This window comes from Janthinobacterium lividum, assembly GCF_034424625.1.
In the GTDB taxonomy this organism is placed as follows: domain Bacteria; phylum Pseudomonadota; class Gammaproteobacteria; order Burkholderiales; family Burkholderiaceae_D; genus Janthinobacterium; species Janthinobacterium lividum.
This window is the reverse complement of the sequence record NZ_CP139976.1, coordinates 2,683,011-2,740,681: the sequence shown is the minus strand read 5'-3', so window position 1 is coordinate 2,740,681 and position 57,671 is coordinate 2,683,011. Positions and strand designations below refer to the sequence as shown.

The following is a 57,671-nucleotide window of genomic DNA, read 5'->3' as shown; positions in this document are numbered from 1 at the left end:
TCGGCAACAGCCTGTTCGTCACTCTGCTGTCGCTGCTGCTGATCGTGCTGTTCGGCGCCATGGCGGCCTGGGCCTTGTCGGAATACACGTTTACGGGCAACCGCCTGCTGACCCTGTACCTGGCGCTGGGCATCATGATCCCCATCCGCCTCGGCACGGTGTCCATCCTGGAACTGGTGGTGCGGCTCGACCTGATCAACACCCTGAGCGCGCTGGTGCTCGTGTACACGGCGCAGGGCTTGCCGCTGGCCGTGATGATTCTGTCCGAATTCGTGCGCCAGGTGCCGCGCGAACTGAAGGATGCGGCGCGCTGCGACGGGGTGGGCGAATTCGCCATCTTCTTCCAGGTGATCCTGCCCCTGATCCGCCCCGCCATCGCCACGGTGGCCGTGTTCACCATGATTCCCGCCTGGAACGACCTGTGGTTCCCGCTGATCCTGGCGCCATCGGACCGCACCAAGACCGTCACCCTGGGCGTGCAGCAATTCATCGGCCAATACGTGACGGACTGGAACTCCGTGCTGGCGGCGCTGTCGCTGGCCGTCATTCCCGTGCTCGTCATGTACGTCATTTTCTCTCGTCAACTGATCCGCGGCCTGACGTCCGGCGCGGTCAAATAATAGGTGCGCCATGGCCCATGTAAGCCTGCAACAACTGACCAAATCCTACGACGGCCGCCACAATGTGCTGGCCGGCATCGACCTCGACATCCGCGACGGTGAATTCGTCGTACTGGTAGGCCCTTCCGGCTGCGGCAAATCGACCTTGCTGCGCATGCTGTGCGGCCTGGAAAGCATTTCGCAGGGCACCTTGTCCATCGGCGGCAAGGTTGTCAACGACTTGCCGCCGGCCGAACGGGGCATCGCCATGGTCTTCCAGAGCTATGCCCTGTATCCGCACATGAGCGTGTACCGCAACATGGCGTTCGGCCTGAAGATCGCTGGCGCCAGCAAGGAAGCCATCGCCCAGCGCGTGCGCCACGCGGCCGCCATCCTGAAGATCGACCACCTGCTGGAACGGCTGCCGCGCGAACTGTCGGGCGGCCAGCGCCAGCGCGTGGCCATCGGCCGCGCCATCGTGCGCGAACCGCAGCTGTTCCTGTTCGACGAGCCGCTGTCCAACCTCGACGCGGCCCTGCGCGTGCAGACGCGGCTGGAAATTGCCAAGCTGCATCGCCAGTTGAACGCCACCATCGTGTATGTGACGCACGACCAGGTCGAGGCGATGACCCTGGGCGACAAGATCGTCGTCATGCATGGCGGCCATATCCAGCAGGCCGGCACGCCGCTCGAGCTGTACCAGCAGCCGGCCAACCGCTTCGTGGCCGGCTTCATCGGCGCGCCGATGATGAATTTCTTCGAGGGCAAGGTCATCGCCGCGCAGGACGATGGCGTGCGCGTGGCGCTGGCCAGCGGCCAGGAAATCACGGCCCTCGTCGATCCGGCCGGCTTGCTGCCGGGCGATGCCGTCACGGTCGGCCTGCGCGCCGAACATATCCTGGAAAACGGCGATGGCAGCGCCCAGTTCCAGGGCGTCGTCAGCCTGGTGGAACACCTGGGCGAAGCCAACTTCATCTACCTGGCACTGGACAACGGCCAGGAACTGGTGATACGCGGCGACGGCAACAACCGCGTGCCGCTGGGCCAGCCATTCACGGTCTCGGCCGCCAGCAGCGCCTTCCATCTGTTCGACGCGCAAGGCGTGGCGCGCACGCGGCGCGAACCCGGCAACCTGATTTCATCGAAACAGATTTTGGCCGCCTGAACCTTTCCGCCCAGGCAGTCCCCCGATTGGATCGGCAGCGATCCGGTACGACGTGCCCAAGCACGCATTTTGATAACGACAAGGAGATTCCATGCAACACCCGATCAAGACCTCGCTGGCCCTGGCCTGCACTATGCTGCTGGCCTGCGGCGCCGCCCACGCCAGCGATGCCGAAGGCGAATACCACGGCTACTTCCGCGCCGGCCTCGGCTCGAGCTCGGACAGCCGCGGCCCGCAAAGCTGCTACGGCCTGGGCGGCAACACCATGCGCTACCGGCTCGGCAACGAATGCGACACCTATGGCGAGTTCGAATACCAGAAGGAAATGGCCAAGTCGCCCAATGGCGTCAGCTTCGTCGGCCATATCATGGTGGCCGCCTACACGCCCAGCTCCGCCGTCAGCGATTCGGAGCTGAGCATGTCGAAGATGTACGTGGAAGCGAAAAACATCGCCATGCTCAACGGCGGCACGGCCTGGATCGGCAAGCGCTACTACATGCGTCCCGACATCCACATGCTGGACTTGCAATACATCAATATGAACGGCACGGGCGGCGGCATCGACCAGTACAAGCTGGGACCGGGCCGCATCAGCTATGGCTTCTTCAAGGATAACGACAAGCCCGGCAACTCGGCCATCCGGCAAAATCTCGTCTACCAGGGCATCCCCATCAACCAGGATGGCACGCTGGAAGTGCTGACCACCCTCATCACGCCCGACAAGAAGGACAGCACCTCGCACAGCGGCTGGCAGGCCACCGTGCTGCACAAGCTGGATAAAGTGTGGGGCGGCGCCAACACCTTCGGCATCCAGTACGGCGTGGGGCCGGGCACGGGCGCCGGCGGCCAGTGCTGCGACCGCATGGGCACGACGGGGTCGATCCGCAACGGCAGCGACGTCACGCGCCTGCGCATCTTCAATTCGCTGTGGATACAGCCGACGCCGGAATGGAGCGCGGAAATGATCGCCATCGTGCAGCGCGACAAGTCCGACGCCACGGGCGGCAGTTCGACCTGGACCACCCTGGGCGTGCGCCCCGTGTATGCCGTCAACGACAACTTCAAGCTGCAATTCGAGCTGGGCACGGACCGCGTGACCTCGCCCACGGGCGGCGCCGCGCAGCGCCTGACCAAGCTGACCTTCGCGCCCACCCTGACAGCGGGCAAAGGTTACTGGTCGCGCCCCGAGCTGCGCGCCTTTGTCACCTACGGCAAATGGAACGACGCCGCCACTGCCGCCGTCAACAAGGCCAATGAATCGGGCCCCGTGTACGGCAACGCCACCAGCGGCACCTCGTTCGGCCTGCAGGTGGAAACGTGGTTTTAAGCGCTGGTTTTAATTACCCATCTTGATATGGCGCAGTGCATGCGCCTGTCGGACTGCGCGAAATCGCGTGCCGCGCTATGCTGCACGCCATACCGCTCACTTCGGAGGTCGCATGCACACCGCATTTCCCCGGGTCGCCGCCGCGCTGGCCCTGTCTTTCGCCAGCATGGCCTGGGCCCGCGATGCCGCCATCGCGCCGGCCCCCGTCCTGAGCGCGCGCCAGCAGGCGCTGATGGCCACCGTCGTGGGCAGCGCCGCCCAGCCGCGCATCCTGCAGGTAAGCCTCGATGAACTGCATCCGACCCAGCCGGCCATCGGCTACGACCAGGTGTACTACAAGCTGGGCCGCTATGCGGCCGAGGCAAAACACATCGCCGACATCGCCAAGCCAAAGAAATTCGCCGACCTGTGCGAAGCCAATGGCCAAGGCGACGTCTTGCCTGGCACGGCCAATGTGCCGGACGCCACCCTGGCCGCGCCACCGGCCGGCTACCGCTGCAAGGCGGCCGTGGGCAGCCGTCCCGACGACATGAAGACTGTCGTCATCGGCCCGCGCGGCACCGTGTACCTGACCGATGGCCACCACACGTTTTCCACTTTCCTGGATGCCGATGGCGGGCGCAATCATCGATTGAAGGTCTGGGTCAAGGTCAGCGACAATTTCAGCGCGCTGGGCGAAGCGGCCTTCTGGACGCGCATGCGCGAAGAGAACAAGGTGTGGCTGAAAAACGGCCAGAACCAGGCCATCACGCCGCAGCAGCTGCCGTCCGCCATCGGCCTGAAGGCCCTGGGCGACGATCCGTACCGCTCGCTCGTCTACTTTACGCGCGGGATCGGCTACGAGCCGCCCGACAAGGCCACGGAATTCCTCGAATTCTACTGGGCCGACTGGCTGCGCCGCAAACCGGCGCTCAACCTGGAACCTGCCGATCTGCTTGATCCCGCCGCGTATGCCAGCGCCATCCTGCTGGCCGCGCAGGCGATGGTGGCGCTGCAACCGGCGGAGATCGTCAGCGGCGGCAAGCGCGCGGAGGACCTTGGCGCGCTGCGCGAAATCGACCACGCAGCATTCGACGAACTGACCGAAGACAAGGGCAAGCTGGGCTACGCCATCGGCTACCGCAAGTCGCTGCTGCGCCAGTAACCTCCCGGCGTGTCATCATCCTGACATCTGCGCCCGCTAGCATGTCGGCACTTTTCAGGCCGACATCACGGGACACCATGTACAAGCACAATATCCGCCGCAGCACCCGCAGCACCTTATCCATTGCCATCGCCTTCGCGCTGGGCGCCAGCCTGGCCGCCTGCGGCGGCAACGACTACCGCGACACCACCACGGCGCCCGTCGCCCCGGTGGAGCCCGTCACCCCCGCACGCATCCTGAACGTGGTAGCGGCCACCGGCAAGGCCGTGGCGAATGCCTCCGTCACCGTGCTCGACGCCGGCAAGAATGCCGTCGGCAGCGGCACCACGGACGCGAACGGCAAAGCGGCCATCACCCTGGCCGCCACGGCGAAGGCGCCCTTCCTCGTCTCCGTCACGCCGGCAGGCGGCACCACGCTGTACGCACTGTCGCTGAAGGAAAGCGCCGTCAACCTGACGCCGCTCACCTCCGTCATCGCCATGCAACTGCTGGGCAGCATCCCGTCGAGCGCATCCCCCGCCAGCCTGGCCGCCATCGATGCGGCACGCCTGCAAACGGCGCAGACGCAGCTGGGCACGGCCCTGGCGGCGCCCCTGCAAACCCTGGGCATGGCGGCCAGCTATGATTTCGTCAATGGCCCCCTGACGCCGAACAGCAAGGACCCGGCAGACGTCCTGCTCGACAACCTGCAGGTAAAGCAGAACGGTACGGATATCGATATCGTCAACGCCAGCGGCAGCATCGTCGCGCAGATCACCGATGGCGGCGCGCCGCTCGCCACCGGCAAGAGCGTGCTGGAAACGCCGCCCGTGCTCAGCGCGCGCCAGCAAGTCCTGGCAGCCACGGCTGCCGGCACCGATGCAGCGCCCGTCTTCCTGCAAGTGTCGCTCGACGAACTGCACCCCACGCAACCGGCCATCGGCTACGACCAGGTGTACTACAAGCTGGGCCGCTATGGCGCGGAAGACCTGGTCATGGCCAAGACCAACAAGCCGAAGAAATTCGCCGAACTGTGCGAAGCCAACGGCCAGGACGACGTGGTAAGCAAGACGGCCAACGTGGCCGGCGCCACCCTGACCAATCCACCGGCGACGTTCCAGTGCAAGGCCGCCGTGGGCACCAAGCCGGGCGACATGAAGACCGTCGTCATCGGCCCGAACGGCACCCTGTACCTGACGGACGGCCACCACACGTTTTCCGCCTTCCGCGACGCCGACAATGGCCAGAACCTGCAGCTGAAAGTGTGGGTCAAGGTGACGGACAATTTCAGCAAGCTCAATGAATACGATTTCTGGGCGCAGATGAAAAAGGTCAACAAGGTCTGGCTGAAAGACGGCAGCAACAAGGCGATCGCCACCAGCCAGCTGCCCGCGTCCATCGGCTTGAAGTCGCTGGGCAACGACCCGTACCGCTCGCTCGTCTACTTCACGCGCGACGCCGGCTACGTGGTGCCGTCGACGGCCACGGAATTCCTCGAATTCTACTGGGCCGACTGGCTGCGCACACAGGCCGGCATCGACCTGGCCAAGACGGATACGCGCGACGCCGCCAGCTACATGGCCACCATCAAGAGCGCATCGACGGCGATGGCCGGCCTGAAGGCGAACGATATCGTCAGCCGCGGCGTGACGGCGCAAACCCTGGGCTGGACGGGCGTCTTCAGCCAGGCGGCGCTGGACGACCTGGTCACGCCAACGGGCAAGCTCAGCTATTCCATCGCGTACAAGAAATCTCTGGCGAAATAAGCGCGGCGCAAACGACAACGGCCCGCCTGTCAGCTGACAGGCGGGCCGTTTTCATGGGTAACGACGCTTACGCGATGCGCTCGCCGTTGGCCGGATCGAACAGGGCCGCTTTCGACAGGTTGAACGACAGCTGCATGGTCTGTCCTGGCAGCACGGCTTCGCGCGGGTGCGTGCGGCAAGTGACGGCGGCGCCGTTCAGGCGCGTCGTCAGCAAGGTATCCGGGCCGGTCGGCTCGACCAGGTCGATCAGGCAACCGAGTTCCTGGCCCACGTCGCCGTGCGCGCTGCTCATGTCCGTGATCTGCTCCGGGCGCACGCCCAGGATCACGTCGCGGCCCGCATAGCTGCGCAGCTTGTCGGCCGCGAACGGCAAGGCCAGGCGCATGCTCTTGCCCGCGTTCTCGATGGCGACAAACACCTCGTTGCCTTCGATGACAGGCTTGACGGTGATGAAGTTCATCGATGGCGAACCGATGAAGCCGGCCACGAACAGGTTGGCCGGGTTGTCGTAGATTTCCTGCGGCGTGCCCAGCTGCTGCACTACCCCATCCTTCATAACGGCGATCAGGTCGCCCATGGTCATCGCTTCGATCTGGTCATGCGTGACGTAGACGATGGTGGCCTTCAGGCGCTGGTGCAGCAGCTTGATCTCGGCGCGCATTTCCACGCGCAGCTTGGCGTCCAGGTTCGACAGCGGTTCGTCGAACAGGAACAGCGACGGCTTGCGCGAAATGGCGCGGCCCATGGCGACCCTCTGGCGCTGTCCGCCCGACAGCTGCGCCGGACGACGGTCGAGCAAATGCGTGATCTGCAGGGTTTCGGCGACGCGGGCGACGATTTCTTCCTGCTCCGCCTTCGGCACTTTTTTCACGTTCAAGCCAAACGCGATGTTTTCGCGCACCGTCATCGACGGGTACAGCGCGTAGGACTGGAACACCATGGCGATGTCGCGGTCCTTCGGCGGCAGGTCGTTGACGACCTTGCCGTCGATGAGGATTTCGCCCGACGTGACGCTTTCCAGGCCGGCCACCATGTTGAGCAAGGTCGACTTGCCGGAGCCGGAGCCGCCGACGAGGATCAGGAACTGGCCATCCTTGATCTCGATGTCGATGCCCTTGAGGACTTCGACGCCATTCGTGTACACCTTGCGGATGCTGCGTATCGATAAACTGGACATATTCTTTCCTTAACCTTTGACTGCGCCTGCGGTCAGACCGCGCACAAAATAACGGCCTGCGACCAGATAGACCAGCAGGGTCGGCAGCGCGGCAATCACCGCGGCCGCCATGTTGACGTTGTATTCCTTCACGCCCGTGGACGTGTTGACCAGATTGTTCAAGCCCACCGTGATCGGCTGCGAATCGCCACTGGCGAAGACGATGCCGAACAGGAAGTCGTTCCAGATCTGCGTGAATTGCCAGATGATGCAGACGACGAAAATCGGACCCGAAATCGGCAGCACGATCTTGCGGAAGATCAGGAAGAAGCCGGCGCCGTCGATGCGCGCCGCCTTGATCAATTCTTCCGGCACGCCGATATAGTAGTTACGGAAGAACAGGGTCGTGAACGCCGTGCCATACACCACGTGGACAAAGACTAGGCCGGTAGTCGTATTGGCCAGGCCGAATTCGCCCAGCAGGCGCGCCATCGGCAGGATCACCACCTGGAACGGAATGAAGCAGCCCACCAGCAAGGCGGCAAACAGGATTTCCGAACCGCGGAAGCGCCAGTGCGCGAACACATAGCCGTTGAAGGCGCCCAGGAAGGTCGAGATCAGCACGGCGGGAATCACCATCTTGATCGAGTTCCAGAAGAACGGCTGCATGCCGTCACAGGTGACGCCCGTGCAGGCCGAGGACCAGGCCTTGGACCAGGAATCGAACTGCCACACGTGCGGCAAGGCCAGCAGGTTGCCGCTGCGGATCTCGTCGAGCGACTTGAACGACGTCGACAGGGTCACGTACAGGGGCACGATGTAGTACACCGCAAACAGAATCAGCAGCAGGTATACCACCACCCGTCCGAGGGTGAGGCGATTATTGCGGGTAGGTGTCATCTCATCGCCTTTGCGCTGCGCGTTTCCAGGTACATCAGCGGCACGAGCACGGCCACGATGGTGGCCAGCATCATCATTGCTGATGCCGAGCCCAGGCCCAGCTGGCCGCGGGTGAAGGAAAACTGGTACATGAAGATGGCCGGCACGGACGACGAATTGCCAGGTCCGCCAGCCGTCAATGCGATGACCAGGTCGAAGCTCTTGATGGCGATATGCGCGAGGATCAGCAGCACGCTGAAGAACACGGGACGCATGGCGGGAATCACGATGCGCCAGTAGATCGTCGGCAGGGACGCGCCATCGACTTGCGCCGCCTTGATGATTTCATCATCGATGCCGCGCAGGCCGGCCAGGAACAGGGCCATGACAAAGCCCGACGACTGCCAGACGCCGGCGATCACCACCGTGTAGATGGCCATGTCGGAGTTCACCAGCCAGTCGAAGGTAAACGAGGTCCAGCCCCAGTCGTGCATGACCTTTTCCAGGCCCAGGCTGGGATTGAGCATCCATTTCCAGGCCGTACCGGTGACGATGAAGGACAGCGCCATCGGATACAGGTAGATGGCGCGCAGCGCGCCTTCGGCGCGGATTTTCTGGTCCAGCAGGATGGCCAGGAACAGGCCGATGGCGATGCTGCAACCGATGAACAGGACACCAAAGATGCCGAGGTTCTTGAGCGAGGTCCACCAGCGCTCATTATCGAACAGCTCGTAGTATTGCACCAGGCCGGCGAACTCGTAGTTCGGCATCAGCCGCGATTCGGTCAGCGACAGCCAACCGGTCAAAAAGATAAAACCATAGACGAATACCAAGCTGGCGATGAGCGTGGGGCCCAACACCATCTGCGGTATCCATCGGTCGAATTGCTTGCGTATGGACATAGGACAGCCGTAGAAGTAGAACTGCGTGTGGCGCCGGCCTGGTCGAGCGCCAGGGCGGACGCCTGCGATGCATGCGATGCAGCGGGCGCCGGCGGGAGTGCCGGCGCCGTCGTGATTACTTCACTTTTGCCGCTTTGGCCAATGCTGCAACCGCGTCTTTCGAGCTCATGTTGGTGTTCATGAACTTGGCGATGACGTCGGTCACGGCGCCTTGCGTGGCCGATGGCAGCGCCATGCCGTGGGCGAACGATGGCACCAGGCCGCCGGTCTTGTTGGTGGCGTCCATGTCTTCCATCGATTTCAGGGCGCAAGCGTCAAACTTGTCCTTGGAAACGCCGGAACGCACAGGGATGGAACCCTTGTTCAGGTTGAAGATCGACTGGAACTTCGGATTCATGATGGCGTTGGCCAGGGCGATCTGCCCTTTCTTCGCATTCGCATCCTTTTGCGTGAACATGGCAAACGAATCGATATTGAAGGTGTAGGCCTTGTCCGTGCCAGGAGCTGCCACGCACAGGTAGTCCTTGCCCGGCACCTTGCCTGCAGCCGTGAACTCGCCCTTGGCCCAGTCGCCCATGAACTGGAAGCCGGCCTTGTTGTTGATGACCATGGCGGTGGCCAGGTTCCAGTCGCGGCCTGCCGCATCCTTGTCGATGTAGGTTTTCACCTTGCCCAGGGTGTCGAACACCTTGAGCATGGTCGGGCCGGTCAATTCCTTCTGGTCCAGCTTGAGGATGGCCTTTTTGTAGAATTCCGTGCCGCCTACGCCCAGCGCGACGGATTCAAACACGGTGGCGTCCTGCCAAGGCTGGCCGCCGTGGGCGATCGCGATGCCGCCCGATTTCTTGATTTTCTCGGCCGCGTCGAAGAACGCATCCCAGGTGGTCGGAGTGGTGGCCACGCCGGCTTTTTTCAGCACTTCCGGATTGACCCACATCCAGTTGACGCGGTGGACGTTGACGGGAGCGGCGACGTAGTGGCCCTTGTATTTCATGATGTCGGCGACGACTTTCGGCAGCACGGCATCCCATTTGCCTGGAATGGCGGCATCATCGATATTCGCCAGCACGCCTTCTGCGCCCCATTCCTGGATCGATGGGCCCTTGAGCTGGGCAGCCGTTGGCGGGTTGCCGGAAATGACGCGGGTTTTCAGCGCGGTCGCGGCGTTTTCGCCAGCGCCACCGGCCACGGCGAAGTCTTTCCAGCCAAAGCCGCTTTCTTTCACGATTTGCTGCAACTGGCCCACGGACTTCGCTTCGCCGCCGGAGGTCCAGTAGTGCAACACTTCCACGTCGGTCGCAAAGGCGCTGCCAGCGAATGCCAGGGTGGTCAATGCGGCCAGTTGGGTAATCTTGAATTTCAGTTTCATCTCCACATTCCTTTTTTGATCAAGCTTTTAGGGGGCTTCGGCATACGGGGGCCGAAAAAGGTGAAATCTGCGCCTGTACCGGCGCTCTTGTACTCAGACCCGCTTGCAAACGGGCATCATCTTCAGTGAAAAGACGGCGCCGTGATCCATGAAACGACTACATTGCATTTATATCACGGGACGGCGCCAAAAACGCATCCGCGAAGGATGCGCCAGGTTGATTTAGACTTACGACGCCTGCTAACTTAGAACCAGGTTTCTACCTGGAAACCATAGGAAGTGCCGCTGGTATTGTTGTTGTAGATCGGGCCGCCGTTGTTCGACGCGTTGACCGAGGCGGTGGCCGCATCGTTCCATTTGCCGTACGTCACGAAAGCGCGCAGTTCAGGACGCGACCACAGGCCAGGGCCGGCCGAGATCGTCGGTGCGATGGTCAGCTTGGTCAGGCGCTTGGCTGGCTGGCCGCCCGATTGCGTCACGCGGTCCGTGCCCAGTTCGCCCACCAGCTTGAAGTTGTTGGTGAATGCGTACACAGGACGCACGCCGACCGAGGTCCAGGTCGAGGAACCGGCGGCGGTCGATTCGTCTTTTTGCCACAGGGCGACGAATTCCATGCCGAAGTTTTCCATCGGCTGGATCGCCATGTCATTGAAGACGCGCGTGCGCTTGCGGTCAGAACCGTAGGAAGTGCTGCCCGAGGCGCCGAACTGTCCGTTGCCGTCACCGCCAACACCAGGGCCGACGCCGTACTGCACGCCGAAGGTGTTGCCGCCGCCGAAGACTTTGCCTTGACGGTGGAATGCCGACAGTTGCCAGCCGTTATGTTTCGGGCCGTAGATGTCGTTGTCCTTGCCTTCGGCCGTGATGATGGTCGCGGCCAGGTCCAGGGTGCCATTTTCATTGACGGGAATTTCGCCGTAGATGAAGTTCTGGCGCACGGCGGAACGGGTGCCGGTGATGGCGCCAGTGTTCTTATCGCGGGCATTGATGTCGTTGTCCTTGAAGAAGGCATACGAGAATTTACCCGGGCCAACAGGAATGCGGTCCAGGCCGGCGCCGGTGCCGTTCATGTTGATGTATTGCAGATCCAGCATGTGGATGTCAGGACGGTAGTAGAAACGCTTGCCGACCCAAGCCGTGCCGCCGTTCAGGAAATCGAGTCCCTGCGCTTCGACATAGGCCTTGACGATGCCCAGTTTGTTGTCGCCGAAATCCGAGTTTGGCGCGTAGGCGTTGACCCAGATGGTGGCCAGGTAGTTCACGCCGCCGGACTTGGCAACAGACTTGGTGTAGCCGAATTCCGTGTAGGCGTCGCACTCATTGCCCAGACGATATTTCATGGTATTGCCACCCAGGCCGAAGCAGCCTTGCGAACCGCCGTCGCTCGACGTATTGCTGCCGGCGCCAGCGCGCAGGTAGCCGTGGAAGCCTTCGGAGTCGGATGGGTACATTGGGTCGGCGGCAGCGGAACCGCTGGCGATGGCCAAGACGATGGCAGCTGGCAGTGTCTTCAACACGGCCTTCAACATGGTGCGATGCAGCATGGTAAGTCTCCTCAGTAATTTATTTTTTATCTAGTCATTCGTGGCCGAATGTACTGGCCAGAATTCTTTCCAGCAGGGACATAGTAACTATACTACGAACAAATATCAACATATTATGTTGTAATCCTACGACTACTCTGCGACACTTTATTTGCGCAGGGATTTGCCGGTTGACCGCCCTGATTTTTCAGCTGGCGCCGCCCGTTTCCGGCGCTGCGTGCAAGCATTTGCGCGGGTGCCCCGCATTTTTCGGCACGCGGCACGTATACGAATTAAAATCCTTGGTTTTTGCCATAACGACAGTGCGCCGCCATGACAGCGCACGCAAACGAGACTAGGCACCGCCATGAAAATTGATGAAAAAATGGAAGTAGCAGGCAGCGATCCGGCGGAGCGATTCAGTGAAGGGCCGCGCCTGCTGGCCGACATCGGCGGCACCAATGCCCGTTTCGTGCTTGAGACGCGCCAGGGCCACCTGGAAGCGGTGGCCGTGCTGCCCTGCGACGACTACGCTTCGCTGCTCGACGCCATCACCGCGTATATGGATAGCAGCGAGGCGCGCGCCGCCGGTTCGGCCCGCGTGCGCCATGCGGCCATCGCCATCGCCAATCCCATCGACGACGACACTATCCGCATGATGAACCATCACTGGTTCTTCTCGATCGAGGCCATGCGCGCCACGCTGGGCCTCGACACCCTGCTGGTGGTGAATGACTTCACGGCGCTGGCCATGGCCCTGCCCTATCTGCGGCCCGACCAGCGCCTGCAGATCGGCGGCGGCATGGCGCGCGCCGACAGCGTCATCGGCCTGCTCGGTTCGGGTACGGGCCTGGGCGTGTCGGGCATGATCCCCGCGGAAGACCGCTGGATCGCGCTGGGCAGCGAAGGGGGCCACGTCAGCTTCGCGCCCTGCGACCAGCGCGAGATGGACGTGCTGTCCTTCGCCTGGCGCGAACTGTCGCACGTCTCGGCCGAACGCCTCGCCTCCGGGCGCGGGCTGGAACTGATCTACCGCGCCCTGTCCGAACGCGCCGGCAAGCCCGACGCGCTGCCGCTGCTGGCAGCCGAAATCACCAGCCGCGCCCTGAACAATGAATGCGAAGTGTGCCTTGAAGCGGTGGACTGTTTCTGCGCCATCCTCGGCTCCATCGCCGGCAACGTGGCCATGACCCTGGGCGCGCTGGGCGGCATCTATATAGGCGGGGGCATCGTGCCGCGCCTGGGCCCCCTGTTCGAGCAGTCGCAGTTCCGCGCCCGCTTCGAGCAAAAGGGCCGCCTGAACGACTACCTGGCGCAGATCCCCACCTTTCTGATCACGGCCGAACTGCCGACGTTCCTCGGTATCGCCGCCATCCTGGCGCAAAAGCTCAAGCGCGCCCATTCCGGCGCGCCCGTGCTCGAATCCGTGCGCCAGGCGCGCGGGCGCATGAGCCCCTCGGAATGCAAGGTGGCCGACTGGGTGCTGAAGGAGCCGAACGCCATGCTGACCCTGCCGATCGCGGAAATCGCCCAGAGGGTCGGCGTGAGCCAGCCGACCGTGATGCGCTTTTGCCGCTCGATCGGCGTGCAGGGCCTGGCCGACTTCAAATTGAAGCTGGCGTCCGGCCTGACGGGCGGCGCCATTACGGTAGCCCACTGCCACGTGGAGATCTCGGACTCCGACGCCGAACTGGCGCGCAAGGTGTTGGGCAATAACGCCTCGGCCGCGCTGGCCATGCGCGACATGCTCGACGTGAAGGCGCTGACGGCCGCCATCGAGCTGCTGCGCGGCGCACAGCGCGTGGAATTGCTGGCAGTGGGCAGCGCCCGCGTGGTGGCCGACGACATGCAGCACAAGCTGCTCAACCTGGGCATCGTCAGCAGCTTCTTTGCCGATCCGCAGGCGCAGGAAATGAGCGCCGCCATGCTGAAACCGGGCGACGTGGCGCTGGTCATTTCCCGCTCGGGCGCCCTGCCCGACCTGCTGCGCACCGTCAAGGTGGCGCAGGGCTGCGGCGCGCGCGTGCTGGCGATCACGGCCAGCGGTTCGCCGCTGGCCAAGCTGGCCGACGTGCTGCTGACCTTGAACCACCCTGAAGGCAATCTCAATTTCGTGCCCATGATCGTGCGCCTGCTGCAGCTGATGATGCTCGATATCCTGTCCGTGGGACTGGCGCGGCGCGACACGGCGCAGCGCACCAGCGCCGCCGAACTGGAAGAAGGCCAATTGCACGGCATGCGCATCAGCGGCAAGCTGAAATTCGGTGGCCACCTCGAATAAGGCGGCGCACGCCGCCCCTGATGCCGCCAACGGCGCCACCGTGCATGACGTGGCGCGCGTGGCCGGCGTATCGGCCATGACGGTATCGCGCGTGATCAATGGACGCAGCAGCGTCAGCGCGGCCACGCGCGACAAGGTCGAGGCGGCGATCGCCAGCCTGCGCTATCAGCCCAACCTGGCGGCCAGGGCGGCGCGCACGGGCACCCTGCGCATCGGCCTGTTGTACAGCAATCCGAGCGCAGCCTTCCTCAGCGAATTTTTAGTTGGCGCCATGGATCAATGCCGCCAGGGCGGCGGCCAGTTGCTGCTGGAACGCTGCGAAGACCTGGACAGCCAGCGCGCCGGCATCGATTGCCTGGTGGCGGCCGGCGTGGATGGCATCCTCGTGCCGCCGCCCCTGTGCGATTCGCCGGAAGTGCTGGCGCAACTGAACCGGATGGGTATCCCGGCCATCGCCGTGGCCACGGCGCGCCCCTCGCCCGGCGTCTCGGCCGTGCGCATCGACGACTACGAAGGCGCGCTGGCCATGACGCGCCACCTGCTCGCGCTGGGCCACCGCGACATCGGCTTCATCGAAGGCGATCCGGCGCACACGCCCGCCCTGCTGCGCCGCCAGGCCTTCGAGGACGCCATGCGGGAAGCCGGCTTGCCGGTGCCGCCGCACAGGGTCGCTCAAGGCTATTTTACGTATCGCTCGGGACTCGACGCGGCGCGCCGGCTGCTGGCGCAGAAACCGCACCCGAGCGCCATCTTCGCCAGCAACGACGACATGGCCGCCGCCACCCTGGCCGTGGCGCACGGCATGGGCTTGCAGGTGCCGGCGGAATTGAGCGTGTGCGGCTTCGACGACACGCCCGTCGCCACCACCGTCTGGCCCGAGCTGACCACCATCCACCAGCCCATCGCCGACATGGCGCGCGCCGCCGTCAATCTCGTCATCGACGAAATCCGCCAGCGCCGCGCGGGGGAACCGGCCACCGCCACGCATCATTTGATGGCGTTTACCTTGATGGAGCGGGCGTCGACGGGACCCGTTACGTGGAGTCAGACCCGCCGGGTCTGACCTCGGCATTTACCGCCGGGCTGGTACTGCTAGCGCAGCACCGTGCGCGCCGCCAGCGATTCCACCAGTTCCACGGACGGCGGCGAGCCACCAGCCGCCAGGCAGGCGCCCGCGCCCGCCGCGACGGCAAAGCGCAAGTGCTGGCCGCCGTTGGCATCGGGCCGGTACATCAGGCTGTACAGCAAGCCGCCGATGCTGGCGTCGCCCGCCCCCACCGAATCGACCACCTCGATGACGGGCGGTGCCGCCTGCCATGTCTGTTCGCCCTGGTACAGCGCCGCACCCTGCGCGCCGCGCGTATACAAATACGTGGCTTGCGGATTCCAGCTGCGCAGCATGGCAAACGCGCCATCGATGTCGTCATGGCGGAACAGGCCCGCCAGGTCTTCATCGGACACCTTGATCACGTCGGCCAGCTGCGTCATGCGGCGCAGGGTGGCGTCATAGCGTTCATCCATCATGATGCGGAAGTTCGGGTCGTAGCTGATCTTCACGCCAGCCGCCTTGAGCTCCTGCGCCAGCGCCACCAGCTTGCCCGCCAGCGGTTCGCGCGCCAGGCTGATGCCGCCGAAATGCACCCATTGCGCCCCCTGCATCCAGCCGGCCGGCAGGAGCGACGCGTCGAAATGCAGGTCGGCGCTGTCGTCGCCGATGAAGTAATAGGTAGGCGGATGCAGTTCATGCACGATGGCCAGCAGCGGCGACTTCGCATGGCGCTGCAAAAACCGCATGTCCAGGCCCGCCACGTCGGTCGCCTGCGCCAGAGCGTCGCCGAAGACGTCGAGGCTGACGCCGCCCGCAAAGGCGCTGGGCACGCCCAGGCGCGCCATCACGCGCGCCACGTTCCAGGTCGAGCCGCCCACCTGGCTGTTCCAGGAGTCCGCGCCCGTGCGCAGCATGTCCGTCAACGCTTCGCCGGCCGACACAAAAGCCGGGAAAGAGGGAAAAGCGGTGGCGCTCATGCGGCACCGCCAATCACGTTCAGCACTTCATAGCAGGCGCCCATGGTGTGGTAATCGGTCTTGCCGGCCGGGCTTTTCTCATTGCTGATCTTGCCGTTTTCCGGCGTCAGAATGCGGTACCAGGCGCCGTGTTCATGGTCGACGAAATGCGTCCAGCTGTAGTCCCAGATCTTGTCATAGCTTTGCCAGTAGGCCTCGTCCCCGGTGCGCACGGCCAGCACGGCGGCGGCGGCGAAGCTTTCCGCCTGCACCCAGAAATATTTGTCGCCATCGCAGATCTCGTCCTGCGGGCCGAAACCGTAGTGGATGCCGCCATGCGCGCCATCCCATGCCTTGGCCAGGGCCATGTCGTACAGCGCGCGCGCGCGCGGCAGCAGCCAGTCGGACGGGCCGGCCATGAACCGGCTGTGGCGCTCCATGATCAGCAGCAGCTTGGCCCATTCCGTGAAGTGGCCAGGCTGGTAACCCCACGGACGGAAGATATTGCTCTTGTCGTGCAGGTTGTAGTCCCAGTCGATCGACCAGTCGGGCGTGTAGTGCTCCCAGATCATGCCGTTCGCCAGACCCGCCTGACGGACCGTGATGTTGTGCGCCAGGGTTTCGGCGCGGTGCAGATATCTCGCTTCGCCCGTCGCCTCGAACGCTGCCAGCATGGCTTCGCAGGCGTGCATGTTGGCGTTCTGGCCCCGGTAGCCGTCCAGGGTGGACCAGTCGGCGCTGGCCACGTCCGCATACAGGCCGTGTTCGGGCAGCCAGAAGCGCTGCTCCATCAGCTCAAACGTTTCGTCCAGATACGCGCGCGCTTCCGGCACGCCCGCCTGCAAGGCGTGGGCATAGGCCAGCAGCACGAAGGCCAGGCCGTAGCAGTGGTTGGCGCCGTCTTCCACCGTTTTGACGCCGTCTTTCCACGACAGTTGCCAGGCATAGCCGCCCGTGGCCGGGTCGCGGTGCACGTCGCGCAAAAAGGCCACGCCGTGGCGCAGGGCCGCCTGGTAATCGTCGCCGCCGAAGCGGCGGTACGCCATGGCGTAATTGAAGATGAAGCGCGTGCTGCTGACCAGATGGCGCGTGCTGGCGTCATACACCGTGCCGTCATCGAGGAAGAAGTGATAGAAGCCGCCGCTCGGGTCAACAGCGCGCGGGTGATAAAAATTCATCGTGTGCAGGATATGCTTTTCAAGCGTCGCCTTGGAGCGGAAATCGGGATTCATGGGTCTCTCATGATATTGTTATCGATAACAATGATGATAGCATGCCGTCTTGACTCCGTCATGCCCGCTCAGGGAGTCTTGGCCAGCCTGAGCTTTTCGCGCCACAGTGCCGCTTGCGCCGGGTCGGCCGCCTGTTCCAGCTCGCCCTTATCGTACACCTTGACCAGCCGTTCGATGGCTTCCGCGTCGCCCTGCTTCGCCGCCAGCAGGTACAGCGCGAAAGGCTTGGGCGCCGGCCCTTGCCGGGTGGGGCCGCCACGGCCCTGTTCCAGCAGCCGCGCAAAACCCGTCTGCCCCGGCGGACTTTTGGCGATGGCGGCCATTTCATACCAGCCCAGGGCCGCCTCGTCGCTCTGCGGCACGCCCTGCCCCACTTCATACGAGTACGCGACATTGTTCAAGCCGGGCGGGTCAAGCGCCTTGGCCGCCTTCATGTACCAGGTGAACGCTTCCTTGCGCTGCGCCTCGTCCCTGGCCGTCATCATCAGGCGGTAGCCGATTTCATTGTAGGCATAGATAAAGCCGTTTTCGGCATAGAACTTCAGCCAGTGCAGCGCATGCGCCTGTTCTGCCGGGCTGCTGTGGATATTTTCAAAGTGCATGGCCAGCGTGAAGTTGGCCAGCTCCACGCCTTGCGCGGCGCCCTTGCGCGACCAGTATTCGCCCAGCTTGCGGTCGATGGCCATGCCCTGCCCCAGCGTGTAGGCCACGCCGAGGAAAGCCTGCGCCGGACCATAGCCGCCTTCGGCCGATTTCCGCATCCACGCCAGGCCGGCGTCATAGTCGCGCGGCGTGCCTTCGCCGCCGTGCAGCATCTGCGCCAGCTCCAGCTGGGCGGCCGTGTCTCCCCCTTCCGCAGCCAGGCGCGCCTTCCCGAAGGCTGCCACCTTGTCCGGCGACAGGTCGGCGGGACGGTCGATCACGGCCCGCACCCTTGCGCGCATGTCGTCGAGGCCGGACATATCGAATTCGGCCAGCGCCGGATGCTGACGCGGTTCCTTGGTGGACGCCGGCTGCGCCAGCACGGGCTGCGCCAGGGCCAGGCTCAATACAAACAGCATGGTTCTCATTTCTTTTCCTTCTCGGCCAGCTTGCCGCGCCACTCGGCCGCGTCTTCGGCATTCGCAGCCTGTCCCAGTTCGCCTTTGACATACACCTCGATCATGCGCCGCATGGCGGGCACGTCGCCGCTCCACCCCGCCCGCTCGTACCAGACCAAGGCCCACTTGTCCGACTGCGCCACGCCCAGGCCCAGCTCGTGCGCGCGGGCCAGGTTGCGCATGCCGGCCGGCTCCTTTTCACGCGCCGATCTGTCATACCAGTGGAAAGCCTCGCCGCGATCCTGCTCGTCGGCGGCTGTGCGCATCAGGTGCTCACCGAGCGCGTTATAGGCAGGAGTAAAGTGTTCTTCGAGTGCGGCCTTCTTCAGCCATTGGATGGCCAGCGCCTGCTCTTCGGCGCTGCTGTCGCCATCGATGAATTCCAGCGCCAGGATGGTTTGCGCCTCTGCATTGCCCTGCGCCGCGCCCTTGCGCAGCCAGTATTCGCCATGCACGCGGTCGATGGGCACCTTGCCGCCCAAGGTATAGGCCACCCCCAAAGCCGACTGTGCCGGCGCATAGCCGCCTTCGGCCGACTTGCGTATCCAGGCCATCGACTGCGCCGTATCTTGCGGCGTGCCGACGCCCAGCTGCAGCATGCGCGCCAGGTCCAGCTGCGCCTCCACGTCGCCCGCTTCGGCCGCGCGCCGTGCCTGCTCAAACTCGGCGATGCTTTCCGGGCTATGGCTAGCCGCATCAGCCCTCGCCTTGATGGCGAGCAGCTGCAGGTCGAGCAAGGTGGGCGAGGTCTGGGCCAGGAGCGGCAACGGCAGCAGGAAAGGAATCAGCAAGAGGAATTTCTTGGGCATGCGGCGGTGTCGGAAAGAAGAAAACACGCATGGTAGCCGATGCCATGCCAGACAGGCGCGCACTGCACAAGAAGTTTGACAGGGCAAGCCGGCAGGCTTACATTGCACGAGCCCACCACTTACACAGGAACGCCATGAACCGCCTCGCCACAACCGCCTTGACCCTGCTGCTCGCCGCAGCCTCCGTGGGCGCCAGCGCCGCCGACACCCAGCTGGCCGGCTGCGCCGCCAAGCGCGAAAGCATCCGCAGCGAATTGCGCCAGGCGCAGGAACAGGGCCTGTCCGACAAGGTCGCGGGCCTCACGCGCGCGCTCGACGAAGTCAACGCCCACTGCCGCGACAGTACCCTGGTCGAACGCCACAACAAGAAGATCGTCAAGGCGCAGGCGAAGGTGAACCAGACGGAGCGTTCGCTGCGCCTGGCCCAGGAAGCCAACAAGGAACCGAAGAAGATCGCCAAGCTGGAAGGCAAGCTGGAAAAAGCCAGGGCCGAGTTGACGGCCCTGCAGGCGCAACAACCCTGACCAAAGCCGCGACTACCCTGCCGCCTCCAGCGCGATGCACGTCGTGCAGACATATGCCAGGCGCAAGGCTTCAGGTGCGCGCGGCGCGCTGACGTAGGCCGCCAGCAGGCCGGCCGGCAAGTCCAGGCCCAGCGCACGCAAGGTGGCGCCATGCTGCGCCAGTTCGCCGGCCAGTTCGGCTTCCAGTCGTGGGCGTCCGCTACGCGCCTGCAGTGCGAGAAGGTCGAGCACCTGGACCAGCACCCGCGATGCCGCCGAGGCTTGCTGCGGCATGGACGGCGCCAGACTGGTGCCTCCAAGGCTCTTGAAAAAGCGCGCCAGCGCCGACGGCAGCTTGCCCGCATCGATCTCGAAATCGAGCGATACCACGCGCAGCTTGCCATTCTTGGCGATGAGCAGCGTCACCGGTTGCCAGCCACCTGAGTCGTCGCGCGCGCGGCTGGCCAGCACGGCCCGGATATCGGCGCCATCCGCCACGGCCGCCTGCAGCCGGGCGATGCGCGGACGCAGGGTCGGCACTGCCGGTATCTGCAAGTCCAGAACGGTGCCGCAGGCATCGAACACCTGCCAATCGAGCCGCTGACCTACTTCGTCAAGCTGCGGCCGCGCCACGGCCGCCGGACGCAGCACCACGCAATCGATGGGATCCGGCGCCAAACCGACGCTGTCACTCATGAAGGCAGCCAGTGCCGTCCAGTCGTCAAAACCCAGGCGCTGCCAGCGCGCATCGTCGAGCGCCCACAGTGGCGCCGCACTGGCGCGCACCTGGCTGTCCATAGCCAGGCGCCCATCCTCGGCCCAGGACGCGCCTGCCAACTGTAAGCCCGCCTCACAAATATGCCGGGCGCTGCCAGCGCCCTGCCACAGGCTGCTCGCATCCCATGCCGATTCGCGCGTAAACGAGCGGTCGCTGGCGTCGGGCCGCGCCAGCACGGCCTGCACGATCCGTCCCTCGCCCTCCTCTGCATGCTGCCAGAACGACAAGGTCAGACCGTGCGCGCCGCCGCGCGTTTCCCACCAATACGCGCCCAGCGGCAGCAGGTCCAGGGGCGCATCTCCGGCCGCATCAAAGCTGCGCCGCGCCTGCCCGCGCAAGCGCTGCAATAGCGCACCAGACGCGTGTTCGAGCGCCGCGCACAAGGCGCAGATGGCCGCCATCTCGTCAAATGCCTGACGTTCGCTGGCGTGGCAGTCGCGCCGCACGAGCAGGTCCAGCGTACCGCCGAGGCCACGCAGCATGGCTGCAAGGCGGGGCAGGCTTTCAGTGCGCGCCGACATGGTCAGCGCGCGCAACTGGCCAGCGGCAATCGCGCTGGCATGCGACAAGCCATTGTCGTACAGTTCACCGAGCAAACGCCGCACCTGGGCCACGAACACCAGTTCGGACGTACTCATCCCTGGCGCTGCGTCGGCAGGCGCCATCGTCAGGCCCGTCGGCCAGGCAAACTCGCGGCCATGCTTGCGCCAGACACAGGCCAGCGCATACAGGTGCAGCGCCTTGCGGATGGCGGCCGGCGTATCGGACACCATGGCCTCGACGCCGGCGCCGCGCAGATAGCTGCAGCCCAGTTTCAACAGGGGCAACTCGATCTGCAGTCGCGCATTGACGATGGTGATGTCCGCCTGGTCGCCTTCAGCCAGCCAGGCCAGCGCCTGGCGCACCGCCGGCTTGCCAGCCTGCTTGCACACGGCGGCGCTGTCGAGCGCCAGCACTTCGTCCTGCACGCTGGCCGGCACTCCGTCCTGCGCGCTGTCTTGCGGCAGTTCGCGCAGCCACACGGCGGCGGCCAGGATATGCTTGCAGATGCCGGGCGCCGGGCAATCGCAACGGCCCTCCTGCGGCCCCCCCGCATCGAGCGACACATGCTGGCCGTCGGCGACCAGGGCGCCTCCCGCGTCAGCCTGCCAGCCCACCTTGCCCGCCTCGACATCTTTCAGGGCGCGGCGCAGCAGGCCAGCGTTGGCCAGCGTCGCCAGGCTGTCGTCGTCAAAGCTGCGGTACACGGCGTGCCAGCTCATCCCATCACCCCAGCCAGCCATTCGGCAAAGTGCTGCGGTGTCAGTGCCGCCACGTGCATGCCCTGATCCGCCAGGCGCTGCGCCATGCCGTGGTCATACGCAGGCTGCGCGCGCTCGTCGAGCGCGGCCAGGCCCAGCAGGGTGACGCGCGACTCTGCCATGCGCCTGAGCGCCGCCAGCAACGGCCCTGGCGGCGCGCCCTCCTCGAAATCGCTGATCAGGGCCAGTACCGTGCGCTGCGGATTGCTCACCAGTTGCTCGCAGTACTGCACCGCGCGGCCGATATTCGTGCCGCCGCCCAGCTGCACCGTCAGCAGCACCTCGACCGGGTCGGCGGCAAGGTGCGTCAAGTCCACCACGCTGGTGTCGAACACCACCAGCCGCACGTTGACCGCCGGCAGGCCGGACAGGATGCCGGCCACCACCGCCGCATAGATCACCGAATCCATCATCGAAGCGCTCTGGTCGACGCACAGGATGACGTCCCACGGCAGGCTGCGCTTGACGCGCGCATTGAAGATGGGATGCGCAATGAGCAGTCGGCGGCTGGCCATATCGTAGTGTTTCAGGTTGGCGGCAATGGTCGCGCGCCAGTCGAAATTCTGCGTGCTCTTCATCTGCGTGCGGCGAAAGCGGTTGCGCCGCCCCACCACCGCGTTGACGAAATCCTTGCGCAGGCGCTCGGTGATTTCCTCGACCACGCGCCGTATCACCGCGCGCACCGCGTCGTGCATGTCCGCGCCGAGCCGCCCGCGCATGCCGATCAGGGCGCGCGCCAGCGCCTGGTTCGGCTCCAGGCTGGCCAGCACCGCCGGATCGCGCAGCAAGCCGCTCAGTTCATAGCGCTCGATCGCGTGGCCCTGCACGCGCTCGTAGACATCCTGCGGAAACAGCTTGCGCGCCTGCGCCAGCCAGTCGATGGCACGCAGCTGGCTGGGGTCCAGCGAACCACCGCCGCCGGCGCGCAGCATGCCCTTGCGCTTATACTCGCGGCCATACAGGTAATCGAGGCTGGCATCGAGCCGGCCATCATTGTCAGACCAGGCCGCGCCCTGCAGCGGCTGCGCGTAGCGCCCCAGTATCAGGCGCCAGCGGCGCAGCAACGCCTGATTGTCCAGATTCTCAGCCATGCGGCTTCTCCGTTGAAATATCCAGCCAGCCGGACAGCGCATCGCGCTCCAGGCAGGCGGCCAGCGCCGCGTTCAGGCGGCCGCCGGCCAGCATCTCGTCTTCGCTGACGTCGCAATGGAATTCAGCCTGCAAGGCGTCCGGCGCGGCGCCGTTCAGCACCGCCAGCGCCTCGGCTAGGTCGCTCGTCTCCTGCGGTTTCAAACCCGTGAAGGCCAAGCGCAAATCGGGCAGATAATGGATGAAACTGGCCTCGTCCCAGCTGCCGACCAGGGTGTTGAAGCTGCGCCGCAACCCCGGCTGCGTCAGCAGCAATTCAGGCGCGGCGGCCATCAGGCCCGACAGGAAGCGCACGGCATCCTGCGGCGTGGCGCCGGCGCCGAAGCGCTGTTCCAGCAAACGCGATAAATCCTGTTCGCCCCAGGCGCCATCGAGGAACAGCAGCGCGGCGGCGGCGCCGCAAATGCCGGGCGCGCAGTGGCGCGTCGCCGTCAGGGCGTGCAGGCGCTGGTGCAGGTCGCCGGCCTCGAAGGCCAGGTCCGCCTCGTGCGCAGGCAAGGCGCTGCGCGCGGCGCGGCCAAATTCGCGCAATGCCAGCAACTGCCCCACTTGCGCGCTTTCCCCTTCCATCCCCGTATCGGCCAGACCGGACAGCAGGAACAGCGCGGCCGGCCAGACGCGCCGCATCAACGCCAGCACACCAGGATGCTCGCGCACACCCAGCGGCTCGCGCGCGCGCCACAGGGTCACCAGCGCATGGCCGCAGGCGACGACGGAGGAGAAATCGGCATCGTCATCGAGATGGCGCGACAACAGCGCCAGCAGGCCGGGTAGACGTTCATGCAATCCCACCACGCAGGCACGCACCAGCAGGGCGGCGGCGCTGCCGGCCGAACGGGCCTGGCCCGCGGCGCCCAGCGCCTGCTCTTCGCGCAGCAGCCGCGCCAGCGCCACCTCGGCCAGGGTGGCGCCATCGGCGGACAGCTCGATCAGGCGCGCTTCGACCAGCGGCGTCCACGCATACGTCCATTCCTCGAACAGCAGTTCCAACCGGCTGCCGGCCATGAAATCCGGGCCGCCCTGCCAGCGCGCCAGGCCCGTATCGAGATACTGCATCAGATGAATGAACCGGCTGCGCCGGCGGTGGCGGTCCTTGCGGTACAGGTCCAGCCGCGCCAGCCGCGTGTCGCCGTCGTCCAGCCGCAAGCCGTGACGATGCGCAGCCAGGCGCGCATCCACCACCAGCGGCGGCGAACCGGCCGACGGCGGCACGTCGCCCAGCCGGCTGCCCGTCATCTGGCGCCGCACATCGTCGAACAGGCCCTGCATGCCGTCGTCGATGGCGCCCTTGACAAAACAGGAAGCCATCGCGTCAAGCACATCCTGGCGGCCTGGCCCCGCATGGCCGCGCAACACGGCGAGCCTGGCCGCCTGCAGCACGGCCGCCTGTACCTCCGCCGTGGAAATACGCTCCTGCAAGCCGCGCGCCCGGCTGTGCCTTGCCAGCATGGTCAACTGGTCCACGGCGACGGCAAGCTGATGATCGCCGTCCGCCGGCGATTGCAGGGCGTCCCAGACGGCCTGGTAATAGGCGGGCGCCGGCATGCCCGCGCCATAGCCAGTCAGTGCATCGAGCCGATCAAAGCTGTAGCGTATCAGCCAGCTGGGGCTGGCGGCGGCCGGCACGGCGTGGGCGGGAGCGGCGGCGACCAGTTCGATCAGCGCGCTGGTATGAAAGCCGCCGGTGACCACCACCACGGGGCCGTCCACCTGCTTGCGCCAGCGGGCAATATGCGCCGCCATGTGGCGTTCGCGCGGCAGGCTGCCCTCCGCTTCCAGCACCGCCGGCTCGTAATCGAGACGGGCCATGGCACAATAGGAAAACACGTCGCCAAACATGCTGCGCCAGTCCGCCAGCGCGGCGCGCGAACGCGCTTCGAACAGGTGATCCCATAGTTCGTCCTGGTCGCGGCAGCCGGCGCGCGCGGCCAGGGTATTCAGATAGGTGCTGTGTGCCAGGTAGCGCTCGGCCATCAGGCTGCGCGCCTCGGCATCGTCCTGCGCATCTGCCCTGCCCGCGCGCGCCTGCCACGGCAGGTCGATGAAGGCCAGCTGCGCCTGCGCGGCCGCCCCCTCGCGCAGCGCCACCCACTCAGGACTGTAATCGCAAAACGGGAAAAACGCCGATACCGTGCGCGCCCCTTCTTCGCCTGCCGCCGGCGTCTGGCACAACAGGGCCACGGGCGGTCGCGTGCGTTCGTCCAGCAACAGGGGCAGCATGTCCGTGAAGCCTTCCGGCCCCTCGATCAGCACGGCGGCCGGGCGCAATTCGCGCAGCATGGCCTGCAATGCATGGGCGCACGCCGGGCTATGGTGGCGCACCGGCGCGAAGTACAAGCCATGCTCGAACAGCCTGGCGCGCGCGGCAGCCACGCCGGCCGGCAAGTCCGGCTGCACTACAGCCATAGCTTGCGCGCCGCGTCGCCGAAGCTTTTCCAGAGATCGTCGCGGCGACCGCGTTCGCGCACCACCGTGTCGAAATAATGGCGCACGCGCTTGAGGTCATCGGCGTTGTCCTTCAGTACCACGCCTTGCAACTGGTTGGCCAGTTCGCGCGGGCGCAAGGTGCCGTCGCCGAAATGCAGCGCCTCGAGCGAGGCCGCATAGACCAGGTTGACCGCCTCGGCGCTCGACATCACCGCCTCCGGCGTCTTGATGGCCGTGCCTTCGCGGGTCTGGCCGGCGCGCAGTTCCTGGAACGTGGTCACCAGCAGTTCGACCACGTCACGCCCGACAACGACGGCGGCGCCGATGGCGTCCAGTTCGCGCTGCAGCTGCTGCATCACCAGCTCGACTTCGAAACCATGGTCGCGGATCGGCTTGACGGTTTCGAAGTTGAAGCGGCGTTTCAGCGCCGACGACATTTCATGCACGCCGCGGTCGCGCAAGTTGGCGCTGGCGATGATATTGAAGCCGCGCCGCGCGTGTACGCGCGCGTCGCCGCCCAGTTCCGGAATCATCAGCTGCTTTTCCGACATCAGTGAAATGAGCACATCCTGCATCTCGGGCGCGCAGCGCGTGATTTCCTCGAAGCGCACCAGCTTGCCCGCTTCCATGGCCTGGAACAAGGGCGACGGCACCAGTGCGCGCCGGCTAGGTCCTTCGGCCAGCAGCAAGGCGTAGTTCCACGAATACTTGATATGGTCTTCGGTGGTGCCCGCCGTGCCCTGGATCGCCAGCGCGGAGTCGCCGCTGATGGCCGCCGCCAGCAATTCGGACAGCAGCGACTTGGCCGTACCCGGTTCGCCCACCAGCATCAGCCCCTGATGGCCCATCAGGGTGACGATGGCGCGGTCGACCAGCGGATCGTCGCCATAGAATTTGCGGCTCACTTGCAGCGCCGCGTCGCCCAGGATGAAGCGGCGCACCGCGCGCGGCGACAGCTGCCAGCCCTCCGGGCGCGGCTCGGTATCGGCCGCTTTCAGGCGTCCCAGCTCGCCGGCGTAGCGCTGTTCGGCGCTGCGGCGCACCACCTGGCTATCATCATGTTGTTCCGTCATCATTGTGCTCTCTTTGCTTACCACGGCATTTTACTTTCCCACTGCGCATCATAGCCGCCGCACGCCTTCGACACCGCCAGATAATCGGCATAGGTTTCGGCCAGCAGCACGGACGGCACGTCGGCCAGCGGCACCGCCTCGTCGCGCCAGGAGCGCGGCAAGGGATAGAACTGCAGCGTTTTCAGGGCCGCGGCCATCAGTTCCTCGGGCAGGCTGCTGCCGGAAAATTCGATCACGGCGCGCAGGCCGGCGCTGATGAAATCCTTGTGATATTCGGTGAAGACGCCGCCATCCTCGGCCTGGCCGCGCTGATAGCCGTGCTTGCCGAACGCGCCGCGCAGGCCGAAGGTGTCGCCCACCCAGCCTTCGCGGTCCGCGATGTGCCGGCCCGCCATCAGCGAGGCATCGGGCAACTGGTGCGCCAGCTGCTCGAACAGGGGCTTGACCTTGTAATCCTTGAAATGGCGCTGCCAGGCGGCGATCTGCGGCGCATCCAGCAGCGAGGCGTGCGCCAGGCGCAGCCGGCTGCCTTCGTTCAGGGCGACTTCCTCGTCGTCCGCGTCCAGCAGGCTGCCGTCGTCGCTGGGGCGCAGCAGGGTACTGCCTGCGTCATCTTCCCGTATCCACACCAGCGCCTGCACCAGGCGGCCCGCGATCGGGTGGCCAAGCAGGTAGTCGCGCCACTCCTGCGCCGGCCAGACACGTCCCCCGCACATGGCTTCGTACAGGCGTGCCGTCTGCATGGCGATGACTTGCTTGAGTTCTTTCTTGCAGATGGCTAGCTGCTGTTTGGCTTCCTTGGCCAGTTCGGGCGATTCGTCCTGGCGCGGCTCGGGCAAGGCCTTTATCTCCTTGCCGTCAGGGTTGTGCAGGCGCGGTTTCATGGCGCCATCCAGGGTCACATGGAAGACCCGCGCGCCATACGACAGGTCGAGCCGTCCGCTATCGTCAAAGCCGCCCGTCGGGATGGTGCGGTCGCCCAGCTGGTCGTGGCTCCAGCCCTTGCCCTGCGCGATGCGCTCGACCAGCAGGCGCGCCTTTTCCTGCACCGAAGCGGTGCGGTAGCGCCGCGCGATCCCCAGCAATAACTGGATCACGGCCGCGTCGTAGCCGTCGGCCAGGCCGTCGAGCATCGCTTCGATCTGCGCGCGGCGCGGGTAATGGTCGCGCATATACGCTTGCAGCAGGCTGATTGCCACATGGCCTGGCGTGTGGGCGGCCAGCGCCAGGATGCCCTTCTCGCCGATGGCGCTGCCCAGGTACTCGGCCATCTTGTTGCGGCGGATCTGGTCGAATACCTGCTCCAGGGTCATCTTGCCCTCGGCGGCATAATGCTGGGGATAGCGCCTGGCGTGGTCCTGGTAACTCTGATAGGCCTGCGGCGCACGCGCCTGCGCTTCGGCGGTCGCCACTTCCAGGCTCGGGCCGCGCAAATCCTCGTTGATAAACAGGCGCAGCACCGTCTCGCCCAAGGCGGCGCGGCCTGCCTCGTCAAGCAGGCCCAGATAGCGCAGCAGCAGGGCATTGCCGCCCGGCTCCTTCAATTTACAGGCCAGTACCACCCACCAGCGGATGATGTCGGCATCGACCGGCGTACCGTCCTGCCAGCGGCAGGCGGGCAGCGCCTCGAAGACGAACCAGGCCAGGCCGACGGGCGCCTTGCCCTTCAAGCCCTTGCGCGCCGCGGCCAGCAGAATCTCGGGCGACAGGCGCGGGCTCAGGTCCTCGCCCAGTTTTTCCAGCGCCGTCAGCAGCGCGGCGATCACGGTTTCGCGCGCCTCCTTGTCCAGCGCCTGGTACAGCGCCGGGATGGCGGCGCGGTAGTCGAGGTCGGTCAGCCAGCGCGCCGCGCCGATGCGCATGTCCTGCTTGCCCGATCCCAGCGCCTCGGCCACGCGCTTGCCGATGTCGGGCAAGCTGGACAGCACCTGCTGCGCGCTGGCACGGTGCTGCTTGCCTTCGCCCAGCGCGATCTCCATCACGCGCGGCAGCCATTGCACCGGCAGCACCGGGAAGGTGGCCAATATTTCCAGGGTGGGACCCAGCTCGGGCGCCACGCCCCGGCGCCTTTCGGCGGCACGCAAGCCCAGACCCTGGTCGATCAGTTCGGGCCGTTCCGCGAACAGCGGCCATACCATGTCCGCCGCCAGCACCTGCTGCGGCTTGGCGCCCCACCAATTGCTGGCCATGCAGGCCATGGCCACGCTGTCCTGCTCGTCGCCGGCTTCGCGCATGGCGCGCGCCAGCAGGCGCAAGTCGAAAGTCGACAGGTCCTGGTACGCCAGCCATTGCTGGAAAAATTCATCGTGCCAGAAATGGAAAATATTGCGCCGCGTGGCCAGCAGCCAGCGCGCCATGTGCGCCACGCCAAAGTCCGGCAAGGCGGCCAGCTTGCCCTGCAGTTCGATCGGTTCGCGCACTAGGTTGTTTTGCAGGGACTGCGCGTCGCTCTTCGCTGCCTCGCCATTGAACACGCGTATGGCCGCTTCCAGCCAGCCCGGCTTGATCGTCTCATAGCGCTTCAGGCGCTCCTGCTTCCATTCGTACTTGTGCTCGGCGTGCTGGTTGTCTTCGCGCTCCTGCCGTGCTTCGGCGCGGTACTTTTCCAGCAGCGCCGCATGATTGGCCTGCAGCAGTTGCAGCGCAGCGTCGCCCAGGCGCGCCACCGGTGGCGCGGGCGGCAGCGGCGGCAGCGGCAAGTCCGCCGCGCCGGCCTCGCTGGCCGCGTCCAGCCACGACAAGGCGTTGCGGATGGCCGCCTGCACCGGCTTGCTCGTCTCCTGCGCCAGAGCCTGTTCCAGCAGCGCCCCCTGCTGCGGCCCCAGACTGCGGCCCAACAGCTCGGCCGCCTGCACCCGCTCTTCCGTCTTGCCCGTCAACAGGCACTGCTGCAGCAAGGTGGCTCTGCGCTCCTCGGGAATGGCTGCCAGATGGGGCGCCGCTTCGGTGCGCACGCTCTTGCCGCCATCGACGGCCAGGCGCACCAGGACGGCGGCAAAAGTGTCGGCCAGCGCGGGCGAGGCCCCCAGGCGTCTGGCCAGCTGCGCCTTGCCGCTGGCCGACAGTAATGCCGGCAGGTGCTCCACCAGCGCCGCATGCGCGAGCATGTAAGCGTCGAGCGCGCCGGGCGCCAACAGGCGCTGCAGGCAGTTGTCGCGCACGTATTCGTTCAATTCGCGCCGCTCGAACACCAGTTGCAGCGCGCCCTCTTCCGCCTCGCCATCGGCGGCCAGCAGGCGCGCCAGCAGCAGCACGTCCCAGCCGCGCCGGTTGACCGTGGTCGCTTGCGCGCGGGTCTCGGAAAAACTGGCGAACAGCGCATCGCTGACCAGGTAGTCGAGCCACTGCGGCACCGCGGCGCCGGTGCGCTCCAGCGAGTCGCCCCCGTCGGCCGCCTGCAGCAGCTTGCCCAAGCGGACCAGCAGCGCCACGTCCAGCGTCGCCGCATCGGACTGGGCATAGAACTGGTGCCGGTGGCGCAGGCTTTCATTGGCCAGTGCCGCATCCTTGTTAGGCATGTTATGGGTATAAAAATGCGAGTACAGGCGCCCTGGCTTGCCCAGCAAGGTGCCGCCGCGCGGCGCCGCCGCCTGCACATCGAGCAGCACGCCTTCCTGACGCCCTTCGCAAACGAACTCGCAGGCGCGCTCCCACAGCGCAGGCGATATCTGCGCCAGGCCGCGCAAGCCCTTTTTCAATTGCGCGTGCTCATCCAGGCCCACTACGCCCTGCGCCAATTCCAGTATTTTTTTAAACATCGGGTGATTCGTCTTTCCTGTTCATCAAGGCCCTTGCCGGGCATGTTTTTTCGCAATCAGCGTCCAGATCCGCAGCATTCATCTTGCATCAAACTTGCATCCAATCAAGTTGCTGATTGTATATTCTTATCCTCCTGACAGCATGCACGTTTGGATGACGAGCATCAAAAAAAAAGCGCTCCCGCAGGAGCGCCATCGCCACAATAGCTGCCTTATGCCGGCGGATCCTGCAACCGGTAGATGCTGGAGAAATCGAGCCCGCCCGATCCAGCCTTGCTATGCATGTCGTACAGCGTGCGCGCCAGCGCGCCCAGCGGCACGCTGGCGCCCGCCGCCTCGGCGCTTTCCACGGCCAGCCCCAGGTCTTTCAGCATCAGGTCGACGCCAAAGCCGCCCGTGTAGCCGCGCGACGCGGGCACATTCTCGGCCACGCCCGGACACGGGTTGTAGACGTCCAGGGTCCAGTTGCGGCCCGAGCTTTTCGCCATCACGTCGGACACCACCTTGGGATCGAGGCCATTGGCCACGCCCAGGCGTATGGCTTCGCTGGTGCCGATCATGAGTATCCCCAGCAGCATGTTGTTGCAGATCTTGACCGTCTGGCCGCAACCGGAGCCGCCCGCGTGAAAGATGGCCTTGCCCATGACGTCCAGGTAGGGCCGCGCCGCCGCCAGCGCGGATTCTTCGCCGCCCACCATGAAAGTCAGGGTGCCGTTGGTGGCGCCCGCCGTACCGCCCGACACGGGCGCGTCCAGCATCGGCATGCCCTTCTCCTGCGCCGCGCGGCCCACCTGGCGCGCCGCCTCGGTGGAAATCGTCGAACAGTCGATCAGCAGGGTGCCGGGCCGCGCCTGCGCCAAAATACCCGCGTCCCCAAGGTAGGCCCCCAGCACGTGGCGGCTGGCCGGCAGCATGGTGATGACGATGTCGGCCTGGCCGATCGCCGCCGCCTGGTCATCGGACACGAGGCCGCCGCCGTCGGCAAACTGCCGCACGCTGGCCGGCAGCAAGTCGAAGCCCGTCACCGCATGGCCGGCCCGCACGAGGTTCTGCGCCATGGGCAAGCCCATGTTGCCCAGGCCGATGAAAACGATATTGGTGCCCATGGCCTTCCCCTTATTTCATCGCAATGGTGGTATTGACGCCGCTGCCGCCATCGTCCGGGGCGAACCAGCGCGCCGTGACGGTCTTGGTCTGCGTCCAGAAGTACAAGGCCTGTTTGCCGTTCGGGCCCAGGTCTCCCAGCTTCGACGCGCGCGACCCCGTAAAACTGAAATACGCGACGGGTACGGGAATGGCCACGTTGATGCCCACCTGCCCCACATCGATCTCGTTCTGGAACTTGCGCCCGGCCCAGCCGGACGAGGTGAAGATCGAGGTGCCGTTGCCGTTCGGGTTGGCGTTGATGAAGGCGATGGCCTGGTCCAGCGTGTCCGTTTCGACCACGCACATGGCGGGGCCGAAGATTTCCTGCGTGTAGACGGAGTTCGATGCCTGGACCTTGGAGAAAATCGTCGGGCCCATGAAGTTGCCTCCCTCGTAGCCTGCCACCTTGTGGCCGCGGCCATCAAGCAGCAACTGCGCGCCTTCGTCCACGCCTGCCTGGATCAGCTTTTCCGCGCGCTGCATGGCCGCCTTGGAAACCATCGGTCCCAGGTCGGCATCGCGGTCGCTGCCCGGCCCCACTTTCAGCGCCTGCGAGCGGGCGACGATTTCCGGCAGCCAGGAGCGCGCCTCGCCCACCAGCACCACGACGGAATTGGCCATGCAGCGCTGGCCAGCCGCACCGAAGGCCGCGCCGATCAGGTTATTGATCGCCTGCTCCTTGTTGGCGTCGGCCAGCACCACGCAATGGTTTTTCGCCCCCATCATCGATTGCGCACGCTTGCCCGATTCGCTGGCGCGGCGGTACACATGCGTGCCCACATGGGTGGAGCCGATGAAGGACACGGCCTTGATGTCGGGATGGTCGCACAGCATGTTGACGACGTCGGCGCCGCCATGCACGACGTTCAGGACGCCGGCCGGCAAGCCCGCCTGGTACATCAGTTCGACCAGGTACATGGTCGAAGACGGATCCTGTTCCGACGGTTTCAGCACAAAAGTATTGCCGCAGGCGATAGCGATCGGGAACATGAAGCACGGCAGCATGACGGGAAAATTGAACGCCGTGATGCCGGCGCCCACGCCCAGCGGCTGGTAGATATTGTAGACATCGACGCCCGTGGCCGCGTTTTCCGCAATCTCGCCCAGCTGCAGGGTGGCGATCGAACACGCGTGCTCCACCACTTCCAGGCCGCGCATGACTTCCCCTTCCGCGTCGGGCAGCGTCTTGCCGTGTTCGCGCGTGATCAGTTCGGCCAGGGCACCAATGTTTTCGCGGATCAGATGCTGGTACTTGAGCATGATGCGCATGCGCGCGGCCAGCGGGGTATTGCGCCAGGTCTTGAACGCTTCCCTGGCCGTGGCGACGGCCAGGTTGACTTCGTCCGGCGTGGAAAACGGCACCTTGGCGACGATTTCCTGCGTCGCCGGGTTGACGACGTCGCGCCATTCGCTGCTGCTTGACGCATGGTGCTTGCCGCCGATGTGCAGGGGGATGGCAGGGACTTGGGTGAGGGCTTGGTTCATGGTTCGAGACTCCGTGGTTATTTTTTAACGAGATTGCACGCCGCAGCATCCATCGGCTTGAACGCCTGGTCGGCGGGGATGGTGGACAGCACTTTCAGGTAATCCCACGCGCCTTTCGATTCGGCCGGGGTCTTCACCTGCACCAGGTACATGTCGTGGATCACGCGGCCGTCGGGGCGGATCGAGGCGTTGTTCATCACGGAGTCCTTGATGGGCAGCTGGCGCATTTTTTCGGCGACGATTTTCGAGTCGTCGCTCTTCGCGGCCGCCACCGACTTCAGGTAGTGGTAGACGCTGGAATACACGCCCGCCTGCACCATGGTCGGCTTGGCGCCCTTGTTGAGCGCCTCGAAGCGTTTCGCAAACGCGCGGCTGCGCTCATCGTAATCCCAGTAAAAACCGTCCGCGTAGACGAGGCCCTGGGCCGTATCCAGTCCCAGCGCATGCACGTCCGAGAGGAACACCAGCAAGGCGGCCAGGCGCTGGTCCTTGCCGCTGCCGATGCGGAATTCACGCGCCTGCTTGATGGCCGATACCGTGTCGGCGCCGCCATTGGCCAGGCCGATCACCTGCGCTTTCGAGCCTTGCGCCTGCACCAGGAAGGACGAGAAATCGGACGCGTTGAGGGGATGGCGCACGGCGCCCACGACGGTGCCGCCATTGCGCTTGACGACATCGCTGGCGTCCTTTTCCAGCGAATGGCCGAACGCGTAATCGACGGTGACGAAGTACCAGGATTTCTGTCCCAGCTTGGTCAGCGCCGCCGCCGTGCCGGCTGCCTGCGAATACGTGTCGAACATCCAGTGGAAGCCGTTCGGCGAGCAGTCTTCATTGGTCAGGCGCCCCGTGGCCGGGCCGCTGAACATGGCGATGCCGCCCTTCTCTTTCATCAGCTTTTGCACGGACAGAGCGACCGAGGAATTGGTCAGGTCGGCGATGGCGTCGACCTTGTCGCGGTCTATCCATTCGCGCGCCTTGGAGGCGGCGATGTCGGCCTTGTTCAAATGGTCGGCCGAGAGGATTTCGATCTTCATGCCCTTGCATTCGGCCTTCAGGCAATCCTCGACGGCCATCTGGCTGGCGACGACGGAGCCGCGCCCGCCCATGGCAGAATACGGGCCGGACATGTCGGTCAGGATGCCGACCTTGACGACGCCATCGGAAATTTGCGCGTGCGCGCCGCCAAAGGAAAGGGTGAGCGCCAGCGCGCCCATGGCCAGAACGGTTTTTTTCATGCGTGTCTCCAGGTGAATGGGTTTTCTTATATGTTTAGATGCATTCTGCATGTGTAAAAATATGCACTCAAGTGAAATTAATGCATAATTCCTTTGCAAAAATGCACAGAGAGGATTTGCCATGCTCGATTGGGACAATGTACGGGTCTTCCTGGAATTGACGCGCAGCGCCGGCCTCGTCGATGCGGCGAAAAAGCTGGGCATCGACCATTCCACCGTGTCGCGGCGCATGCGCAAGTTCGAGGAGCAGGTGGGCACGCAGCTGTTCGACCGCAACTACGTGGGCTACCAGCTGACGCCCGAAGGCCACCGCCTGATGGAATACGCGGAAACCATGGAAAGCACGGTGTTCGCCGCCACCGAGGAATTGGGCGAGCACAACCGCCTGTTGTCAGGCCAGGTGCGCCTGGGCGCCACGGAAGGCTTCGGCGCCATCGTGCTGGCGCCCCACCTGGCGCAGTTCTGCGGGCGATACCCGCACATCAGCGTGGACCTGATCGCCGTGCCCCGCTTTGTCAGCCTGTCCAAGCGCGAGGCGGACGTGGCCATTTCCGTCGAACGCCCCCAGTCCGGCCCCTACGTGGTGACGAAGCTGTCCGACTACCGCCTGAAACTGTATGCCACGCCCGCCTACCTGGCGCGCCACGCGCCGATCACCAGCGTGGCCCAACTGGCGCAGCACCCCATCATCGGCTACGTGGACGACCTGGTCTTCAGTTCGGAGCTGCGCTACATGGACAACGTGGCGCCCGATTCCCTGCGCGCGTTTCGCAGCACCAGCGTGATCGCCCAGTATCACGCGGCGCGCGCGGGCCAGGCGCTGGCCATCCTGCCCTGCTTCGTGGCCCAGCAGTCGAACGAACTGGTGCCCGTGCTCGATGGCGAGATCGACCTGCTGCGCGCCTTCTGGATGATTTCGCCCAGCGAGCGGCGCAATATTGCCAGGGTCAGCGCCCTGTGGAACTACTTGCGTGCCGCCGTCGATTTGAATCATGGCTACCTGATGGGCGAAACAGCCGTGCCCAGCTGGCCAACTTGAGCAAACTGCGGCGCGCTACACTGTCGCCAGATACTAATAAGGAGAACGCCATGCTGATGGATGCGAACCAGGCTGTTTTGGTCATTATCGACCTGCAAGGTCGCTTGATGCCGGCCATCCACGATGCCGGCCTCGTGCTGGCGCAAAACCTGCGCCTGGCGAAGATCGCCCGACTGCTCGACGTGCCCGTGCTGGGCACGGAACAGAACCGCCAGGGGCTGGGGCCGAACGTGGAAGAGATCGCCGCCCTGTGCGAACGGACCTTGCACAAGACGCATTTCGGCGCCTGTGCCGACGGTTTGCAGAATATCTTGCCGCCTGGACGCAAACAAATCGTCGTCACGGGTTGCGAAGCCCATGTGTGCATGCTGCAGACGGCCATCGGCTTGCTGGAACTGGGGTACGAGGTCATCATCGCCATCGACGCCGTCGGCTCGCGCCAGGCCGCCAGCCGCGACGCGGCGCTGGCCCGCCTGGGCAAGCTGGGCGCCCATCTGGTGACGGTGGAGATGCTGGCCTTCGAATGGTTGCGCGATTGCAAGCATCCGCGTTTCCGCGAAGTATTGGCGCTGATTAAATAGAAAGCAGGTTTAAGCCAGATCAATCCTGTCGGCCGTCCATTTGCTAGCTTGGTAACAGCGCCGCCATTCCGAGCAGTGCGCCGTCCACATCAGCAAGGGAGCCATCATGGCCTATATCCTGCGGGGCAAGCTGTGCGGCTTGATCTGTGCCGAGTGTCCTGAAGCTTTATCCCACGTCCTCATGCGCCTGTACCGGCCACGCGAGTCGCAAAACGTCACTGCCCTGGCCGTGGCCAGCGCCAAGGAAACCTTCGCCATCCTCACGGACGAGGAAGTGCAGGCGAAAGCGCCCTTCCTGCTGGCCGAGGCGCGCACGGATGACGATGGCAACTACAGTTTTACCCTGGAAGATGATTATCGGGGCGAGGCCGTCGAAGTCGATATCCTGTGCCCCACCGTGCCGCATTTGAAACCGGGGCCGAAAGACCCCGTGCCGCTGCAGTTTTCCATCACCACCATCCAGCCCCGCTGGCGCCAGGTAGAGAACGATTTCCTCGCCGTCTGGGATTATTGCCTGCCGCAACGCTTCTGGTGCCTGGTGCGCGCCCGCTTCGGCGCCTGGACCATCTGCGGCCGGCTGCGCACCTGCGACGCTCCCCACGCGCCGATCGCCGGCGCCACCGTGCGGGCGTTCGACGCGGACTGGCTGCAGGACGATGCGCTGGGAGTGGCGGTGACGGACGCCGGCGGGCGCTTCCGCATCGATTACCTGACGTCGGACTTCACCTTGACGCCGTTTTCCCCATTCATCAACGTGGAATTCGCCAGCGGGCCAGACGTGTATTTCACGGCGCAGCTGGGCAGCGTGACGATCCTGTCGGAAACGCAAGCCAACGGACGCCAGCCGGGGCGCGAAAATGTGGGCCACTGCTTCTGCGTGGAATTGTGTTCGAAAGACGTCTTGCCGCCCGACGTGGAAGGCGTGCCCCACTGGCAGCAGGTGGAAATGTTCGACATCCACCCGTTTCCCTCGCTGGCCGGCTTTTCAGCGCAAGGCTATGCGGGCGGCGCCGGCGCCTCGTATGTGTTCGCCGGCGGTGTCACCTTGAAGGGCAATTGCCCGCTGCGCAACAGCGCCATTCCCGCCAACCCGCTGGAATACCGTTTCCTGATCGGTGAATGGTCCTGGCCCGGCGGAAGCGACGACCCGGCCGCCATCCCCACGGTGGCGCCCGCCAGCCTGGCGCCGCTCACGCAAATCCTCGGCACGCACGTCGGCTATGTGTTTTATACAAACGGACTGGGTCTGGGCGATTCGGCGCCCGTCATCATCGACGCGGGCGATCTGCAGCCTGGCGGCTGGATACGGGTGGACGGCAAGCCTGTCACCGTGGACATGCGCGACGGCACGACGGCCGTCGTCAACGTGGCGCCCAGCATCTTCCTGCGCACGTTTGACTTGCTTGTAGTGAATACGCCGGCCATCACCAGCCTGCATCCTGCCAAGCTGCCGGGCGGCTTGCCCATCCTCGACGCGGGCCGCAGCCTGACGGCCGCCGAGAGCGAACCGATACGCCGCTACCGCCTGGGCTTCGAGGTGCGCGATGGCAATACCCTGGCGCTGGTGGCCACGGACGGGCTCGATTCCATCGTCTTCGACAACTCGCCCGTCATCGTGGCGCTGGACCTGGAAGAGCTGCGCAGCAATGCCTGCAACCCCATCGCGGGCGGCCTCGTGCATATCCTGTACACGATCGACCATCCGCATCTGCGCTTTTTCAATATCACGATTTCCAACAACAACGGCATCCAGCATCCGCCGCCACCGCTGCCGGCCGCCAGCTTCACGCCGCCGCCACCACCGAGCAATTATCTGTTCCGCGGCGGCGCGGGCGGGCCGCATTTATCAGGCAACAATGGCGGCTTCCCCGTCAACGTGGCGCTCGATCCGCCGTGCGCCTACAGGGTGGCCATCGGTTGGCAGACGCGGCATTACCTGGCGTCCAGCCACAGCATCGATAGGCTGTACTGCAAGTAGGCATGCTTCAGAAATAGCGCACCCACGCCCGTTGCGAGGTGCGCTTGTAGCTGGCAAACGCGCGGCAGGGAAAGTACAGCACGGGCATCAGGGCCAGCGCGATCAGCCACACTTGCCAGACATGCTCGACGCCATACCGGGCACCGTGGTTGGCGCCCAGCACGGCTGTCAAGGCGAGACCGATGGCCAGCAGCAGGTATAAATGCAGCAGATAGTAAAACATGGGCGCGCCGCCAAAGGTGGCGCAAGCCCGCGTGAACCAGTTGTCAAGCGACTCCAGCCAGGCCAGGCCCAGCATACCCAGGCCCAGGGTGAACAGCAAAAAGTCCAGCGATGGCGGATATTTCGTGAAGTTCAGCACGCTCATGGCCGTGCGCAAGACCGTGTCGCCCGCCACCCACGGCAGGGTTTCACCATAGATATTGCAACCGCGCAGCACGGCCAGCAACAGCAAGCTGCCTGCGCCCAGCGCCAGCAGCAGGCGCCGCCGCCCCTCCGGCGAACGACTGCGCGCATACAGGGGCCCGGCCGCATAGCCGAGCACGATCACGCCTATCCACGGCAGCAACGGATAACTGACCTTGATCTTCATGGCGCCGTCCGCCACCAGATACCCCCGTTGCAGCAGCACCGTCAGCAAATAATAGCCAAGGCTGCCCTCTTCCGCGCGCAAGCCCGTGAGCAAATGCTGGCCCGCGATGATCGCCACGCCCAACAGTGCCAGCACTTTCAACGGCAACTGGTGCAGCACGGCCAGCGCCATCATGGCCAGGCCGATGACCCAGATCACCTGCAGATACAGCACGGCTGGCGGAAACGCCCCGCTCCAGGCGAAATTGACGAACACCAATTCCAGCACCACCAGCAGCAAGCCCCGCTTGAACAAGAAGCCCGTGGCGCTGCGGGGCCCGGCGGCCGGATGCGCATACAGCCAGGCGGACAAGCCCGTCAGGAAAACGAACATGGGCGCGCACACGTGGGCGGCCAGCCGCGTGAAGAACAGGGCCGGATCGACACTGGCCGCATCCATCGGGTCGCTGACCTGGTGGTGTAAAAAGACAGTTTCACGCACATGGTCGAACAGCATGATCAGCATGACGAGGCCGCGCAGCACGTCGATGACGGCGATGCGGGTGCGCAGGGTGGCAGAAGAAGTCGATGTCATAGTGATTGCTTAAAAACGGTAATGGGCATGCAAGGTCACCGTGCGCTCCGCCCCCGGCGCCACCCACAACTGGCTATACGAACTCGCATAGTAACTGCGGTTGAACAGGTTTTCCACGTTCAGGGCCAGGCGCAATTGTGCGTTGGGCGAATACGATGCCAGCAATCTGGCCGTCGTGTAGGCCGGCAGAGTAAAACTGCTGCTGACGGCCACGTCGCCCAGGCGCTCGCCCACATATTGCACGCCGCCGCCCACGCTGGCCGTGCCCGTGGCCAGCGCAAATTGCTGGGTGGCCAGCAGATTGGCGCTGTGGCGCGGCACGTTGGCGAAGCGGCTGCCCGTCACTATCGTATTGTCGCCGCGCGTGACGGTGGCGTTGGTGTAGGCATAGGCGCCCGAGACGCGCAAGCCGCGCGCCACTTCGCCCGACACGTCCAGTTCCAGCCCCCGGCTGCCCACCTCGCCCGCCGCGATGGCGAAATCCGTGTTGGCGGGATTCGTCGTCAGCACATTGCTCTTGCGGATGTCGTACACGGCCACGGTGCCCGTCAGCTTGCCCGTTTCCAGCTTGGCGCCCAGTTCATACGAGCGGCTGCGCTCTGCCGGGAAAGCCTGGTTGGCGATGCTGATGCCGCTGTTGGGCCGGAAGCCCTTGGCCGCGCTTGCATACAGCGACCACATTGTCGACGGCTGGTAGACGAGGCCCGCGCGGGGACTCGTGGCCGACAGCGACTGGCGGTTGCTCACGTTCAAGCGATTGTTCGTCACGTCCTGCGTGTACGTATCGTGGCGCACGCCGACCAGCGCCTTCCACTGCGCGCCCAGATCCAGTTGATCCTGCGCATACAGGCCGCGCGCCTTTTGCCCTTCCTGCGTGTCGATGGACAGGGCCAGCGGATCGGCCTTGCCGCCATACGCGGGATTGAAGATGTCGATGGCATAGGCATTCGCGGCCGAAGGATTGCGCCGCAGCTGCACCCGGTGGTCGTCAAAATGATAGGCGTCGACACCGGCCAGCACCTCGTGCGCCAGCGCCCCCGTCATGAACTTGCCCAGCACTTCGACACGGGCCGACACGTCGGTGGCGGAAAAATCGCGGTGGCGGCGCTGGCGGTTCAGGGTGCGTCCATCGGCCAGCAGCTTGTTCGCCTCGGTCGAATAACCGCTCAATTCGCTGTCGCGGTAGGAAGCCCCTGCCTGCACCGTCCAGTCTTCCGACAGCGCGTGGTGGATGAACAGCTGCTGCCCCAGCGACTTGACCGTCATGGGCCCGTCTCCCGGTTCGCCCAGGAAGCGCGAGACGGGGACAAGACCCAGCTGGCCGTTCACTGCCACCACGCCGCGGTCGAACGGCGCGCGCTGGCGCACCGCTTCGATTTCATACGACACGGTCGTGTGCTCGCCCAGCAGCCAGAGAAACGAGGGAGAAAACAGGCTGCGCTCGACCTTCAAGGTATCGCGGAAACTGTGCCCTTCTTCATGCGCCGCGTTCAGGCGGTAGGCGATGGTGGCGCTCAGCGGTCCCGTCAAATCCAAAGCTGCGCGGCGCGTCTGGAAGCTGCCGAACGACACATCGGCGCTGTACTCGGGCGCGAATTTCGGCTTCTTCGTCGTGATGTTCACCGTGCCGCCCGGCTCGCCCCGGCCGTACAGGGCCGAAGCGGGGCCTTTCAACACTTCGATGGCCTGCGTATTGCCGCCGTCGCGCATGCCGTTGTAGCCGCGGCTGGAACTGAAACCGTTGACCATGTAGTCGGAGCCGAAATTCGGGTCGCCCGTAAAGCCGCGCATGGCATAGCTGTCCCACAAACCGCCCAGCGGACTTTGCTTCGCGATGCCGCTGGCCAGGTCCAGCGCGCCGGCCAGGGTCGTCACGCCGGCGTCGCGCAGCAAGTCGCCGGTCAGCACGCGCACGCTTTGCGGCAAATCCATCAGCAAGGCATCCGTCTTGGTGGCGCCCGTGGCGGACAGGCTGCGGTAATGCTGGCGCTCGGCCTTGACAGTGACGACGTCCTGTGCGTCGGGCTTGTCGGCAGCAGGGTCAGCTGCCAGCGCCAGGGGACTGGCGGCGGCAAGCAAAAGCGCCACGGGGCGGCGTAAAAACACGGACATGGGATTCCTGACAATGGACAATTCAATGCAATAGGCTTGCATTATAATTGATAATCAATTCTCATTAAAGCCTTCGTGAAAAATCTGCGCCAGGAACTCCACAAACACTTGCACCTTGGCCGCGCGCAGCTGGCGCGGGTGGAAGAGCGCCCACAGATCCGGCCCCCGCGTGCGGAACGGTTGCAGCACGGGCACCAGAGTCCCTTCGCGCAAGGGCTGCAACACGGAGACGGACAGGGCCTGGACGACGCCGCAGCCGGCCTGGGCGGCGGCGATCATCGATTCGATATGGTCGAAGGCCAGGGCGGCCGGCGGCGTGTGCGCATACGCCGCATCGCCCTCCCCGGCCTGGAACAGCCAGGGCCGCACCTGGCGCGATTTCGGGTACAGAAAATGCAGGCAGGCAAACTGGTCCAGTTCCTGCGGCGTGCGCGGCGTGCCATGCCGGGCGACAAAGGCGGGCGAGGCGCAGCACAGATAATCCATGTTCAGCAGGCTGCGCGCCACCAGCGATGAATCCTGCGGTGCGCCGATGCGCAGCATCACGTCGATGCCCTCTTCCACCATGTCGACCAGGCGGTCGCTGACCGTCAGGCGCAGGGAAATGTCGGGATAGGCGGCGGTAAAGCGGGGCAAGGCGGGCGCCACCAGGTTGCGGCTGATGCTGCTGGGCATGTCCACACGCAAGCTGCCCGATGGCCGCTCGGCCGCCTGCAGCAAGCTCGTTTCCAGCGCCGCCATGTCGGCCAGCACCTGGCGCGCCTGCGCATGGCACTGCCGGCCTTCGGCCGTGAGCGACATGCTGCGCGTGGTGCGCTGCAAGAGACGCACGCCGAAATGCTTTTCCAGCGCCGCCACCTGGTTCGTCACGGACGACGTGGAAATACCCAGGCGCTGCGCCGCCTTGCTGAAGCCGCCCGCCTCGACCACGGCGCAAAACACGTGCATTGCTTCCAGCCTGTCCATGCCGGTCTCCTGTAATTCTTTGATTCCGGCGATTATCCACGATACTGAAATAGTGCATCGGGATGCGCCCCATTTTTCTTTGGACCGTCCGCGCCTAGACTGGGGCATCAACCACAGGAGATCCCATGCAAGCCCTCGTCCTCAACACCTTTGCCGCCCCCATGAGCATGGCCAACCTGCCCGTGCCGCAGCCCGGCCCCGGCCAAGTCCTCGTGCGCATCGCCGCCAGCGGCGTCAATCCGCTGGACACGAAGATCGCCGCCGGCGCCGCCCCGCACGCCCGGCCCCGCCTGCCCGCCATCCTCGGCATCGACATGGCCGGCACGGTGGCGGCCATCGGCGATGGCGTGACGACTTTTCACGTTGGCGCAACAGTCTATGGCATGGCGGGCGGCATCGGCGGCATCCAGGGCTCGCTGGCCGAGTACGGCGTCTTCGACGCAGCCCTGCTGGCGCCCGTGCCGCCAGCGCTGAGCATGCGCGAAGCGGCCGCCCTGCCCCTCGTCTTCATCACGGCCTGGGAAGGGCTGGTCGACCGCGCCCACGTGCAGGCAGGCGACAGCGTACTCGTGCATGGCGGCGCGGGCGGCGTGGGCCATATGGCCGTGCAGCTGGCCGTCGCCCTTGGCGCCACGGTGTATGCCACGGGCAGCGCGGCCAGCCGCGATGCCATCGAGGCGCTGGGCGCCCGCTTCATCGATTACCGCACCAGCACGGTGGATGACTACGTGGCCGAACACACGGGCGGCGCCGGCTTCGACATCGTCTACGACACGGTGGGCGGCGCTACCCTGGACGCCAGTTTCAAGGCGGCAAGAATCTACGGCGGCCACGTCGTCAGCTGCCTCGGCTGGGGCACGTTCGCGCTGAGCCCGCTGACGGCGCGCGCGGCCAGCTATTCGGGCGTGTTCACCCTGCTGCCCCTGTTGAGCGGCCAGGGCCATGCGCGCCATGGCGCCATCCTGCGCGAAGCCAACAAGCTGATCGAGGCGGGCAAGCTACAGGTGCGGCTCGACCCGCGCCGCTTTACCTTGCGCACGGCGCACGATGCGCATGCGGCGCAAATCGATGGCAGCGCGCGCGGCAAGCTGGTGGTGGATGTGGAGGATTGAACGTCAGCTTGTTTCCCGCGCGCCGAAGCGTTAATATACAAGAATAAACTTGCATATTGATGAGGCCGGGAATGCGTGAAAATCTGGAAAAACTGCTGGCGCAGGGGCGCGACAACGCCCTGCTGCGCTTTGGCCTGGGCGACGCCTGCCTGAAAGACAATGACGCCGAGCAAGCGGCCCTGCACCTGGCGCAAGCCACCGTGCAGCAGCCCGGCTATTCCGCCGCCTGGAAGCTGCTGGGCAAGGCCCTGCACCAGCTTGACCGGGTGGACGAAGCGCAGGCGGCCTGGACCACGGGCGTGACAGTGGCCCAGCAGCAAGGCGACCTGCAAGCCGTCAAGGAAATGACGGTGTTCCTGAAACGCCTGCAAAAACAGCGGCAGGCGTCAGGGTAAAACCGTTTAATGCGCGTGCGCGGCGTCCTTGGCTTCGGCTGGTAACGCGACGCCCCGTTCCTTCGCCAGGCGCTTGGCCAGCAAGCCGCCCGCTTCGGCCGCATAGGCGCGGCAAGCATTCGCATCGATCAGGGGATTGTCCGTGCCGCTGCGCTTGGCGGCCTTGCCCAGCACATCCGTCGTGCCCGGATGGACGGGGATGATGATGTCGCATGGCAAGGCGGCTACCTTGGCGATGCTCGCTTCAAACGAGGCCGAAATGTCAGGCGTGCCACCCTTGCCCGCGCCTTTGCCTGTATAGCGGAAATCGCCGCTCGCATACGGGTTCAGGCTGTCCGCATACACGACGTCCAGGCAGCGGTCGCCTTCGCACGAGGTCCACGTCCACGTCGTGCCGCCCGGCGTGTGGCCCGGCGTCATGTGGGCCGTCAAGGTCACTGGGCCCACCTTGACGGTATCGCCCTCGCCCACCAGGCTGACCTTGCGCACCTTGGCCACATGCACGACGGGATTGGCCTGGTATTGGGGATCATCCTTGCCATTGGTGCCGCTTTGCAGCACCGGGGCGGCCGCTGCGCTGGCCATCACGGTGGCGCCGCTGGCCCGCTGCAGCGCGGCAATGCCGCCTGCATGGTCCCAATGGGCATGCGAATTGAGGATGTATTTCACATCCTCGATGCGAAAGCCCAGCGCCTTGATGTTCGCCACGATCAGGGGCGCCGACTGCGGCAGCGCGCCGTCCAGCAGGATATGGCCTTGCGGACTCGTCACCAGCACGGCGGACAAACCGGCCGTCCCCACATACCAGGTATTGCCAAAGACATTGAACGGCTTGACGGGCGCATTCCATTCCTTGCAATTATCGCAATCGACAGGTTTATCCTGCACCGGTGCGGGGGTCTTCGCCTGCACCGAACCAGCCGCCATGGTCGCAACCGTAGCCAGCATCAACTTCGCCAATAGTGTCATCTTCATCTCCAGAGTGTAAAAAGATGGGCGCCCGCACTGGCGCGCCCGGGGGGGGGGGGTATCAATGCATGCGGCCTGGGCTCCCGGCCAGGGTGTCGCGGATGTGTCCGGCGTCGAGCGAGCGCCGCTGCGCGCCGGCGGCGTCCAGCAGCACCACGGTAACGTGCTTGCCGCCGCTGCGCATGCGCATCGTCAGGCAACTGCCCGCCTCGTTGCTGCTGCCCGTCTTGGACAGCAGAATGTCCCAGCCCTTGCCGCCCACCAGCGGATTGGTGTTGTGCAGGGTGCGCGTCTTGCCATTGACGGCCACGCTCGCCTGCGGGTGGCTGGTGATGCGCGCGATGTCCGGATAGCGCGCGGCCGCCGCGACGATCTTCGCCACTTCGCTGGCAGTGGACATATTCGCCGGAGAACTGCCGACGGGGTCCGTCAAGGTGGTGCGGCGCAAGCCCAGGTGGCGGATCTTCGCTTGCAACGCTTGCGCAAAGGCAGTGTTGCCGCCGGGATAGGTGCGCGCCAGCGCGGCGGCGGCGCGGTTTTCGGACGGCAACAGGGCCAGTTGCAGCAGCGCGCCGCGCGACACGGCCACGCCATCGGCCAGCAGGCTGTGGCGCTGCAACGACGCATCGCCGTCGGCGCGCACGATGCGCAACTGTTCATCGGGATCGAGTCCCGCATCGAGCACCACCATGGCCGTCATCAGCTTGGTGATCGAGGCGATGGGCACGACGGCATCCGCATCTTTCGCCATCAACACCTTGCCGCTGGCGTCATCGAATACCAGCATGTGTTTCGCGCTGACGGGCAAGGCCAGCATGCCGGCGGCAGCCTCGGCCAGCATCGCCCCGTTGACTGCGGGCTTTTCCTGCGTCTGCAACAACAGGGTGGCACAAGCCAGCAGCAAGGCGGGTACGGCCAGTTTCCAGCCGACCGTATCCAGCCCTGGCGCCATCAGGCGTTCTATGCGCGTGAGCAACGCCCCGCCCCGTGCCGACATCAGCAAGCGGGAATGCTGCGGCGCAGCCGTGTGCAGGGACAACGCATGCAGCGCCGTGGCCAGCTGCTGCGGGTCTTGCAGCGCTTGCGCAGCCAGGGCATCGGCCACCTGTTCCCGCTCGGCCCGCATGCGCGCCGACAGCCACCAGACGACGGGGTGAAAGAACAGCAGCGCCTCGGCCACGCTTTGCAACAGGTTGACCAGGTAATCCCAGCGCCGCACATGCGCCAGTTCATGCGCCAGCAGCGCTTCCAGCAAGGCGACGGGCATGCCGCTCAGCAAGGCGGCCGGCAGCAGGATGACGGGGCGCCAGAAACCCACCGTCACTGGACTGGCCAGGCCTGCATGCAGCTTCAGCGGCACTGACCGACTGCCGCGCAAGCCCATGCGCAGCGCCAGCGCATCGAGGCGCGTCTGCCAGATGGCGGGGGCCGCCACAGCCTGGCGGCGCAGCCTGCCGACCCAGGCCAGGCCCAGGCACAGGCGCAAGCTCATCAGGCCAACGCCGGCGCTCCAGGCCAGCACCAGGGCCGGCATCCACGCTTGCAGCGCGGCGCGCCAGGCGGGCGGCGCAGCCATCGGCAGCTGGGCCAGTGATGTGCCCAACAGCAGAGACAGCAGGTGGAGCGAGGGAATGCATAGGCACAGCAGCAGCGCCAGCGCGCACACGGCATAGCGCCAGCGCGCGCTGGCGTGGCGCAGCAGCCAGAGCAATGCAGCGGAGACGGCGCCGACGATCAAGCCCTGCCAGACAAAATACAGCAAGACCCAGCCCAGCGCAGGGACAAGGTTGCCCAACTTTATGCCCAGGTCCAGGTTCATGGCGCGCCGCCATCCTTGCTGCGCAGGATTTTTTCAATTTCCAGGCGTTCCGCGTCGCTCACGTGTTCGCGCAGCGCCGTCAGCACGAGCGCCTTGCCGGAACCGGAAAACACCTTGCCGATCAAGTCCTTGAGCAAACTCGTTTGCAACTTTTCCTGCGCTTCGACGGCCGCATACAGCTGCGGCCGCTGGCTTTCATCGCGGCTCAGCAAGCCCTTGCCATGCATCAGTTGCAACTGGCGCAGCACGGTGGCGTAACTGGCGTCGGCACGCTCAGCGGCCAGCGCGTCATACACGGCGCGGGCGTCGGACGGGCCGCGCTGCCACAGGATGCGCAGCAGGTCCAGTTCGGCGGCCGTGGGATGGGGAGTGGAGGTATTTTTTAACATGCCGCTAGAATACCCAGTCTAGAACTCAATGTCTAGAACTTTTTTTCTAGACTGCTGGACTGGTCTAGAATTCGCGCAAGCGGTCGAACAGCGCCAGCAAGGCCGCCTCATCGACGAGCGTGGCGCCCTGCCCGCCCAGCTGCCCACGCAGCTGGGCCAGCAGCTCGGCCAGCACCGTGTAGATTTCCTCGCGCTCGACCGTCTCGATGATGCTCGTGCGCCGCTCGATCTTGTTGAAGGCATCCACATAGGCGGCGACCATCGTTTCCAGCGCGGCGGCCGCCGCCGTCGCCTGCATGGCGGCATCGATGCCGCGCGTCACGGCCAGCATGTTCTTGTAGGCCAGCGCCGCCTTTTTCGCATACGCGGGGGAAATATGCTCGCGGCCATCCCAATCGCGGAACGGGTTGAGCAGGTTATCCGCCAGCCATTCCGGCTTGCGTGCCTTGGTCACCGACAAGTCCAGTCCCAGCGCCGCCGCTGTCTTGTAGCCGGCCTTGATGGCCTTGGCGACATCCGCTGGCAAGCTGGTCAGCCACAAGGCCGACAGCTTCGGCAATTGCGCGGCCGATGGAAATTCCTCCGCCGTGAAACCGAACAGGTCATAGGCGGTGAACGTCCGCAGCTCGGTCAGCCGCGCAAGGCTGGCCATCTGCGACGCCAGCCCAGGCTTGCCCCAGATGCGCAAGGATGTCAGGTGGGGAAAACGCTGCGCTACATGCGCCAGATCAACGTCCTTCATGCCGATCAGCGACAGGCCGCCCAACTGGCCGAGACCGTGGAACGGCGGCAGCGCGTGCGTGCACTGCAGTGTCAGGTGGCGGCCGTCCGCGCCATCGTCGATGCGCAGCGCCGGCGATGGCGCGCTGCGCAGCGCGAGCAGGCTCAAGCCTTCGTTCAAGACCAGGCGGGTGACGCCATCGGGCTGCAGGATCAGGCGGCTCAAGCCGCTGCCGCTGAAGTCGAGCGCATGCACCGTCGATGATTGCCAGTCCAGCTCATTGATGAAGGGATTGCCCTGGATAAACTCCATCAATGCCTGCGTGCCGTTGCAAGTCTCGATCGACATCAGGCAAGGCAGTTGTTCCAGCTCGGACACGTCGCCCAGCGCCTGCAAGACGCTGTCATTGATTTTCGTCGCGTCCTGCCGGAAGACCTGGCCGCCCAGCGTCACTTCACGCTTGTCCGATGCGGCCTTGAACTGCTGGCGCCGCGCCGGATCGATGCGCTCCCAGTTGCGCTGGCGCAGCACGCTGTCGCCCACGTACCAGGCACTGCGGTAGCTATTGACTTCCACATCCACCAGCGGCGCGATATTGCCAACGAGCGTATAGCCAGGCGGCACGTTCGCCGTGGCATAGCAGTGATCGTGGCGATTGTTCCAGAAGAAATAATCGCACAGCAGCGGCCGCATGGCTTGCACGGCCGCCGCATCGGGCAAGGCGTCACCGGTCCAGTCCAGCTCCAGCACGGCAGCTACGGGCCTGGACGAGGATGCATCCTTGATGCGGGTGACCTGGCAAGCCACATACTGCTGCAGCTCGGACGAAAACACACTGTAAACATCTCCAACATTCGCTAGCACGCAACTTCCTTTTCAAAACACCTGACGGTCGAATGTTGAAAGATAGCAAAAATGACAGCGCGATGTCGTCCTGTTCAGTCCGCGTGCAGCTTGTGGTGCATGCGGCGCAGTCCCAGCCACACGGCGGTCGCCACGAACGGCACCAGCGCGCCGACGAGGATTTCCGGATTCACGGGCAAGCCCATCACCTTGGCCGCCTTGCCCGTGTAGCTGAACAGGCCGATCACATAATAGGAAATGGCGGCCACCGACAAGCCTTCCACGGCTTGCTGCAAGCGCAGCTGCTGCGCCGCGCGGGCGTTCATCGATTGCAGGATTTGCCGGTTCTGCAATTCCTGCACGATGCCCACGCGCGTGCGCAGCAAGTCATTCGTGTTGGCAATGCGCTGCGCCATCGCTTCCTGGCGGCTGGCCATCGCTTCGCACGTGTTCATGGCGGGCGTCAAACGCCGATCCATGAATTCCTCGACCGTGGGTATGCCTTCGATGCGCACTTCGCGCAACTCGTCGATGCGCGCCTTGACCAGGCCCATGTAGGCTTTCGACGCGGAAAAGCGGTAGCTATTGTCGAGCGACAGCTTTTCAATGCGGGCGGCCAGGCGCGTGATGCGGTCGAGCAAGGCTTGCTCGGCAACGCCCTCGTCGGCCTTGACCAGGCCCGGAGTATCGTCCGTGTCGACCATGGCGGCGGCCAGGGTCGCCAGTTCGTTCTCGATGGCATTCAAGGATGGCGCCGCCTGCATGGCGTAGGGCAAGCCCAATAAAGCCATCATGCGGTAGGTTTCGATTTCCAGCACGCGCTGCACCAGGCGGCCCGACTGCTGCGAGCGCATGCCCGCATCGCGGATGACGAAACGGCTGAAGCCATCGGACTGGATCGTGAAATCCGTCCACAATTCGCCGCCCTGCAGCACCTTGCTGCCGGCCAGGGTATTGCCCTCGAAGACGCGCGACAAGCCCTGCATGAAGATTTCGGCCGGCTCGGTCGCCTGCTCGAGCACCACGTGCGCCGCCACCATCAGCTTGCCCTTCAAGCCCGCCAGCCATTGCTGCGGCAACTGCGCCAAAGGCATTCGCTCGAACGCCTGCGCCAGGGGCAAGGCCTGTCCCGGATGCTCGGCAAAGGTAAACGTGGCAAATTCCGTGTGGCATTCCCATTTCAGGCGGAAGCGGCCGAAGTCGTAATAAAAATACTTGGCTTCGGCGGCGGGCGGCGTGACGCCGAAATGCGTGCACAGGGCCGCCAGGGTGGCGTGCTGGGCGGCCATATTCGACGCACCGGGCGCTGCGCTGTCATCTTTATACACGGCCAGATGGGTGATCAGCTCGGGTGCGTCGAGCTGCAAAAACGGCCGCGAATGGATTTCCGCCGCCAGCGGCACGCGCAAGGCGTGGTTCAAACTGGAGTTAATCAAGTGCATGATAGCCAAAGGTAAAGTTGCAAAACTGCTTAGACCCGCGCGCGTGCTGCTGTGCCCGCAGCGTGGGTCTGATTGTCACAGTGTAACAAAGCAGGAAGCATGCCTACCTTTTCAAACTCCGCTCATGCCGTTTTGGCAATACTCATCACACCCTGCGCCGCGTCCTGGCGCGTGCCCAGCCACCAGAAAAACGCGGCCAGCGCCACGGCAGAGGCCTGCCCCAGCGCCAGCTTGAACGCACTGTCGAACAGCAGCGGTGCGACAAAACCGGACACGAGCGCAAACACCAGCATTTGCACGAAGTTTTGCAGGGAGGCAGCCAGGCCCCGCATCTGCGGAAAAATGTCGAGCGTCGACATGGTCATGCCCGGCAAGGCCAGCGACATGCCGAACGCGTACAGCATCACGGGCACGACGGCGAACGGGACGCTGGCCGCGAACCAGTGGTTGTAGGCAATGTTGAGCGCGCCCGTGGCCGCCATGGCCAGCAAGCCCCAGCGCACCAGCACGGCGCTTTTCACCGCATGGGCCAGCTTGCCCGACAGCGCCGAGCCGCCCACCAGGCCCGCCACCATGGGAATGAACATCCAGCCGAAGGCCGTTTCCGGCAGGTGCAGCAGTTCCAGGATGAAATGCGGGGCCGAGGCGATGTACAGGGCAAAGCCGCCAAACGCAAAGGCCACGGCCAGCGAACGCAGCAGGAACGCCCGGTGGCGCAAGGCCAGCCAGTAATTGCGTGCGATGTTGCCTGGGTGAAAAGGTTGACGTTGCTCGACGGCTAAACTTTCCGGCAAGCCTTTCAGGCAGGCCAGCAACAGCAGCACCGTGACGGAAAAGGTGAACACGAACGTGGATTGCCAGCCATACGCCACGTGCAGCCAGCCGCCGATGATGGGCGCGATGGAGGGCGCGATGCCGAACACCATCATGATATTGGCCAGCATCTTCTGTGCGGCCGCGCCCGACAGGCTGTCGCGCACGATGGCTTGGCCGATGACCCTGCCCGCCCCCGCCGAGGCGCCCTGCATGCCGCGGAAGAACAGCAGCCAGCCAAAGCTGGGGGCAAACGCGGCGCCGATGGAGCCCACGGCAAAGATCAGCAGCGAAGCGAGAATCACGGGACGGCGGCCAAACGAATCGGACAAGGTGCCGTAAAACAAGGTCATGAAGGCATAGGCGGCCAGGTAGACGCTCAGGGTCTGCTGCACCAGCACGCTGCTGACGTCGAAATGCGTGCCGATCGCGGGAAACGACGGCAGGAAGGTATCGGTGGCGAACGGGCCCAGCATGGCCAGCCCGGCCAGCACCAGGGTCAGGTTGCGCGCTTTCATGCGCCCGCCTGCACAGCATATTGGCGGCGCAAGCCGTCGAGGGCCGCCAGCGAGAACGCGGCGACATGCTGCGCAATGCTGGCAGTGCCAGTCTCGTCATAGGTAATTTCCGGCGCCACCAGTTCATGCACGATGCGCGAACGGGCATAGAACACGGCCTGGCCGATCACGCTGAACACGCATTTCTGCACCACGGCCGCCGGCATGGCCTCGCCCACCACGCCACGGATCAAGCCTGTAAACAGGGCATGGTGCGCGCGCACGTCGCGGTCTGCCAGCATGTGGATGGCGGACGTGGGTTCGATCAATTCGCGCGCCACCAGGCGGCTGAACAGCGAAGCCGCTCCCGGACGCAGCATGTCGAAGACCATCGCTTCTATCGCCAGGCGCAACTGTTCCACGGGCGCCACGGCCGCCGCTGGGCCTGCCTCCGGTACGGCAGCAGCCGTGGCACGCGCCAGCGCGCGCGCATGGTCGAAGGCTGCCAGGTACAGCTCTTCCTTGCCATGAAAATAATAGTTAACCATCGCCACGTTGACGTGGGCCGCCTCGCAGATCCTGCGCACGGACGCGAGCTTATAGCCTTCGTCGGCAAACAGCTGGACCGCCGCCTGCAGGATGCGCGTGCGCGCCGTTTCGACTTCTTCTGTCATGCCATTCCCATCATTTAAACAGCCGTTTAATATTATTCAGCATTGTATCAAACAGCTGTTTAATTTTCAAATGGACGCAAAAAAGCCCGGCGAACCGGGCTTTGCAAGGGTATTGCTCTAGCTTAGTGTTTCATCGCCGGCATCGCGGATGACGTCGAGGTGGCGCCCAGCGGACGGGCCACGGCATTGACTTCGATCGTTTCGCGGCGCTTGTCCTCGCCTTCGACGACGAGGGTCAGCGGGATCTTGTCGCCCGCCTTCACCTGCCCTTTGAGTTCCAGCAGCATCACGTGGTAGCCGCCCGGTTTTAGTTCGACGGCTTTGCCGGCTGGCAAGGCGATTTCCTTGACCTGGCGCATGCGCATCATATTGTCCGTCATGCTCATTTCATGGATTTCCGCCACGCCGGCCACGGGCGAGCGCACTTCCAGCAGGCGCATGGCTTTCGGCGCCGTGATCTGCATGAAGGCGCCCGTGGCTTTTTGCTGCGGCACGGTGGCGCGCACCCACGGGTCGGTAATCTGCACGGAAGTCTGGGCAGAGGCGGAGAAGGACAGCACAGCCAGGGCCGTGGCCAGCAGGGTTTTCAAATGGGTCATGATCATTCCTCGGTATGGTTATAAGGTGTATTTCGATTTCATCAGGGTCTTGATATCCTGCACGCACTCGTCGCCCGTCAACTGGTGCTTCAGGCCCAGGCGCATGCGTCCCTCGGCATCGAGCACATAGCTGATGGCCGTGTGGTCCATCGTGTAGGAACTGCCGCTCGGCACACGGCGGTAGAAGACCTTGTAATTGAAGGCCGTCTGCGCCGTCGCCTGCGGATCCGTGCGCAAACCCAGGAAGCTGGGGTCGAAGGCGCGCATGTATTCGCCCAGCAGCTCGGGCGTGTCGCGCTCGGGGTCGATGCTGATGAAGATCACTCGCAGCTTATCGGCATCCGGCCCCAGTTTCTGGCGGATTTCCAGCGCGCGTGACAGGGCTGTCGGACACACGTCCGGGCATTGCGTAAAGCCAAAGAAGACCATCACATATTTGCCCTTGAAATCGGCCAGGGTGTAAACCTTGCCGTCGGGGCCGCTCAACTTGAAGTCGGGCTTGTAATCGCCTCCCGTCAAGTCGAGGCCGTTGTAATGGGGTTTCGGCGCGGGTTCGCAAGCCGCAAGCGTGAGCAATCCCGCCGTACCGGCGAGAAGAAAAAGACGACGTTTCATGGCATTCTGGCCCGATGGGCGTAGTGGATACAGTTAAGACGTGGAAGGCGTGACGGGTGTATTCAGGCAGCCAGAGGCGGGCCGCGCGGGCTGGCGGCCAGCCAGGCGAACGGGGCCCGCGGCGCCTGGTAAAACAATGGCGGATACAGGTCGTGGCCCGTGATCACGGGCAGCGGCGATGCTGACGACGGCGGCAAACCCGCGCTGCCCGCATGGCTCATGCAGAACGGGCAATGCTCAATGTGGTGCAGCACGGAATCAGTGGTGGATTTGGCGGCTGGCGCCAGGTCCGCTTGCGTGTAGACGGCGCCGCTGGCCGAGCAAATCTCGACGGCGGCATTGTTCGCGTTCGCATGCAGCGAAGCAAACGCATACGACAGGGATGGCGACAGCGCATTGAGCAGTATCGCCAGGCAGGCGAACCACATATGCCACTGTTTGCGCTTCAATAATGATCCCATGGCCCCGATTATAACGGAGTCTGGCTATCGCGTTGCGCAGGCGCGCCCGCCTGGCCGCGCAGGAACAGGCTGGGGCGCACGCCCGCCACGTCCACGCAGGCATCGCAAAACGCGGGGATCGAGGCAAAGCCGGAGCCGGCCGCCACTTGCGCCAGGTCGCGCTCGCCGTGCCCTCCCTCGGCATCCGCTTGCGCCGCCGTGTGCAGCGCGTGCGCCAGGCGCTGTTCGCGCACCAGGCTGAGCAATGCCTCGCCCTCGGAAAACAGGCGCGCCCTGGCCTTGTGCGGCGTCACTTGCCACAGGGCCGCTAGGCGCGCAGCCGTCCACTTACCTTGCGGCGTATCAAAGATGTGCTGCGCCAGCGCCTGGCTCCAGCGCTTGCCGCCGCCGTGTCCGCCATCGGGCTCATCGCCTTCCAGCGCCAGGGTGAAAACGGCCGGCTTGCCCCGCCCCGGCATCACGTCGCAGGCAAAGCGCAGGAAAGCAGGCACGACGAAACTGTCGCCGCTGGCCAGTTTCTTGGTGGTGATTTCATTGTGCAAGGTCACAAAGCCCTGGCGCACGGTAACGCGCAACCGGAGCGGAAAGCGCAAGCCCAGCAGGTGCAATGGATGATCGGAAACGAGGGCCATGCGTCAGGTCAATGTGGTGAACGAGCCGCCAGCATGCCACACATCGCGCGCCCGGTCTGTCATCACAGCGACGCCACGCCATAACGGCGCAAGCCGTCCAGGTCGACGACGCGGATGGATTGGTAGGCGATGTTGATGAGCTTGAGTTCGGCCAGATGGCCCAGCGCCTGGTTCACCCGCTGGCGCGAAATGCCGGTCAGCAAGCCGATTTCTTCCTGCGACAGCTCAAGCACGCTGGAGGTACGAGGACATAACATGGGATGGAACAGCTGCGCGATGGCTTGCGCCACTTGCGCGTCGACGGCCAGCAGGCGCTGGTTCTGGATGGTGGCGATGAACTGGCCCATGCGCTCGTTCAACTGACGGATGACGAAGGCATTGAAGGAGAGGCTCTCGGCCAGCAGCAGGTGAAACAGGTCCACCGGCACGAGAATGATGCGCGATGCGCGCACGGCCACCACGTCGTAGCGGCGCAGTTCGCGCTTGAGCACGCTGCCCTCGCCGCACCAGCCACCGGCCGGCACGCCGGAAAACGTGGCGCCGCGCCCATCGGCGTTGTAGACGGCCAGCTTGATCAAGCCCGTGTGCACGCCGATCCAGTGCGCCGACGGTTCGCCTCGCCGCGTGATGAAGGCGCCCGCCTCGAAATGCCGGATCACGCTGCCAGCGCGCAACAGGGCCTGATGCCTGGCATCGAGGGCCGTGAACCAGTCGTGGCTATCGAGTTCGGGCACGGCACGGTCTACACTATCGTTGCTATCCATTCCATCCTTCAGTTGTCACTAAGATGACAGTGATTTTCCAACGCCGGTGCTATGCTAACCGGTATCAATCCCGAAACAGGGAGCTACAAGATTCTTTTACCAGGAGACAAGCATGACAGCTGATTTCAACACCGGCCTCGGCAAAAACAGCGCCAACTACGCCGCCCTCACCCCGCTCGACTATATCGCCAGGGCAGCCGCAGTATATGGCAATCGCCTGGCAATTGCACATGGCGCCGTGCGCCAGACATGGGGCGAAACCTATACGCGCACGCGCCGCCTCGCCTCCGGCCTCATCAAGCTGGGCGTGGGCACTGGCGACACGGTGGCCGTGATGCTGCCGAACACGCCCGCCATGGTGGAAGCGAGCTTTGGCGTCCCGATGGCCGGCGCCGTCCTCAACGCCCTGAATATCCGCCTCGACCTGGCCTCCCTGACCTTCATGCTGCGCCATGGCCAAGCCAAGGTCTTGCTGGCCGACACGGAATTTGCCGAACTGGCGCGCCAGATGGCGGCGCAGATTCCCGGCTTGCGCGTGATCCAGGTCAACGATGTGCTGGGACCGGAAGTGGAAGCATTTGCCGAGCTCGACTATGAAAGCTTGCTGGCCAGCGGCGACCCCGACTACGACTGGCAGCCGCCCGCCGACGAGTGGGACGCCATCGCCCTCAACTACACATCCGGCACCACGGGCGACCCGAAAGGCGTCGTCTACCACCACCGCGGCGCGGCCCTGAACGCCCTGTCGAACATATTAGAGTGGGACATGCCCAAGCATGCCGTGTACTTATGGACATTACCGATGTTCCACTGCAATGGCTGGTGCTTCCCGTGGACCGTGGCCGCGCGGGCCGGCGTCAACGTGTGCCTGCGCAAGTTCGAACCGAAACTCGTGTTCGACCTGATGCGCGAATTGCGCATCACCCACTATTGCGCCGCGCCCATCGTGCATGCAGCGCTGGCCAATGCGCCCGCCAACTGGCGCGACGGAATCGACTGGACCGTGCGCGGCATGGTGGCTGGCGCACCGCCGCCGGCCGCCATGGTGGCAAAGATCGAAGCCATGGGTTTTGACTTGATCCACTCGTATGGCTTGACGGAAGTGTACGGCCCGGCCGCCATCTGCGCCGAGCAGGATGGGTGGGCGGCCCTGTCGCAGGAAGAACGCGCCGTACTCAAATCGCGCCAGGGCGTGCGCTACCACCTGCAAAGCGCCGTGGCCGTGCTGGACCCGGAGACCATGCAGCCGGTGGCGGCCGACGGCGAACAGATCGGCGAGATCATGTTCCGCGGCAATATCTGCATGAAGGGCTATCTGAAAAATGAAAAAGCGACGCAGGAAGCGTTCGCCGGCGGCTGGTTCCACACGGGTGACCTCGGCGTCATGTATCCGGACGGCTATATCAAGCTGAAGGACCGCAGCAAGGACATCATCATTTCCGGCGGAGAAAACATTTCCAGCGTGGAAGTGGAAGACGCGCTGTACCACCATCCGCAAGTGCTGGCCGCCGCCGTCATTGCCCAGCCCGACGAGAAATGGGGCGAGACGCCATGCGCCTTCGTCGAGCTGCGCGAAGGCGGCACGGTGACGGAAGCGGAATTGATCGCCTTTTGCAAGAACAACCTGGCCGGTTTCAAGGTGCCGAAAGCCATTTATTTCGGCCCCCTGCCCCGCACGTCGACGGGCAAGATCCAGAAGTTCGAACTGCGCAAACGCATGCAGTCGGACAAGGCCATCGACGTCTGATTTGTACCTGTCAGTCGCGCTTGCCTTGCAACCACGCCGGCTGCGCCACCACCAGGCGCGAGAAGCTGGCGATGCTGGCCACGGCGGCGAAGCCTGCCGCCAGGCACAGCGCATACGTCGTGCCACGCGTGGCGGAAACCGTGAAGCAATACGCGACGAGCGCCGCGCCCGTCGCTTGCCCGATCAGGCGCGACGTGGCCACCACGCCGCTGGCGCCGCCAGCCCGCTCGGGCGGCGCACTGCCCATGATGGCTTTCAGATTGGGCGCCTGGAAGAAACCGAAACCGATGCCGCACAAGGCCATGCGCCAGCCGATATCGAACACGCTGGGGTGGGCCGGTATCCACACCAGGGTCAGCAAGCCGCCCGCCAGCGCCGCCAGGCCGATGCCGCCCAGCACGCCCGGCGAATAGCGGTCGCTGAGGCGCCCGGCGACAGGCGCCATCACGGCCACCAGCACGGCCCACGGCGTCATCAGGAAGCCCGTCTCAACGGGTGAACGGCCCAGGGTTACTTCAAAATAAAACGGCAGCGAGACGAAGGCCAGGCCCTGCGCGGCAAACGTGCAGATGGCCGTCAGCGACGACAGCAGGAATAATGGACGGCGAAACAGGTCGATCGGCAGCATCGGAGCTGCGTGCCCCGCCTGGCGGCGCAGCAGCAAAATAAAGAAGATCACTACCGCCACCAGTTCCGGCAGCAAGGTCGACAGGGCCGCGTGATGGGCGGCATCGCCAAACAACAGGATCAGCAAGCCGAAAGCGCCCACGTTGTACAGCGCCGTGCGCGCATCGAGCGTGTGACCGGACAGTTTGGTCGCCGGCAGCATGCGGCTGGCGAGGAAGAAGCCGGCCACGCCCAAGGGTACATTGATGGCGAACAGCCACGGCCACGATGCCGTCGCCAGGATCAGCGACGCGGCCGTGGGGCCGATGGCAAACGCGACAGCCACCACCAGCGCATTGTTGCCAAACGCGCGTCCCAGCAAGTGTTTCGGATACAGGGCGCGCAGCAGCGCCGTGTTGACACTCATCATGGCGCTGGCGCCGACGCCCTGGAACAGGCGCGCCACCACCAGCGAGGGCAAGGACCAGGCCAGTGCGCAAGCGAGCGAAGCGAGGGTAAATAAAAACATGCCGGAGATGAATACGCGCCGGTAGCCGGCGATTTCGCCGAGGGCGGAAAACGGCAGCAAGGTCGCCACCATGGCCAGCTGGTACACGTTGACGATCCAGACGGAGGCGGCCG

The 57,671-nt window shown here is 64.8% G+C and carries 47 protein-coding genes (2 of these 47 cut by a window edge); 14 read left to right on the top strand and 33 right to left on the bottom strand.

Annotation, left to right across the window (positions count from 1 at the left end):
* From U0004_RS12490 to U0004_RS12470, 5 genes are all read left to right on the top strand, one after another.
* On the top strand, window positions 1-620 hold the 3' portion of the coding sequence (locus tag U0004_RS12490; protein WP_034777925.1) for a carbohydrate ABC transporter permease. Its footprint begins 220 nt before the window's first position; the window shows 620 of its 840 coding nt (coding positions 221-840); the start codon falls outside the window, past its left edge; its stop codon occupies window positions 618-620.
* Window positions 621-630: 10 nt separating this feature from the next.
* Window positions 631-1,764, top strand: a complete 1,134-nt coding sequence (locus U0004_RS12485; RefSeq protein WP_034777928.1) for an ABC transporter ATP-binding protein — start codon at window positions 631-633, stop codon at window positions 1,762-1,764.
* Window positions 1,765-1,855: 91 nt separating this feature from the next.
* The gene (locus tag U0004_RS12480; protein WP_070253662.1) at window positions 1,856-3,091 is read left to right on the top strand and encodes a maltoporin; all 1,236 of its coding nucleotides are present in this window, start codon (window positions 1,856-1,858) and stop codon (window positions 3,089-3,091) included.
* Between the two features lie 112 nt (window positions 3,092-3,203).
* On the top strand, window positions 3,204-4,235 hold the full coding sequence (locus U0004_RS12475; protein WP_217495205.1) for a ParB/Srx family N-terminal domain-containing protein: 1,032 nt from the start codon (window positions 3,204-3,206) through the stop codon (window positions 4,233-4,235).
* Between the two features lie 77 nt (window positions 4,236-4,312).
* Complete coding sequence (locus tag U0004_RS12470) at window positions 4,313-5,980, top strand: ParB-like protein (RefSeq protein WP_070253663.1); 1,668 nt, start codon at window positions 4,313-4,315, stop codon at window positions 5,978-5,980.
* A gap of 67 nt (window positions 5,981-6,047) precedes the next feature.
* Here the strand turns inward: U0004_RS12470 and U0004_RS12465 are convergent, their stop codons facing one another.
* The 5 genes from U0004_RS12465 to U0004_RS12445 form a co-directional block, all read right to left on the bottom strand.
* Entirely contained in the window at window positions 6,048-7,157 is a 1,110-nt protein-coding gene (locus tag U0004_RS12465) for an ABC transporter ATP-binding protein (RefSeq protein WP_070253664.1), read from the bottom strand.
* 9 nt (window positions 7,158-7,166) lie between these two features.
* Window positions 7,167-8,036: a carbohydrate ABC transporter permease gene (locus tag U0004_RS12460; RefSeq protein WP_034777933.1), complete on the bottom strand. Its 870-nt coding sequence runs from the start codon at window positions 8,034-8,036 to the stop codon at window positions 7,167-7,169.
* On the bottom strand, window positions 8,033-8,917 hold the full coding sequence (locus tag U0004_RS12455) for a carbohydrate ABC transporter permease (RefSeq protein ID WP_034777935.1): 885 nt from the start codon (window positions 8,915-8,917) through the stop codon (window positions 8,033-8,035). The genes U0004_RS12460 and U0004_RS12455 overlap by 4 nt, the downstream gene beginning before the upstream one ends.
* Window positions 8,918-9,032: 115 nt before the next feature.
* Window positions 9,033-10,286, bottom strand: coding sequence for an ABC transporter substrate-binding protein (locus U0004_RS12450; RefSeq protein ID WP_034777937.1), 1,254 nt, complete (start codon window positions 10,284-10,286; stop codon window positions 9,033-9,035).
* 245 nt (window positions 10,287-10,531) lie between these two features.
* Complete coding sequence (locus tag U0004_RS12445) at window positions 10,532-11,830, bottom strand: maltoporin (protein WP_081345412.1); 1,299 nt, start codon at window positions 11,828-11,830, stop codon at window positions 10,532-10,534.
* Window positions 11,831-12,176: 346 nt separating this feature from the next.
* Between U0004_RS12445 and U0004_RS12440 the strand changes: the two genes are divergently transcribed.
* Complete coding sequence (locus U0004_RS12440; RefSeq protein ID WP_070253665.1) at window positions 12,177-14,090, top strand: glucokinase; 1,914 nt, start codon at window positions 12,177-12,179, stop codon at window positions 14,088-14,090.
* On the top strand, window positions 14,074-15,153 hold the full coding sequence (locus U0004_RS12435; protein ID WP_071653605.1) for a LacI family DNA-binding transcriptional regulator: 1,080 nt from the start codon (window positions 14,074-14,076) through the stop codon (window positions 15,151-15,153). The genes U0004_RS12440 and U0004_RS12435 overlap by 17 nt, the downstream gene beginning before the upstream one ends.
* 29 nt (window positions 15,154-15,182) lie before the next feature.
* Here the strand turns inward: U0004_RS12435 and U0004_RS12430 are convergent, their stop codons facing one another.
* The 4 genes from U0004_RS12430 to U0004_RS12415 form a co-directional block, all read right to left on the bottom strand.
* Complete coding sequence (locus U0004_RS12430; RefSeq protein ID WP_070253666.1) at window positions 15,183-16,115, bottom strand: carbohydrate kinase family protein; 933 nt, start codon at window positions 16,113-16,115, stop codon at window positions 15,183-15,185.
* On the bottom strand, window positions 16,112-17,326 hold the full coding sequence (locus U0004_RS12425; RefSeq protein ID WP_070253667.1) for an AGE family epimerase/isomerase: 1,215 nt from the start codon (window positions 17,324-17,326) through the stop codon (window positions 16,112-16,114). The genes U0004_RS12430 and U0004_RS12425 overlap by 4 nt, the downstream gene beginning before the upstream one ends.
* A 68-nt stretch (window positions 17,327-17,394) precedes the next feature.
* On the bottom strand, window positions 17,395-18,396 hold the full coding sequence (locus tag U0004_RS12420; RefSeq protein WP_081345413.1) for a tetratricopeptide repeat protein: 1,002 nt from the start codon (window positions 18,394-18,396) through the stop codon (window positions 17,395-17,397).
* Entirely contained in the window at window positions 18,393-19,235 is an 843-nt protein-coding gene (locus U0004_RS12415) for a tetratricopeptide repeat protein (protein ID WP_070253669.1), read from the bottom strand. The genes U0004_RS12420 and U0004_RS12415 overlap by 4 nt, the downstream gene beginning before the upstream one ends.
* A 134-nt stretch (window positions 19,236-19,369) precedes the next feature.
* Between U0004_RS12415 and U0004_RS12410 the strand changes: the two genes are divergently transcribed.
* A complete protein-coding gene (locus U0004_RS12410) occupies window positions 19,370-19,759 on the top strand; it encodes a DUF1090 family protein (RefSeq protein WP_070253670.1) in 390 nt (129 codons plus the stop codon).
* A 12-nt stretch (window positions 19,760-19,771) separates the two neighbouring features.
* Here U0004_RS12410 and U0004_RS12405 read toward each other — a convergent pair whose 3' ends face one another.
* The 8 genes from U0004_RS12405 to U0004_RS12370 form a co-directional block, all read right to left on the bottom strand.
* A complete protein-coding gene (locus U0004_RS12405; RefSeq protein WP_070253671.1) occupies window positions 19,772-21,778 on the bottom strand; it encodes an SWIM zinc finger family protein in 2,007 nt (668 codons plus the stop codon).
* Entirely contained in the window at window positions 21,775-22,908 is a 1,134-nt protein-coding gene (locus tag U0004_RS12400) for a VWA domain-containing protein (RefSeq protein ID WP_070253672.1), read from the bottom strand. Before U0004_RS12400 ends, U0004_RS12405 begins: the two co-directional genes overlap by 4 nt.
* Window positions 22,901-25,372, bottom strand: a complete 2,472-nt coding sequence (locus U0004_RS12395) for a DUF5682 family protein (RefSeq protein WP_070253673.1) — start codon at window positions 25,370-25,372, stop codon at window positions 22,901-22,903. Before U0004_RS12395 ends, U0004_RS12400 begins: the two co-directional genes overlap by 8 nt.
* Window positions 25,363-26,469: an AAA family ATPase gene (locus U0004_RS12390; RefSeq protein ID WP_070253674.1), complete on the bottom strand. Its 1,107-nt coding sequence runs from the start codon at window positions 26,467-26,469 to the stop codon at window positions 25,363-25,365. Before U0004_RS12390 ends, U0004_RS12395 begins: the two co-directional genes overlap by 10 nt.
* Window positions 26,470-26,483: 14 nt before the next feature.
* A complete protein-coding gene (locus U0004_RS12385) occupies window positions 26,484-30,224 on the bottom strand; it encodes a DUF4132 domain-containing protein (protein WP_115057463.1) in 3,741 nt (1,246 codons plus the stop codon).
* A 212-nt stretch (window positions 30,225-30,436) separates the two neighbouring features.
* Entirely contained in the window at window positions 30,437-31,330 is an 894-nt protein-coding gene (gene mmsB, locus U0004_RS12380) for a 3-hydroxyisobutyrate dehydrogenase (RefSeq protein ID WP_070258940.1), read from the bottom strand.
* Window positions 31,331-31,340: 10 nt separating this feature from the next.
* Window positions 31,341-32,855, bottom strand: a complete 1,515-nt coding sequence (locus U0004_RS12375) for a CoA-acylating methylmalonate-semialdehyde dehydrogenase (RefSeq protein ID WP_070258942.1) — start codon at window positions 32,853-32,855, stop codon at window positions 31,341-31,343.
* Window positions 32,856-32,872: 17 nt separating this feature from the next.
* Window positions 32,873-34,090, bottom strand: a complete 1,218-nt coding sequence (locus tag U0004_RS12370; RefSeq protein ID WP_070258944.1) for an ABC transporter substrate-binding protein — start codon at window positions 34,088-34,090, stop codon at window positions 32,873-32,875.
* Between the two features lie 121 nt (window positions 34,091-34,211).
* On the opposite strand from U0004_RS12370, the gene U0004_RS12365 reads away from it, so the two are divergent.
* The 3 genes from U0004_RS12365 to U0004_RS12355 all read left to right on the top strand — a co-directional run bounded on the left by U0004_RS12365 (window position 34,212) and on the right by U0004_RS12355 (window position 37,688).
* Window positions 34,212-35,129, top strand: a complete 918-nt coding sequence (locus tag U0004_RS12365; protein ID WP_034788899.1) for a LysR family transcriptional regulator — start codon at window positions 34,212-34,214, stop codon at window positions 35,127-35,129.
* Between the two features lie 50 nt (window positions 35,130-35,179).
* On the top strand, window positions 35,180-35,710 hold the full coding sequence (locus U0004_RS12360; protein WP_070258946.1) for an isochorismatase family protein: 531 nt from the start codon (window positions 35,180-35,182) through the stop codon (window positions 35,708-35,710).
* Between the two features lie 106 nt (window positions 35,711-35,816).
* Window positions 35,817-37,688: a transthyretin-like family protein gene (locus U0004_RS12355; protein ID WP_070258948.1), complete on the top strand. Its 1,872-nt coding sequence runs from the start codon at window positions 35,817-35,819 to the stop codon at window positions 37,686-37,688.
* 7 nt (window positions 37,689-37,695) lie between these two features.
* Here U0004_RS12355 and U0004_RS12350 read toward each other — a convergent pair whose 3' ends face one another.
* Genes U0004_RS12350 through U0004_RS12340 form a run of 3 tightly spaced genes read right to left on the bottom strand, consistent with a single transcriptional unit; the run spans window position 37,696 to window position 41,931 of the window.
* Entirely contained in the window at window positions 37,696-38,853 is a 1,158-nt protein-coding gene (locus U0004_RS12350) for a DUF1624 domain-containing protein (RefSeq protein WP_070258950.1), read from the bottom strand.
* A gap of 9 nt (window positions 38,854-38,862) precedes the next feature.
* Complete coding sequence (locus U0004_RS12345) at window positions 38,863-40,965, bottom strand: TonB-dependent siderophore receptor (protein ID WP_070259268.1); 2,103 nt, start codon at window positions 40,963-40,965, stop codon at window positions 38,863-38,865.
* A gap of 54 nt (window positions 40,966-41,019) precedes the next feature.
* On the bottom strand, window positions 41,020-41,931 hold the full coding sequence (locus U0004_RS12340; RefSeq protein WP_070258952.1) for a LysR family transcriptional regulator: 912 nt from the start codon (window positions 41,929-41,931) through the stop codon (window positions 41,020-41,022).
* A 125-nt stretch (window positions 41,932-42,056) separates the two neighbouring features.
* Between U0004_RS12340 and U0004_RS12335 the strand changes: the two genes are divergently transcribed.
* Together U0004_RS12335 and U0004_RS12330 are read left to right on the top strand one after the other, a co-directional pair.
* Window positions 42,057-43,043, top strand: coding sequence for a zinc-dependent alcohol dehydrogenase family protein (locus tag U0004_RS12335; protein WP_070258954.1), 987 nt, complete (start codon window positions 42,057-42,059; stop codon window positions 43,041-43,043).
* 71 nt (window positions 43,044-43,114) lie between these two features.
* On the top strand, window positions 43,115-43,438 hold the full coding sequence (locus U0004_RS12330; RefSeq protein ID WP_070258956.1) for a tetratricopeptide repeat protein: 324 nt from the start codon (window positions 43,115-43,117) through the stop codon (window positions 43,436-43,438).
* Between the two features lie 6 nt (window positions 43,439-43,444).
* Here the strand turns inward: U0004_RS12330 and bla are convergent, their stop codons facing one another.
* The 12 genes from bla to U0004_RS12270 form a co-directional block, all read right to left on the bottom strand.
* Window positions 43,445-44,386, bottom strand: coding sequence for a subclass B3 metallo-beta-lactamase (gene bla / locus U0004_RS12325; RefSeq protein WP_254676152.1), 942 nt, complete (start codon window positions 44,384-44,386; stop codon window positions 43,445-43,447).
* An 82-nt stretch (window positions 44,387-44,468) separates the two neighbouring features.
* Window positions 44,469-46,226, bottom strand: coding sequence for a M56 family metallopeptidase (locus U0004_RS12320; RefSeq protein ID WP_070258958.1), 1,758 nt, complete (start codon window positions 46,224-46,226; stop codon window positions 44,469-44,471).
* On the bottom strand, window positions 46,223-46,615 hold the full coding sequence (locus U0004_RS12315) for a BlaI/MecI/CopY family transcriptional regulator (RefSeq protein ID WP_034757543.1): 393 nt from the start codon (window positions 46,613-46,615) through the stop codon (window positions 46,223-46,225). The genes U0004_RS12320 and U0004_RS12315 overlap by 4 nt, the downstream gene beginning before the upstream one ends.
* 64 nt (window positions 46,616-46,679) lie before the next feature.
* A complete protein-coding gene (locus U0004_RS12310) occupies window positions 46,680-48,170 on the bottom strand; it encodes a hypothetical protein (protein WP_217495266.1) in 1,491 nt (496 codons plus the stop codon).
* 104 nt (window positions 48,171-48,274) lie between these two features.
* Window positions 48,275-49,621 carry a DUF3422 family protein gene (locus tag U0004_RS12305; RefSeq protein WP_070258963.1) on the bottom strand — a complete coding sequence of 449 codons (1,347 nt, stop codon included), beginning with the start codon at window positions 49,619-49,621 and terminating at the stop codon, window positions 48,275-48,277.
* Window positions 49,622-49,743: 122 nt separating this feature from the next.
* The gene (locus U0004_RS12300) at window positions 49,744-50,952 is read right to left on the bottom strand and encodes a multidrug effflux MFS transporter (protein WP_070258965.1); all 1,209 of its coding nucleotides are present in this window, start codon (window positions 50,950-50,952) and stop codon (window positions 49,744-49,746) included.
* Window positions 50,949-51,605: a CerR family C-terminal domain-containing protein gene (locus U0004_RS12295; RefSeq protein WP_070258967.1), complete on the bottom strand. Its 657-nt coding sequence runs from the start codon at window positions 51,603-51,605 to the stop codon at window positions 50,949-50,951. The genes U0004_RS12300 and U0004_RS12295 overlap by 4 nt, the downstream gene beginning before the upstream one ends.
* 122 nt (window positions 51,606-51,727) lie before the next feature.
* The gene (locus tag U0004_RS12290; protein ID WP_174718099.1) at window positions 51,728-52,204 is read right to left on the bottom strand and encodes a copper chaperone PCu(A)C; all 477 of its coding nucleotides are present in this window, start codon (window positions 52,202-52,204) and stop codon (window positions 51,728-51,730) included.
* Window positions 52,205-52,222: 18 nt separating this feature from the next.
* Window positions 52,223-52,819: an SCO family protein gene (locus tag U0004_RS12285; protein WP_070258969.1), complete on the bottom strand. Its 597-nt coding sequence runs from the start codon at window positions 52,817-52,819 to the stop codon at window positions 52,223-52,225.
* 62 nt (window positions 52,820-52,881) lie between these two features.
* On the bottom strand, window positions 52,882-53,268 hold the full coding sequence (locus U0004_RS12280) for a DUF2946 domain-containing protein (protein ID WP_230522056.1): 387 nt from the start codon (window positions 53,266-53,268) through the stop codon (window positions 52,882-52,884).
* Window positions 53,269-53,288: 20 nt separating this feature from the next.
* A complete protein-coding gene (locus tag U0004_RS12275) occupies window positions 53,289-53,912 on the bottom strand; it encodes a hypothetical protein (protein ID WP_070258971.1) in 624 nt (207 codons plus the stop codon).
* 62 nt (window positions 53,913-53,974) lie between these two features.
* Window positions 53,975-54,676, bottom strand: a complete 702-nt coding sequence (locus tag U0004_RS12270) for a Crp/Fnr family transcriptional regulator (RefSeq protein ID WP_070258973.1) — start codon at window positions 54,674-54,676, stop codon at window positions 53,975-53,977.
* A gap of 112 nt (window positions 54,677-54,788) precedes the next feature.
* Between U0004_RS12270 and U0004_RS12265 the strand changes: the two genes are divergently transcribed.
* Window positions 54,789-56,423, top strand: a complete 1,635-nt coding sequence (locus tag U0004_RS12265) for an acyl-CoA synthetase (protein ID WP_070258975.1) — start codon at window positions 54,789-54,791, stop codon at window positions 56,421-56,423.
* A 10-nt stretch (window positions 56,424-56,433) separates the two neighbouring features.
* On the opposite strand, the gene U0004_RS12260 is transcribed toward U0004_RS12265, so the two are convergent.
* Window positions 56,434-57,671: the 3' portion of an MFS transporter gene (locus U0004_RS12260; RefSeq protein WP_070258977.1), read on the bottom strand. Its footprint extends 178 nt past the window's final position; the window shows 1,238 of its 1,416 coding nt (coding positions 179-1,416); the start codon falls outside the window, past its right edge; the stop codon is at window positions 56,434-56,436.

What these genes read in the sequence shown, in the direction of transcription:
- U0004_RS12485 (WP_034777928.1), top strand. Translation starts at nt 631, where the DNA reads ATGGCCCATGTAAGCCTGCAACAACTGACCAAATCCTACGACGGCCGC.
- U0004_RS12480 (WP_070253662.1), top strand. Translation starts at nt 1,856, where the DNA reads ATGCAACACCCGATCAAGACCTCGCTGGCCCTGGCCTGCACTATGCTG.
- U0004_RS12475 (WP_217495205.1), top strand. Translation starts at nt 3,204, where the DNA reads ATGCACACCGCATTTCCCCGGGTCGCCGCCGCGCTGGCCCTGTCTTTC.
- U0004_RS12470 (WP_070253663.1), top strand. Translation starts at nt 4,313, where the DNA reads ATGTACAAGCACAATATCCGCCGCAGCACCCGCAGCACCTTATCCATT.
- U0004_RS12465 (WP_070253664.1), bottom strand. Translation starts at nt 7,157, where the DNA reads ATGTCCAGTTTATCGATACGCAGCATCCGCAAGGTGTACACGAATGGC.
- U0004_RS12460 (WP_034777933.1), bottom strand. Translation starts at nt 8,036, where the DNA reads ATGACACCTACCCGCAATAATCGCCTCACCCTCGGACGGGTGGTGGTA.
- U0004_RS12455 (WP_034777935.1), bottom strand. Translation starts at nt 8,917, where the DNA reads ATGTCCATACGCAAGCAATTCGACCGATGGATACCGCAGATGGTGTTG.
- U0004_RS12450 (WP_034777937.1), bottom strand. Translation starts at nt 10,286, where the DNA reads ATGAAACTGAAATTCAAGATTACCCAACTGGCCGCATTGACCACCCTG.
- U0004_RS12445 (WP_081345412.1), bottom strand. Translation starts at nt 11,830, where the DNA reads ATGCTGCATCGCACCATGTTGAAGGCCGTGTTGAAGACACTGCCAGCT.
- U0004_RS12440 (WP_070253665.1), top strand. Translation starts at nt 12,177, where the DNA reads ATGAAAATTGATGAAAAAATGGAAGTAGCAGGCAGCGATCCGGCGGAG.
- U0004_RS12430 (WP_070253666.1), bottom strand. Translation starts at nt 16,115, where the DNA reads ATGAGCGCCACCGCTTTTCCCTCTTTCCCGGCTTTTGTGTCGGCCGGC.
- U0004_RS12425 (WP_070253667.1), bottom strand. Translation starts at nt 17,326, where the DNA reads ATGAATCCCGATTTCCGCTCCAAGGCGACGCTTGAAAAGCATATCCTG.
- U0004_RS12420 (WP_081345413.1), bottom strand. Translation starts at nt 18,396, where the DNA reads ATGAGAACCATGCTGTTTGTATTGAGCCTGGCCCTGGCGCAGCCCGTG.
- U0004_RS12415 (WP_070253669.1), bottom strand. Translation starts at nt 19,235, where the DNA reads ATGCCCAAGAAATTCCTCTTGCTGATTCCTTTCCTGCTGCCGTTGCCG.
- U0004_RS12410 (WP_070253670.1), top strand. Translation starts at nt 19,370, where the DNA reads ATGAACCGCCTCGCCACAACCGCCTTGACCCTGCTGCTCGCCGCAGCC.
- U0004_RS12405 (WP_070253671.1), bottom strand. Translation starts at nt 21,778, where the DNA reads ATGAGCTGGCACGCCGTGTACCGCAGCTTTGACGACGACAGCCTGGCG.
- U0004_RS12400 (WP_070253672.1), bottom strand. Translation starts at nt 22,908, where the DNA reads ATGGCTGAGAATCTGGACAATCAGGCGTTGCTGCGCCGCTGGCGCCTG.
- U0004_RS12395 (WP_070253673.1), bottom strand. Translation starts at nt 25,372, where the DNA reads ATGGCTGTAGTGCAGCCGGACTTGCCGGCCGGCGTGGCTGCCGCGCGC.
- U0004_RS12390 (WP_070253674.1), bottom strand. Translation starts at nt 26,469, where the DNA reads ATGATGACGGAACAACATGATGATAGCCAGGTGGTGCGCCGCAGCGCC.
- U0004_RS12385 (WP_115057463.1), bottom strand. Translation starts at nt 30,224, where the DNA reads ATGTTTAAAAAAATACTGGAATTGGCGCAGGGCGTAGTGGGCCTGGAT.
- mmsB (WP_070258940.1), bottom strand. Translation starts at nt 31,330, where the DNA reads ATGGGCACCAATATCGTTTTCATCGGCCTGGGCAACATGGGCTTGCCC.
- U0004_RS12375 (WP_070258942.1), bottom strand. Translation starts at nt 32,855, where the DNA reads ATGAACCAAGCCCTCACCCAAGTCCCTGCCATCCCCCTGCACATCGGC.
- U0004_RS12370 (WP_070258944.1), bottom strand. Translation starts at nt 34,090, where the DNA reads ATGAAAAAAACCGTTCTGGCCATGGGCGCGCTGGCGCTCACCCTTTCC.
- U0004_RS12365 (WP_034788899.1), top strand. Translation starts at nt 34,212, where the DNA reads ATGCTCGATTGGGACAATGTACGGGTCTTCCTGGAATTGACGCGCAGC.
- U0004_RS12360 (WP_070258946.1), top strand. Translation starts at nt 35,180, where the DNA reads ATGCTGATGGATGCGAACCAGGCTGTTTTGGTCATTATCGACCTGCAA.
- U0004_RS12355 (WP_070258948.1), top strand. Translation starts at nt 35,817, where the DNA reads ATGGCCTATATCCTGCGGGGCAAGCTGTGCGGCTTGATCTGTGCCGAG.
- U0004_RS12350 (WP_070258950.1), bottom strand. Translation starts at nt 38,853, where the DNA reads ATGACATCGACTTCTTCTGCCACCCTGCGCACCCGCATCGCCGTCATC.
- U0004_RS12345 (WP_070259268.1), bottom strand. Translation starts at nt 40,965, where the DNA reads ATGTCCGTGTTTTTACGCCGCCCCGTGGCGCTTTTGCTTGCCGCCGCC.
- U0004_RS12340 (WP_070258952.1), bottom strand. Translation starts at nt 41,931, where the DNA reads ATGGACAGGCTGGAAGCAATGCACGTGTTTTGCGCCGTGGTCGAGGCG.
- U0004_RS12335 (WP_070258954.1), top strand. Translation starts at nt 42,057, where the DNA reads ATGCAAGCCCTCGTCCTCAACACCTTTGCCGCCCCCATGAGCATGGCC.
- U0004_RS12330 (WP_070258956.1), top strand. Translation starts at nt 43,115, where the DNA reads ATGCGTGAAAATCTGGAAAAACTGCTGGCGCAGGGGCGCGACAACGCC.
- bla (WP_254676152.1), bottom strand. Translation starts at nt 44,386, where the DNA reads ATGCTGGCTACGGTTGCGACCATGGCGGCTGGTTCGGTGCAGGCGAAG.
- U0004_RS12320 (WP_070258958.1), bottom strand. Translation starts at nt 46,226, where the DNA reads ATGAACCTGGACCTGGGCATAAAGTTGGGCAACCTTGTCCCTGCGCTG.
- U0004_RS12315 (WP_034757543.1), bottom strand. Translation starts at nt 46,615, where the DNA reads ATGTTAAAAAATACCTCCACTCCCCATCCCACGGCCGCCGAACTGGAC.
- U0004_RS12305 (WP_070258963.1), bottom strand. Translation starts at nt 49,621, where the DNA reads ATGCACTTGATTAACTCCAGTTTGAACCACGCCTTGCGCGTGCCGCTG.
- U0004_RS12300 (WP_070258965.1), bottom strand. Translation starts at nt 50,952, where the DNA reads ATGAAAGCGCGCAACCTGACCCTGGTGCTGGCCGGGCTGGCCATGCTG.
- U0004_RS12295 (WP_070258967.1), bottom strand. Translation starts at nt 51,605, where the DNA reads ATGACAGAAGAAGTCGAAACGGCGCGCACGCGCATCCTGCAGGCGGCG.
- U0004_RS12290 (WP_174718099.1), bottom strand. Translation starts at nt 52,204, where the DNA reads ATGACCCATTTGAAAACCCTGCTGGCCACGGCCCTGGCTGTGCTGTCC.
- U0004_RS12285 (WP_070258969.1), bottom strand. Translation starts at nt 52,819, where the DNA reads ATGAAACGTCGTCTTTTTCTTCTCGCCGGTACGGCGGGATTGCTCACG.
- U0004_RS12275 (WP_070258971.1), bottom strand. Translation starts at nt 53,912, where the DNA reads ATGGCCCTCGTTTCCGATCATCCATTGCACCTGCTGGGCTTGCGCTTT.
- U0004_RS12270 (WP_070258973.1), bottom strand. Translation starts at nt 54,676, where the DNA reads ATGGATAGCAACGATAGTGTAGACCGTGCCGTGCCCGAACTCGATAGC.
- U0004_RS12265 (WP_070258975.1), top strand. Translation starts at nt 54,789, where the DNA reads ATGACAGCTGATTTCAACACCGGCCTCGGCAAAAACAGCGCCAACTAC.